We start from the raw sequence: 57,671 nt of genomic DNA, 5'->3' as shown, positions 1-57,671 counted from the left end.
CTGGTGGCCACGACCTACGTCAACATCATGCGTTCGATTCCGCTGGTGATGGTGATTTTCTGGTTTTACTTTCTGGTGCCTTACATCGGTGCCTGGCTGACCGGAGCGACCGAGCCTATACAGGTTGGTGCGTTTTCATCGTGCCTGATTACCTTCGTGATGTTTGAAGCCGCGTATTACTGCGAAATCATGCGCTCCGGTATTCAGTCGATTCCGCGCGGGCAGATCTGGGCTGGTTATGCATTGGGTATGAATTACTGGCAAACCATGGGTCATATCGTATTGCCGCAGGCTTTCCGCAATATGATACCGGTGTTGCTGACGCAAACGATCGTGCTGTTTCAGGACGTTTCGCTGGTGTATGTGTTATCGATTACGGACTTCGTCGGTGCTGCATCGAAAGTAGCGCAGCGCGATGGTCGTCTGGTAGAAATGTATTCATTTGTCGCTGTCGTGTATTTCATCATGTGTTTTGGCTTGTCCAGTCTGGTGAAAAAACTGCAGCAGAAAGTAGCGATTATTCGCTGAGGATGATTCGCTGAGAAATGCCGGCAAATGACGCGCTGCCAGGTTCTGTCGCCAGCGCATTTTCCGCCACTTCTCTTGTTGAGATATTGGAGATAAAAATGATCAAATTAAATAACGTCAGCAAATGGTATGGTCAGTTTCAGGTATTGACCGATTGCACAACCCAGGTCGCCAAAGGCGAGGTCGTGGTGGTTTGCGGTCCGTCTGGTTCGGGTAAGTCGACACTGATTAAAACCGTCAATGGTCTGGAGCCGTTTCAGAAAGGCGAGATCACCGTGGATGGCGTTTCTGTCGGCGATCCGAAAACAGATTTGTCCAAACTGCGCGCCCGCATCGGTATGGTGTTTCAGAATTTTGAGCTGTTTCCGCATTTGTCGATACGCCAGAATCTGACGCTCGGACAGATGAAAGTGCTGGGGCGTTCTGAAGACGAAGCTACTGAACGCGGTTTGAAATATCTTGATCGCGTCGGCCTGATTGCGCAGAAAGATAAATTTCCAGGTCAGCTTTCTGGTGGTCAGCAGCAACGTGTGGCAATTGCGCGCGCCTTGTCGATGGACCCGATCGCGATGTTATTCGATGAACCAACATCGGCGCTTGATCCTGAAATGATTAATGAAGTGCTCGACGTCATGGTCGGTCTGGCGCAAGAAGGCATGACGATGATGGTCGTGACCCATGAAATGGGTTTTGCGAAGAAAGTCGCGAACCGTATCGTGTTTATGGATAAGGGCGTGATTGTGGAAGATTGCGTGAAAGATGAATTCTTCACCAATGCGCGTTCTGACCGCGCACGTGATTTCCTCGCGAAGATCATCACGCACTGATCTCGTCGTCAGCACAGCGCTGTGCTGTCGTGTGGTGATCGCGGCCTGAACAAAAAACGCACTCCCGCTCAGGGCGTGCGTTTTTCATATACTCCCCCCTATTTTTTTATAAATCGCCCTGATGTCAGCATAAACAATGGGCGTTTATAGATACTGGGGGGAGTATATTTTTGTGCTTTCTGCGCGACGCGTGGAAAGGTAGAATGACGGCTAGACAGAATTTGCTATTGAAAGCCACCATGACCACTTCCTCACTTCAAACGCTACCCCAGACGCTGACGATCACCCGCCCCGATGACTGGCATTTACATCTGCGCGATGGCGATGCTTTAGCCAGCGTATTGCCGCACACAGCAGCACAGTTTGCGCGCGCAATCGTGATGCCGAATCTGAAACCACCAGTGACAACGACGGAGCAGGCGGCCGCTTATCGTCAGCGCATCCTCGCCGCCTTACCAGCCGGAATGCAGTTTGAGCCGCTGATGACCTTGTACCTGACAGACAATACTCCGCCGGACGAAGTCCGCCGTGCCAAAGACAGTGGTTTTGTGCATGCCGTGAAACTGTATCCTGCCGGTGCCACCACGAATTCTGATGCCGGTGTGACTGATTTGAAAAAATGCTACAAGACCTTAGAAGTCATGCAGGAAGTCGGCTTGCCGTTTCTGGTGCATGGTGAAGTGACGGATGCCACGATCGATCTGTTTGACCGCGAAGCCGTTTTCATCGAACGCGTAATGCAGCCGCTGCGTAAGGACATGCCGGAACTGCGCGTGGTGTTTGAGCACATCACCACCAGCGAAGCCGCAGCGTATGTGGCCGAGGCTGCTGGCCCGGTTGCCGCGACGATTACCGCGCATCATCTGCTGTATAACCGCAATGAGATTTTCAAAGGCGGTATCCGTCCGCATTACTATTGTTTGCCTGTCTTGAAACGCGAAACGCACCGCCAGGCGCTGCTGAAAGCGGCGACATCCGGCAGCCCCCGTTTCTTCCTCGGCACCGATTCTGCGCCGCATCCGAAAGGGCTGAAAGAACACGCCTGCGGCTGCGCCGGTTGCTATACCGCCTTGCATGCGATGGAGTTGTACACAGAGGCGTTTGATCAGGCTGGCGCTTTAGATAAACTGGAAGCCTTTGCGAGTTTCAATGGCCCGGATTTTTACCGCCTGCCACGCAACAGTGGCACGATCACACTCCAGCGCGAAGACTGGACATTACCGGCAGAATTACCATTTGCCGGCACCACCATCGTGCCATTAAATAGCGGCGAGACGATACATTGGAAAATGCTGGCGGATTAAGTCGGATGCCGTCACGTTTTTTTGATCAGATCGACTGGTCGCAAGCCTGGTTTGAAACGGTGCGCCCCGCGGCGACTCGCTTAGTCGCTGCGCCTGAGTGGCGTGCCGCACTGAACCGCATGGCGCAGGAAATGCACCTGCAGAATCACCGCTCGCTGCCGACGCAATTTATTCCGCAGGAAGATTTACCGGAAGGCATGGCTTACGAAGCGCATATCAGCGCGACAGGAAATGTGCCGACCCGCGAAAATCTGCATGATTTTTTCAATGCGCTGGTATGGCTGACTTTTCCCCTGATTAAACGTCAGCTCAATGCCTTGCAGGCGGCGCAGATTGCCGAACTCGGCATAGGAAAATCACGTGGCCCGGCGCGCGATGCGGCAACTATTTTTGACGAGAATGCTGCCTTGCTGGTGGTGGAAAATTCCGCTGATGGCGATGCGCTGGTGGCGGCTTTGCGCCAGCATCAATGGAGCGCGGCATTTATCGACCGCCGGGCACAGTTTGGTGCGCACGCCGAAGTGCTGAGTTTTGGTCATGCCCTGATGGAAAAACTGGTGCAGCCATATAAGGCGATTACGGCGCATAGCTGGCTGGTGCGCGTCGATGCAGATTATTTTTCTCTGAGCACAGCAGAACGTTATGCCGTGATAGATCAGCTGGTCACGGCACAATTGCAAGCGCAGCCCTTAACGACGGCGGGTTATACACCGTTGCCGGTGCTGGGTATTCCCGGTTGGTGGCACGCACAGGATCTGGCGTTTTATCAGGACACGCAGGTATTTCGCCCGGTACGGCAAAACAAAGCGGAACAGGCTGCATAAGTTGTGTCCGCTGTATCAGTTCCATCAGCCACATAAATCACACAAGCCGCGTTGTTTTGCCCGGCACGATCAACGCGATAGAGCGTCGAAGGCCGGAGATGACATCACCGTTTCAGTAAGCTGCGTTGATGCGCTGTTGCTTCTGTTTTTGCAGCGGTGTACTCATGTTGCCAGAAACCGCGATTTGCCGCGATTTCACAGACACAGGTCGGACATGCGTCTGTGCTTTCTGATCAGCGAGCTTAAACACGCTGACCATTTGCGCCAGATTTTGTGCCTGATCCTGCAACGATACTGAGGCGGTGGCGGCTTCTTCCACCAGCGCAGAATTCTGCTGCGTCGTGTCGTCCATTTGCGTGATCGCCTGATTCACCTGCGCGATACCGAGGCTTTGTTCCTGGCTGGCGTTGGTGATGTCTTGCATAATCGCGGCCACTTGCCCGACGCTGTCGACAATATCGCGCATGGTTGCGCCTGCCTGTTCGACCAGCTTACTGCCTGTCTGCACCTGATCCAGCGAGTCACCGATCAGAACTTTGATTTCCTTTGCGGCTGCCGCGCTGCGCTGTGCCAGATTACGCACTTCGGTCGCCACCACGGCAAAGCCGCGCCCCTGTTCACCGGCGCGCGCGGCCTCGACTGCCGCATTCAATGCGAGGATATTCGTCTGAAATGCGATGCCATCAATCACGCCGATAATTTCGGTAATCTTTGACGCTGAACTGTTAATACCATGCATGGTACTGACCACTTCGCTGACGACTGCGCCACCTTTTGCCGCGACTTCTGATGCGGAAGCTGCGAACTGATTCGCCTGCCGCGCATTGTCTGCATTCTGACGTACCGTGGCGTTTAATTCTTCCATAGAGGCGGCTGTTTCCTCCAGTGCGCTGGCTTCTGCTTCGGTGCGCGCAGATAAATCCATGTTGCCAGCGGCGATCTGGTTTGATGCCGAGGCGATGGTTTCGGTGCCAGCTCTGACCTGACTGACGATATCCGCCAGACTGTCGCGCATGTGTTTCATCGCATTCAGTAAGCTGCTGTGGTCGCTGGATTCAATCTTGATTTCGGTGGCCAGATCACCAGCGGCGATGTGGCGCGCAATATCTGCCGCATAAGAAGGCTCACCACCCAGCTCACGCGTGATACTGCGAGACAGCAGCCAGGCGCAGATCATGCCGCAGACCAATGCTGCCAGTGACAGCGCCAGAATTGTACTTTTTGCGCTCTGATAATTGTCCTGAACCGCGTTGGCAAGATGATTCAGATAGCCGCGCTGCGCTTCCAGTAATTGCTGTACCAACTCCTGATATTTTTTGGCGGCAGGCATAAATACCTGTTCGATAATCCGGTTTGCTTCTTCTGCCTGGCCGCTATTTTTGGCGCGCAAAATATCTTCGCGTGCAGCGGTATAAATTTTTCTCTGTTCTGTAATGTCGCTGAATAAGCGTTTTTCTTCGTCAGTTGTTAATAAGGGCTCGATCTTGTCGCGCATTTCAGTCGCGCCCTTCATGGTGGCCGCTGCATCCTCTGCGAAGAACGCCGTTAATGAGGGATCGCTGCTGCGCGCAATGGCAGCTGTGCGCCGGACGCCAACCTGAATATAACGATACCAGTCAGAAATCATGCGCTCTTTTGCTAATGGCAGCTCCATCATCAGTTTAGTTTCTGAAGCGGTCAGAGCCAGTCGCCATTGTGCGAATCCGGTTGCGATAAATGCGAGCAACAGAATCATGAAAAAGCAAAGACCAAGCCGTGTGCTGATTTTTAAGTTATTGAGATTCATAGTAATAGACGTGCAGATACAGCCATCGTGAAAACAAATGGAGAGAATTAAAAAAAATCAGAGTGTTGTCCGGGCGAAGAAAAAATATCCCGCAAAAAGCTACGGCAACGGGTAACGTTAAACAATACTGCTTGTACTTGTATAACGTGAATTGTCATATCCGGCCGTCGCAGATATGAACAGCATTCAACAGGTAACGTGAGTAAAGACCGCTTATGACGGATAAGTAGTCTTATCCCACGTACTGTTGAATGCCAGCTCCGGCTAGTGAAAACTATCCGGAGGCACAGACATCCCGATCAGGATGCTGTTTGCAGCAAATGGAATAACTGATCTTTCAGGCTGATACGGACTTTCTTCAGATTTTCCAAGGCTTCATCGGTCAGATGTTCCACATCATTTTCTGCGCGATTGACAGCTTTGTCCGCGTCATCGTATTCACTGAATAATTTTGCAAAGTGTGCATTCTGCAATTTCATTGTGTGAATTTTGTCTTTAAATTCAGGAAATTCCACTGCTAAAGGATGATGATCTACTTGCATATGTGCTCCAGTTAAAATATGTAAATGTCAGTATGACCTTATGGTATTCGGTTCCTCTTTTTATAGCGTGATATAGATCAACTGTTTCAAAGTATTTCAGCGGCGTCAAAAATAAGTCACAGGTGAATTATTGCAGTGCCGCCATATTCAGCCCAGACGCAAAGCAGGCCGGCTGCCAAGTGTAGCAGCATGGTGTGTCGCTGGCAGGGTGAAAATGCTGACTGCCTGTGTCAGTGCCATCGCCTGTTCCTCCATACTTTCGGCGGCAGCAGCGGCTTGCTCCACCAGTGCCGCATTTTGCTGGGTCATTTCGTCCATCTGGGTAATGGCCAGATTAATCTGTTCTATACCGGAGCTTTGCTCCATGCTGGCGGCCGTGATCTCGCTCATGATGTCTGCCACATGCTGCACGCTTGTGACGATCTCATCCATGGTTTTTCCTGCGTTATCGACCAGTGCACCACCCTGATCAACCTTGCTGACTGAATCGTCGATCAGCAGCTTGATTTCTTTCGCCGCCGTAGCGCTGCGCTGTGCCAGATTACGGACTTCGGAGGCGACAACCGCAAAGCCGCGCCCTTGTTCACCAGCGCGCGCCGCTTCTACTGCGGCATTCAGCGCGAGAATATTGGTCTGGAAGGCGATGCCGTCAATCACGCTGATGATGTCGACAATCTTTTTGGAACTGTCTTTAATCGATCCCATCGTCGCTACGACTTCCTGCACCACGGCGCCGCCTTTTACCGCGACTTGTGTGGCCGACACGACCAACTGATTCGCCTGGCGTGCATTATCTGCATTCTGTCTGACGGTACTGGTCAGTTCTTCCATCGAGCTGGCGGTTTCTTCCAGCGAACCTGCCTGCGATTCGGTACGGCCAGACAGATCCGCATTACCGCGGGCAATTTCCTGCGAGGCGACGGTAATCGTTTCGGTTCCCTGCTTGATCTGGGTCACCGTTGCCAGCAGATTGTTTTGCATTTGCAACAGCGAACGCAGCAAATTACTCAGTTCATCGCGCCCTTCAGCTTCTATGCTGGTGCTGAGATCGCTGTTGGCAATACGGTCGGCAAATGCGGCAGCATTCGTGATCGGTCCGATAATGCTACGCGCAATCATCCATGCCGCAATGCTACCCAGTACCAGCGTCAGCAAGCCGATAATCAACATACTGGTCAGCGATTTTCTGTAATTGCTGGTGGACGCATCGTAAGCAACTTGCATGGCTTCATGCTGTTGCTTTGCCAGTTCAGATAATTCGTTCATCCATTTTTCATGCGGCACGACGAATTCCGTTTGCAGTAAAGCAGAGGCATCGAAGTAATTTCCTTCTGCAACAAAATCACGGATTTTTTTTGAGATCGATAAGATCGCTGTTTTCTGATCCAGAGCCTGCTTCAGCGTTTTCTGACCAGCCGCATCATCAATCAGCTTTTTCGCCAGCGTTTCAGATGTGTCATATATTTCCAGGGTGGTGGCCAGTCGCTTTGATTCCTGCGCTGCTTCGGCAAGGTCACGCGGAGAACTCATTTTTCTGAGTACCAGCGCTAAGGCTCGACCTTGTTCACGCATTTCGGTGGCGGCATTCAGACTCGCGACTTTGGTCTGAAAGATGTAGTCGGTTGAGCCTTGTAACTGACTCAGTTTATACAGACCGAGAATCAGCAAGATCGTTGCAAACAACAGCACAATGCCAAAGCCCAACATCAGGCGGGTGCGAATCTTGAGTTCGGTCAGGTAGTTCATGGTCAGTTTCTTTTCTTTAAAATAGTATCTGCCAGAATAGCGGTGACGGATTCTGAAAACCGTACCGCGCGATGGTGTTTCATCTTAGTGCAAAAATTTACCTGGGGAATTATTTTCTCAAAAAAACCACTGTTGATCGTCGTGATTTGTTGCAACAGCATGCGAGCACAATTTTGTGTGGGGAAGGTTAGATTTTTTTCTGTGGTGTGTATGCAAAGTTTCATCTGCAATGCCGTTTGTCACATGTTTGAAATCGTACGCATCACCGCATTTATTTCTTTGTAAAATAAAAAAGGAAGCGCATGGCTTCCTTTTTTAATATCAAAATATGTGACCGGCAATTTTATTGTTCCCGCAGCCAGACCTGTGTGCGACCCAGAAATGGTGTACCGATGTAGCCACGGACATTGAGTTTTTTATTGTTATCAGCAAGGGTCAGTTTGCTGCTGTATAACTTACCATTGCCCGGATCAAGAATTTTGCCGCCATTGTATTCGTCACCGTCTTTTTTCAGACCGAACAAAATAGTCATGCCGATAATCGGCTGATCTTTATTTGTGCCTTCACATTTGTCGCATTTAGGATTTTTATCTGCATCGGCTTCGAGAAACAATTTTTCGATTTTTCCTTGCAGTTCACCACCGGTTTCAGTGATGCGGATCAGCGCTTTCGGTTTTCCGGTTTTATCGTCGATATTTTTCCAGAGACCGACAGCGGCTTCTTCTGCATGCGCGAAAGAGGAAAACAACAGGGAAAGAAATGTAGCCAGAAGTGCAGTTTTTTTCATAGTCTCACCAAATAAGTTTATTTTTTTTGCGGTTTTCATCAGCGTGACTGCTGCTGAAAACCGCTTTCCTGAGCGCTGATTGTACGTGGCGATACTTGCGCCACGCACAATATTTTTAGAGCAACTACTTTAATTTAACTCACTGCCTTACTGACGAAACGCGCTGTTTCAAGCTGCTGGCAATTTGCCGAATTGCTCGCGCAGTTTGACCAGTGTGGCAGAGAAATTCGCCATTCTTTCTTTCTCTTGGGCGACCACCGCAGCTGGCGCACGCGCAACGAAACTTTCATTGCCGAGCTTGGCTTCTGCTTTGCCGATTTCTGTTTCGAGACGCGTGATTTCTTTACTCAGACGTTCGCGTTCGGCAGCAACATCGATCTCGACTTTCAGCATCAGTTTTGATTCACCAACGATGGAGACCGGTGCCGGTGATTCTGGCAAGGCATCCAGCACCTGCACTTCAGACAGCTTGGCTAATGCCTGTAGATACGGTGCAAAGGATTGCAGGCGCGCCTTGTCTTCTGCATTTGCTGCTTGCAATAACAGAGGCACACGCAACGCTGGTGATAATTGCATTTCACCGCGCAGATTGCGGCAAGCGTCGGTCATGGCTTTCAGCGCATGCATCCAGGCTTCGGCTGCTTCATCGATATTCGCTGCCACGGCAAGCGGATACGGCTGCACCATGATGGAGTCACCTGCTGGATTCAGCGTCTTGCCAGCCAGCGGTGCCACGGTTTGCCACAACGCTTCGGTCACGAAAGGAATTACAGGGTGCGCCAGACGCAGCGTGACTTCGAGTACACGTAGCAGTGAGCGGCGGGTGGCGCGCTGTTGTGCTTCTGTACCTTGTTGCACCTGGACTTTGGAAACTTCCAGATACCAGTCACAGTATTCATCCCAGACGAATTTATAAATCGCGGAAGCGATATTGTCGAAACGGTAGTCGGCAAAACCTTTTTCGATTTCTGCTTCTGCGCGTTGCAGCGTCGAGATGATCCATTTATCTGCTGGCGAATAATCCAGATCGGCATCGGTCACGTCTGCGCCAAAACCGCAATCTTTGCCTTCCGTATTCATCAACACGAAGCGGGTTGCATTCCACAGTTTGTTGCAGAAATTGCGGTAACCTTCGCAACGTCCCAGATCGAAGTTGATATTACGACCGAGTGAAGCATAGCTCGCCATTGTGAAGCGCAATGCATCTGTACCATACGCCGGAATGCCATCGGCGAATTCTTTGCGGGTCGCTTTTTCAATCGCCGTTGCCTGTTTCGGATTCATCAGGCCAACCGTGCGTTTGGCGACCAGATCATCAACTTTGATACCATCAATCAGATCAATCGGATCAAGCGTGTTGCCTTTTGATTTGGACATTTTCTGACCGCTGGAATCGCGCACCAGACCATGCACATACACGGTGTTGAACGGTACCTTGCCTGTGAAGTGCGTGGTCATCATGACCATGCGTGCCACCCAGAAGAAAATGATGTCGAAACCGGTGACCAGCACAGAGGAAGGCAGGAAGTGTTTGATGTCTGGTGTTTCTTCCGGCCAGCCCATGGTCGAAAACGGTACCAGTGCAGAAGAGAACCAGGTATCGAGCACGTCGTCATCGCGCTTCAGTGCACCGGTATAGCCTGCCGCTGCGGCCTTTGCTGTTGCCTCTGCTTCATTGCGTGCGACAAAAATTTCACCGTTGTCGCCATACCATGCCGGAATCTGATGACCCCACCACAGTTGACGTGAGATACACCAGTCCTGAATGTTATTCAGCCATTGGTTGTAGGTATTCGTCCAGTTTTCTGGCACAAATTTGATTTCGCCTGAAGCGACTTTTTCAAGCGCGACTTCAGCGATCGATTTACCCGGGAAGTGCGTGCCTTCCGGTGCAGGTTTGCTCATCGCCATGAACCACTGATCGGTCAGCATAGGTTCAATCACCACATTCGTACGGTCGCCACGTGGCACCATCAGTTTGTGTGGTTTAACGGATTCGAGTAAGCCCTGTGCATCGAGGTCGGCGACGATTTGCTTACGAGCGACGAAACGATCCATGCCCTGATAAGCCGCCGGTGCGTTTTCATTGATCTTCGCATCCAGTGTCAGAATGCTGATTTTGTCGAGGTTGTGGCGCTGACCAACGGCGTAATCGTTGAAGTCATGTGCTGGCGTGATCTTCACACAACCGGTACCGAATTCTTTATCGACATAGCTGTCGGCAATCACCGGAATTTCACGATCCGTCAGCGGCAGTTTTAACATCTTGCCGACCAGATGGATATAACGTTCGTCAGTTGGATCCACGGCCACGGCCACGTCGCCTAACAAGGTTTCGGGACGTGTCGTCGCCACTGTCAGATGACCGGAGCCATCCGTAAACGGATAACGGATATGCCACATCGAGCCGTCTTCTTCTTCCGATACTACTTCCAGATCAGAGACCGCTGTGCCCAGCACCGGATCCCAGTTCACCAGACGTTTGCCGCGATAGATCAGACCTTGCTCGACCAGACGCACGAATACTTCGGTGACCGATTTCGAGCGTTCGGCATCCATCGTGAAATATTCACGATCCCAGTCGGCGGACGCGCCCATGCGGCGCATCTGGCCGGTGATCGTCGAGCCGGATTTTTCTTTCCACTCCCAGACTTTTTCGAGGAATTTTTCACGGCCAAGATCATGGCGTGAAATTTTTTGTGCATCGAGCTGACGCTCGACGACGATTTGTGTCGCGATACCGGCGTGATCGGTGCCAGGTATCCATGCCGTGTTGTAACCACGCATACGGTAGTAACGCGTCAGACCATCCATAATGGTTTGGTTGAACGCATGCCCCATGTGCAGCGTGCCGGTTACATTCGGCGGTGGCAACTGGATAGAAAATGAGGGTTTGCCATCGTCCATGCTGGCCGCGAAATAACCGCGTTTCTCCCATTCGGAGCGCCATTGTTGTTCGATTTCTGCCGGTTCGAAAGACTTCGCTAATTCCATGATTGTCAGTTGTTAGTGTGCTAAACCATTGATTATAAATGACAGTGCTGTCTGATATCGCGCTATTACATAATTCTGCCCAGCTTTTTGCTGCGTAGTCCTGTCAATTATCGTAGAAGTTTTGCTACGTGTTTTTTAGTCGCTCCCGCATTTGTCCCGAAAATGTAATTTTTTGGCGATAAAGTGTTAGGATAGACTTTCCTGTCTTTTACCTTTCGTTGCTTATAAATACCGATGGCGAACCTCAGAACGTGGACTTTTATATCTCTGTGTGTCTGTGGTGCGTTGACCCTTTCGTTATCGGTGTCTTCTGCCAAAGCAGACGAAAAGGCTGATCTTGAACATATCATCAAGATTCGAAAATTATCTGATACCGACAATACCGAAGCCTTAAAACAACTTGAGTTCCTGAAGCAAAATCAGTTCGCCAAATCGACACCCAAGGTACGTCTGGAGGCGCTCAAGGTCATCGTCAGCCTGTATTACGATGCAGGACGAATACAGTCCGCGCTTGACAGCATTACTGAATTAAAAACACTGGCAGGGTCTGAGCATGATCAGGATGGTGTGGCAATCGCCCGCATCATGGAAAGTTACGCACTGATTGATGACGGTAAGCCCGATGACGCGATAAAGAACTTATTACAGATCCAATCTTCTCTGCATACATCCGCCAGCGCGGAGGTTCGTATGCGTTTGCACAGTGCGTTTGGTTCGGCGTATTACATTACCGGTAACTTTGCGGCGTCATTGCAGCATTTTCTCGAAGCGTTGCGACTTACCGATGAGTTGACAACCCGCAAAATCGAAAACCGCATGTACAAGCTGGAGGCGATTGCCAAGTTGTACTCCGTCATGAAAGATCCTGAAAAAGCGCTGGTGACGATAGATGAAGCTTTTTCTTTGTCGCCTTTGTCGCGTTCACCCAAAACGGCGGCATCGCTGAACATCAGTCAGGGCATTGCCTTATCGGCGCTGCACAGAAATAAGGAGGCAGCCGAAGCGTATAAGCGCGCCCTGAAACTGGCCAACGAGGCGGGATTAGTCGCCATGGCGGTGACCAGTCTGATTAATATCAGCGATTATTACCTGATCATGAATCAGTACCGTCAGGCTGAAAATTATGCAAGGCAGGCGCTCAAAGAAGCCGAGACCCTGAAGGACAAGCAATCCATCACCATCGCCCGTGTAAATCTGGGGTTTTCGCTGGCAGGTCAGGGAAAGATTTCCCAAGGTGTGGAGTTGATTAATGACGTAGTGACGTACTTTATCGACTCGGATCAGAAGCCGGATGCAGAGGCTGTACTAGGCGAACAGGCCGCGATGTATGAGCGCGCCGGTATGTACAAAGAGGCTTTACAAACCGTGCGTCGCCAGCAAGAACTCAGTAACGAACTATTTCGCTCAGACCGGGCCAAGGCAGTTGCCGCATTACAGGAACAGTTCCATTCCGAGCAAAAGCAGAAGCAGATTGAATTACTGGCAAAAGAAAACGACCTGAAGGACGCCGACATTCGCAATCATCGCCTGCAGCAAATCGTTACGCTGCTGGGAGCGATTGTGACTGTACTGGTGGTGGCATTTCTGTTCCTGTTATATCGCCGGGTAAAGCGGATTAATCTGCAATTGCGTGAAGCTAATTCGCAGCTGGAATTTCATGCCATACGTGATCCACTCACGGGGCTTTACAACCGCCGTTCTTTCCTTGACATGATGAAGGCAAGGATGGCGCAGGCCGAGGCGGATCGGCGTGATGCACAGGAAAATAATCCGGATTGTCTGATCTTGCTGGATATCGATCATTTCAAGCAGATTAACGATGGATTGGGGCACGCCATTGGCGACGCGGTGTTGATGGAAGTGGCGCACCGGTTGCGGAAAGTGGTACGGGATACCGATATGGTGCTGCGTTGGGGCGGTGAAGAATTTCTGGTGTTTTCACCGAAATCGTCGCCATCCCAGAGCGCTGGTCTGGTTGAACGCCTGCTGCAAGCGGTTGGGGCCGAACCCATCATGGCCGGAGACAAGGAAATACAGGTCACGGTAACGGCGGGCTTCATTGCCTTGCCATTTTCTGACGTGCCAGAGTCAGCATTCGGCTGGGAAAAAGTACTGCAGATTGCCGATATGGCGTTGTACCTGGGGAAGGCGAATGGTCGTAACCGTGCTTATGGTATTTCGCATTTGTTGGTGTCGCCTGAGATCGCATTACCGGTGCTGGAAACGGACCTGTCCACGGCGATCGCGAATGGCATGGTGGAATTGATCGAAGTGTCGGGACCGTCCAAACTGGATTTGTCATACGCTAAGGCACCAGAGCCGCATTAACACTGACATTGGTTTTTCTGATTTTCAACATGCAACCGTAAAATTGAAACGGTGACTAGGCATGTAATAAGCTCGCAATAAGCACGCCATAAGCCCAAAATAAATCCGCAATAAATCCGCTATAATGGCGCTCTTCCGGCAAAGACAGAAATACCGTTTTTGTTTGGAAAAAAATGCTAGGGGTCCTGTCCGCACTTGTGCGATGACGGGTGAGAAATACCCTCGAACCTGATCTGGATAATGCCAGCGAAGGGAAGCTGCTAAAGAATGCCAACGCCGTTCCGCGACGATTGCGCACCGCTTTACAAACTCCTTTGCTGGCTCCATGCCTATATGCAAAGCGCAAAGGAGCCAAAATGAATGCCAACCCACAATTTCTGTCCGCCACCGCGACAGTTGATGAGGCCGCGATACAGCCGCTGCCGAATTCCCGCAAAATCTATGTACAGGGCAGCCGCCCGGATATCCGCGTACCCATGCGCGAAATCAGCCAGTCTGATACGCCAGCGACGTTCGGTTCGGAAAAAAATCCGCCGATTTATGTCTACGATACATCAGGCCCGTACACCGATCCTGACGTCAACATCGATATCCGTTCTGGTTTGACATCCGTGCGCGGGCAATGGATTGCAGAGCGAAACGATACCGAAGAACTGGCAGGCCCGACGTCTGAATATGGCATCGCGCGCCTGCATGATCCTGCACTGGCAGCACTGCGTTTCAACCTGAAACGTAAACCACGTCGCGCACTCGCTGTCAAAAACGTGACGCAGATGCACTACGCACGACAAGGCATCATCACGCCGGAAATGGAATACATCGCGATTCGCGAAAACCTGCAACGCAAAGCATATCTGGAACAATTAAAAGCGTCCGGCCCGATGGGACATAAGCTGGCAGAGTTGATGGGACGCCAGCATCCGGGGCAATCTTTCGGCGCATCGATTCCTGCGGAAATCACCCCAGAATTCGTGCGTTCCGAAATCGCCCGTGGTCGTGCGATTATTCCAGCGAACATCAATCATCCAGAAGTCGAACCGATGATTATCGGTCGTAATTTTCTGGTGAAAATTAACGCCAATATCGGCAACTCTGCAGTGACTTCATCGATAGGTGAAGAAGTCGAAAAAATGACCTGGGCGATACGCTGGGGTGGTGACAATGTGATGGACCTCTCGACCGGCAAACACATCCACGAAACGCGCGAATGGATTATCCGTAATTCGCCCGTGCCTATCGGCACCGTGCCGATTTATCAGGCGTTGGAAAAAGTGAATGGCAAAGCGGAAGACCTGACCTGGGAGATTTTCCGTGACACGCTGATCGAGCAAGCCGAGCAGGGCGTTGACTACTTCACGATTCACGCTGGTGTGCGTTTGCAATATGTGCCAATGACGGCCAAACGTATGACGGGCATCGTGTCGCGCGGTGGTTCCATCATGGCGAAATGGTGTCTGGCGCATCATAAAGAAAGCTTCCTGTACGAGCATTTTGAAGACATCTGCGAAATCATGAAAGCCTACGATGTGTCGTTCAGTCTGGGCGACGGTTTGCGTCCGGGTTCGATTTACGACGCGAATGACGAAGCACAACTCGGTGAATTGAAAACGCTGGGGGAACTGACGCAAATCGCCTGGAAACATGATGTGCAAGTGATGATAGAAGGCCCCGGTCATGTGCCTATGCATCTGATCAAAGAAAATATGGATCTGCAATTAGAGCAATGCCACGAAGCGCCGTTCTATACGCTGGGGCCATTGACGACCGATATCGCACCCGGTTACGACCACATCACTTCCGGCATAGGGGCGGCGCAAATCGGCTGGTATGGCACCGCGATGCTGTGCTACGTCACACCGAAAGAACATCTGGGTTTGCCGAATAAAACCGATGTCAAAGACGGCATCATCACCTACAAAATTGCGGCACATGCAGCCGATCTGGCGAAAGGCCATCCGGGTGCGCAAATCCGCGACAACGCCTTGTCCAAAGCACGTTTTGAATTCCGTTGGGAAGATCAGTTCAACATCGGTCTTGATCCTGATAAAGCGCGTGAATTCCATGATGAAACGCTGCCGAAAGATTCTGCCAAAGTCGCGCATTTCTGTTCGATGTGCGGGCCGCATTTTTGTTCCATGAAGATCACGCAGGAAGTGCGGGATTACGCCGCGAATCAGGGCATCAGCGACATCGATGCACTAAAAAAAGGGATGGCAGTCAAGGCGGTGGAATTCATCCAATCCGGTGCTGAAATTTATAAAAAACAGTAAGCGGTGATGACGATGGAAATCCAGTTAAATGGCGCTTCACACAGGCTCAGGCCAGCACAGTTGCTGGCAGAGCTGATCGCCGATCTTAGCCTGATGGATACCGCGATTGCAGTCGCGGTGAACCGGCAGATTGTGCCGCGTTCGCGCTGGGCAGAACATGCGTTGCAGGCAGGCGACAAAGTCGATGTGGTGCGTGCTATCGGCGGTGGCTGATCGCTGAAAAATAACTCAGACAAAGCTTACTGCACTAACGGAAAAAACAGAAAAAACAGAAAAGGATAGAAACATGCAAACAGAAATAAGCACAACAACAAACGTAGATAGCGGCCTGACCATCGCCGGTAAAACCTACCGTTCACGCTTGCTGGTTGGCAGCGGAAAATATAAAGATCTGGAGCAAACACGTCTGGCGACAGAAGCTGCGGGAGCGGAAATTATCACGGTGGCGATTCGTCGTGTGAACATCGGACAAGACCCGAATGCACCGAGTCTGCTGGATGCGGTGCCGCCGTCCAAATACACAATCTTGCCGAATTCGGCCGGATGCTATAACGCAGCAGATGCGGTCTACACTTTGCAGCTTGGGCGCGAATTACTGGGCGGACATAAGCTGTGCAAACTCGAAGTGTTGGGCGATGAAAAGACCTTGTTTCCGAATATGCCGGAAACCCTGAAAGCAGCGAAAACACTGGTGCAGGATGGCTTTGATGTGATGGTGTATTGCAGCGATGATCCTATACAGGCGCGTATGCTGGAAGACATAGGCTGCGTTGCGGTGATGCCGCTGGCGTCACTTATCGGTTCCGGCATGGGCATACTGAATCCGTGGAATCTATCATTGATTATCGAACAGTCCAGGGTGCCGGTGCTGGTGGATGCCGGAGTTGGTACAGCTTCCGACGCCGCAATTGCGATGGAGCTCGGCTGCGATGGCGTGTTGATGAATACCGCGATTGCCGGAGCCAAAGATCCGGTGCGCATGGCGCGTGCGATGGGGCTGGCGGTAGCGGCGGGGCGTGAGGCATTTTTAGCGGGACGTATGCCGCGCAAGTTTGCAGCATCGCCTTCTTCACCAATGGCAGGGCGCATCGTCTGATGGCAACGACGATCCCGCAACGCCCATGCGTGTTGGTGTTCGCAGGGCATGACCCCAGCGGCGGCGCGGGCATACAGGCAGATATCGAAGTGGTCGCCGCGCAGAGCGCACATGCCTTGCCGGTTATCACAGCATTAACCGTACAGGACAACGATCATGTCTATGCGCTGGAGGCCGTGCCGCACACGCTGATACTGCAGCAAGTGCAGTGCTTACTCGACAAAATACCGGTGGCTGCGATTAAGGTCGGCATCGCTGGCAATGCGGAAAATGCGCGCGCCATCGCTGCACTGATACAGCAGCTGCGGATAAAAAATCCGCGTCTGCCAGTGGTAGTGGATACCGTGCTGGGCAGCGGTCACGGTGATCGTTTATCGGAGGATGACGCGGTCGCTGCGATACAGCCTTTGCTGAAAGTCGCGACGCTGCTGACACCGAATCTGCCGGAGTTGCAAAGGCTGGTGCCGGACGCTGCCGGATCTTCATCGCAGATAACAACACTGATGCAGATGACGGCAGCCGATGTTTTGCTGAAAGGCGGGCATGCAGCGGGGGCGCTGGTGGATAATTTTTGGTATTCACATGCAGGCGACGAACAGCGTTGGCAATGGCCGCGTTTATCCGGTGAATTTCACGGCAGCGGTTGCACGCTGGCGTCTGCCATTGCGGCTCAGCTGGCGCTGGGGCATTCCATGCGACATGCTTTAGATCAGGCGCAAATCTACACACAACAATGTCTGCAGCGTGCTTACGCGATCGCAGACGGGCAATTTATTCCGGGCAGATAATTCAAATGACTAAGACACATGCATTACGTGGTTTATATATCGTGACGCCAGACTGGGACGATACCGCACGCTTACTTGCTGTTACGGAACAGGCTTTGCTGGGCGGCGCGGCGCTTGTTCAGTATCGCCACAAAACGGCAGACATGCCATTGCGGCGGCAACAGGCAACGGCTTTGCTGACGTTGTGCCGACGCTATCACAAACCGCTGATCATCAACGACCATCTGGATTTGTGCATGGAAATTGATGCCGATGGTTTGCATGTCGGCGGTACCGATATTTCCGTGGCCGAAGCGCGTGCGCAGATCGGTGCCGGTAAAATTCTGGGTGCCTCGTGTTACGGCGATATGCAGCTGGCCCGCAGCGCGGTTGCGAGTGGCGCCAGTTACATTGCATTCGGTGGGTTTTATCCATCGCGAATCAAAAAATATGCGGTCACCACGTCCGCAGATATTGTGCGCGACGCTGGCCAAGAATTTGATCTGCCGCGGGTCGTGATTGGCGGTATGACACTGCAAAACTGTCAGCCGCTGATGGCGAACGGGGCGGAAATGGTCGCTGCCATCAGCAGCGTGTATATGGCAGAAAATCCGCAACAGGCGGCCGCCGACTTCAGCCGCCTGTTTTGACGGCATTTTTTGCCTCAAATATACTCCCCGGAGTATATTTTGAAGCCCTTTGTTTATAAGGAGATGAAGCAGCTTTTCTTATTTTTGAGGGGGAGTATGCTGAATTTCTGATGTTTCTGCATATAGTTGGGCGGCATGCTGAACTGTGGCGCGGGTTTCGCGTACAGCCATATCAGCGGCATTTCTGCATCAGATCATGGTGATCGGTCTGCCGGATATTCTGCAGATCGGCGCGGCAGCGCAGGGTCTGTCCCGTATAATCGGGGTATGCAAAATTTACTTCACAATCTCAATCCTGAACAGCTAGCCGCTGTGACTTTGCCGGCGCAGTCGGCGCTGATTTTAGCGGGTGCCGGTTCCGGCAAAACCCGTGTGCTGACGACTCGCATTGCGTGGCTGATCCAAACCGGCCAGGTGTCCCCCCAGGGGGTGCTGGCGGTGACCTTTACCAACAAGGCGGCGAAAGAATTGCTGACACGCTTGTCGGCGATGTTGCCGATCAATACCCGTGGCATGTGGATAGGCACGTTTCACGGCCTGTGTAATCGCCTGTTGCGCGCGCATCACCGCGATGCCGGTTTGCCGCAGACGTTTCAGATTCTCGATTCCGGCGATCAGCTGTCGTTCATCAAGCGCTTGCTGAAAGCGAATAATATCGACGACGAAAAATTCCCGCCGAAGACGCTGATGTATTTCATTAACAGCGCCAAAGATCAGGGTTTGCGCGCTGCGCAGGTCGATGCTTACGATGATTTCAATCGCAAACTGGTGGGGCTGTACGATCTGTATGACGCCCAGTGCCAGCGTGAAGGCGTGGTCGATTTTGCCGAACTGTTGTTGCGCACGTATGAATTACTCAGCCGCAATCAGCCTTTGCGCGAACACTATCAGGCACGTTTCAAACACATACTGGTCGATGAGTTTCAGGATACCAATGACCTGCAATACAAATGGCTGAAACTCATGGCTGGCGCTGGCAGCAGCCGTGGTGCTGCGGTGTTTGCGGTCGGCGATGATGACCAGAGTATTTACGCTTTCCGCGGTGCGAATGTCGGCAATATGTCGGCATTTGAACGTGAGTTTGAAGTGCAGAATCTGATCAAGCTGGAACAGAATTACCGCTCGCATGGCCACATTCTGGACAGCGCCAATATTCTGATTGCGAATAACAGCAAGCGTCTCGGCAAAAATCTGCGTACTGATGCCGGGCATGGCGAACCTGTACGCGTGATGGAAGCCAGCAGCGATATACAAGAGGCGAACTGGATTATTGAAGAAGCGAAAAATCTGATCCGCGAAGGTTTGCCGCGCAGTGAAATCGCCATTCTGTATCGCTCGAATGCGCAGTCGCGCGTGATCGAACATGCCTTGTTCAGCGCGAATATTCCTTATCGTGTGTATGGCGGTCAGCGCTTTTTTGAACGCGCCGAAATCAAACATGCGATTGCGTATTTGCAGTTGATGGATAACCTGCACAATGATTCCGCCTTTTTGCGGGTGGTCAATTTCCCAACCCGGGGCATTGGTGCGCGTTCTTTGGAGCAGTTGCAGGATGCCGCTAAACAGCACGGCTGCTCGCTGTATGCGGCAGTGCCGTATGTCGGCGGCAAAGCCGGCTCATCGCTGGCAGCGTTCATCAAACTGATCGAAGGTGCGCGCTTTGAAACGCAGTATCTGCCTTTGCCTGAGATGGTGCAGATCGTCATCGAACTCAGCACTTTGAAGACGCATTATCAGACAGAAAAAGAAGGCGCTGATCGCATAGAAAACTTGGATCAGTTGGTGAATGCGGCGAGTTTGTTTGTGTCGGAAGAAGGCTTTGGCAAAGATGCTCCTGCACTGACCGGCCCGGCATCTGCCAACACTGTTTTGTTGGAGAACGGCGACGGTAATGTCATTATCGATGCGGATGCGGCCCTACCCACGGTGATGTCGCCATTGTCGGCTTTTCTGTCGCACGCCTCGCTGGAAGCGGGTGACAATCAGGCACAGGCTGGACAAGATGCGATGCAGTTGATGACGGTGCATTCGGCTAAAGGGCTGGAATTCGATGCGGTATTTATCACCGGTCTGGAAGAGGGCTTGTTCCCGCATGAGAACAGCGCGCAGGAAGAAAGCGGCGTCGAAGAAGAACGGCGTCTGATGTATGTGGCGATCACGCGCGCACGTCAACGTTTATATCTGAGCTTCTCGCAAACCCGCATGCTGCATGGGCAGACGCGCTACAACATGCGCTCGCGTTTTCTGGAGGAGTTGCCGGAAGAATCCTTGAAATGGCTGTCGCCAAAGATTCAGCCGCAATGGTTTGGCAATAAAAAATCTACATGGGATGATGTTCCTGCTGCAGGCGCGAATCGCATCGCACAGAATTTCAATCAGGTCGCGGATGCGAATGCATGGCGTATCGGGCAGGGCGTCGCGCATCCTAAGTTTGGTGAAGGGGTGATCGTGAATATCGAAGGCAGTGGCACGAATGCACGTGCACATATCAATTTCGGTAAGTTCGGTATGAAGCTGCTGGATCTGAGTATCGCCAAACTGGAAAAAATCTGATTGTTCATCGAATCAACCTCGCTGGGATTTTGACGGTCAGCGCAGTTTATTTCGCGACATGTGGATGTCGGAGTTGATTGTGTTCGCTGCTGTGGCGTGTTGATCTACTTAAATTAATGGAAAAGGACGCAGAATGACGACCGATATGTTGATTCAGTATGTAGCGGCGGCGATCTTTGGTATCGCTGTACTGCATACTTTTTCCACCAAATTTTTTATTTCGCTGGCACACAAAAGTCGGCATCATGCTGGCCTCTGGCATTTGCTGGGAGAGGTCGAGGTCGTTTTCGGCTTCTGGGCTTTTGTGCTGGTCACCGTGATTGCTGTACTGGTGAATCAGAAAGAAGCGATTCATTATCTTGAAGCGCAGAATTTTACTGAGCCTTTATTTGTCTTTGCGATTCTGGTGGTGGCTGGCACCCGGCCGGTGTTGTGGGCGGTGCAGGCTTTTGTTTCTCGCATTGCGCGCGCGTTGCCGTTAAATACGCAGCTGGTGTCGTATTTTTTATGCCTGTCTCTGGTGCCATTGCTTGGTTCTTTTATTACTGAGCCGGCAGCGATGACGTTGGCAGCGCTGATGTTACGGGATCGCTTTTATTCGCAGGCGATTTCCGAGCGGATGAAGTACATGACGCTGGGCGTTTTATTCGTCAACATTTCTATCGGTGGCGTACTCACTTCGTTTGCGGCACCGCCAGTGTTGATGGTGGCAGAGAAATGGGGTTGGAACAGCGCGTTCATGATGCAGATGTTCGGCTGGAAGGCTGCTTGTGCTGTCGTATTAAATGCCTTGTTGCTGAGTGTGTTCTTCCGTAAAGAACTGACGGCACTGAAAGCACCGGAACCGACGACAGCGGATGCGCCCGTGCCTTTTTCTGTGGTGGCAATTCATTTTATTTTTCTCGCGGCCACGGTCTGGTTTGCGCATTATCCGGTCGTATTTTTAGGATTGTTTTTATTTTTCCTCGGATTTACTGAAGCGTACAAACAGTATCAAGACAGGCTGATGCTGAGAGAAGGCTTGCTGGTTGCATTTTTTCTGGCGGGTCTGGTGGTTCTCGGCGGTAAGCAGGAATGGTGGCTGCAACCGTTGCTGGCCGGTATGGATAACGCTGTCCTGTTTTTCGGCGCGGTCGCATTAACAGCGGTGACGGACAATGCCGCGCTGACTTATCTGGGCTCACTGGTTGTTGGCTTACCGGATCCAGCAAAATATGCGCTGGTATCCGGCGCGGTCACGGGTGGTGGCTTGACGGTGATTGCCAATGCGCCGAATCCTGCCGGGTTTGCGATTTTAAAAGACTCGTTTAGTGAAAAAGCGATCAGCCCCTTGGGTCTGATCGCTTCTGCGGCGCTACCAACGGGTATCGCTGCTCTGTTTTTGCATTTTGTGTAAGCCGTCGGTGCTGCTGGCTGAATCGCTGCAAATGCTTTATTGCGACAGCGCCTTGGCCAGCCTTCCAAAGGCGCTGTTGTGGTAAGGCGTGCTATCTGCTGTCAGATGTAGTAAGCCGTTGATGTCATCACTTTGGCCATCAGTTTCATCACCATTTTGATCGGCTGCGGCGTTTCACTTGCCCCTAAGGCTTGTGCCGCGGCACCGTGCGCCACCTCGTCAACGCGCATTTGCTCGACAATCGCACGCGACCTTTCGTCATGTGCAGGCAGCGACTTCAGATGTCCGGCCAGATGCGCTTCAACCTGCCGTTCTGTTTCAACGACAAATCCCAGGCTTGCTGCATCGCCACATTTTGCCGCGATCACGCCACAAGTGTAGGCGCCTGCATACCAGAGCGGATTCATGAAACTGGTATGTGAATTCAGTTCTCTCAGGCGGCTTGCCGTCCACGCCAGATGATCTTCTTCTTCGATGCAGGAATGTTGCAACTGGCGGGTCACTTCTTCTGTATGTGAAAACGCACTTTGGGCGTCATACAGCGCCTGGGCACAGATTTCACCGACATGATTGACCCGCATTAGGCCGGCACTGTGTTTTTTTTCCTGCTCACTCAGCGTGTCTTCAGTAGCGACGGCCTCGGCGGGATAAGGGCGCGAGCTTTTCGCCTGAGCCGAAACGGTGCGCAGCGCGCGATCAAAGCTGAGAACGATACGATCTATATTTGGCAGGGACATGGTTTCGATGCGGTAAAAGGTAAGGCGCTATTGTAAAACAACAGACCCGGGGGCTGGCTTTAAGCTGGCGCAAGGCATGCGCAGATTCAGGAGGGCTAAAAGTGACTACCGTTGTGCTGATGCTCACTGTTGTCGCCGCGCCACATTTAATTTGCTTAAACACGGTCGTTCGCAAATTCTCTTTGCCCAAATCCACGTAGTTTGGTTCAATCGTTCCTAGATTGTTTATCAATCAGCTGGGAATAACTTGCAGCACAATTAAAAAAGCGGCCTAACTAAGAGCTGCAGACATTAAGTCAAATCACACTATAAAATCTGGAGACAATTCAATGAAAAAATCACTCATCGCTTTTGCTGTACTGGGCGCGTTCGCATCTGCGGCATCCGCACAATCTAATGTGACCGTCTACGGTATCGTTGATGCTGCTGTGATGTACACCAATAATCAAGCGGGTGGCACCAATAAAGCCGTGATGGAAGCTGGTCAGCTGTTGACATCTCGCTGGGGTATTAAAGGTAGCGAAGATCTGGGCGGCGGTCTGAAAGCTAACTTCAATCTGGAAGGCACTTTGGCGAATGATACTGGCGCTGCAGGTGCAGGCTTTGGCGGTAGTAACCTGACGCAAAATTTCAGCCAGGCTGGTAACAACTCTTCCCTGTTTGATCGCCTTTCATGGGTTGGTTTATCAGGTGCGTTTGGTGCCGTCACGATGGGGCGTAACAATATTCTGGGTGTGGATTCCGTTGGTCTGGCTGATCCTATGAGTCTGGCACATGCCGGTACAAATCCTAACGTGGCGTTGGTGGGCTTGAACTCTGGCGCATTCTTCGGCGGTTTCGGTACAAATCAGGGCGGTACAGCTCTGCGTCAAAATAACTCGGTTAAGTATGTTTCCCCTTTCATTTCTGGCTTCGCTGGTGCAGCGATGTACGGTTTCGGTGAAAAAGCCGGCGAAATGTCTTCCAGTTCTTACGCTGGCCTCGCAGGTATCTTCACAGATGGCACGAACGGTGCAGCATTGTCTTTCGCAAAATTGAAAGATCCTACTGGCAATGTTTCTCTGAGTGGTTGGGCGGGTGGTATTAAATACAAAATTGTACCATCGACTATGTTGCGCTTTACCTATGGCCACAACACAATTGAAGGCAAACTGGGGGCTCCGGTTGCAGTGACATCGCCAAACGATAATCGCAAGATTACTGTTATTGGTCTGGGTGCTGACTATGCAGTTTCTGATCAGTTGACTCTGACTGGCGCTTACTACAATACAAAACGTTCAGGCGATTTCGACGGTAAGGCTGATCAGTACATCGGTCTGGCTAAGTATGCATTCAGCAAACGCACTACTGCTTACGCATCGCTGACTTATGCTAAAGCTGGCTCTTCAGCCTTGAAAGATACAACATTGGCATTGGGTATCATCGGTACTGATGGCGTTCAAAGTAAAGCGACTCGTGCAGCATTTGGTATCTTGCATGCATTCTGATATGTAGTTTCATCAGGCAGCGCAATTAAAAAGCCAGCGAACCGCTGGCTTTTTTTTCTTTGAACAACGAAAATTATTAATGATGATGCGTTGATATCCTTGTAATTTTTAATGCTTTTTCGTTATTTTAATTTTAAAAAAAACACATTCAGACACGCTGAATTTGCTTTTCCTAACGTTCTTATTGTCCGGAGTAATATAGATTTTCGGTTAAGGTCTGTTGTGGAATTGAGACATCAATTTCGCTTATTTACCCTCGAACGTCGATTTAACTTGGCTGTTCTTCTTCAAATTTGGTCAAATACGACTGTTGATATTAGCAGCTCATATATTTTGACGTTTCATTTTTAGTATCACTTGTCAGCAAGTTGAAATGAATGATCGAAACTCAACGTAATTGTCTTAAACCCTTTGGAGAAATAAAAATGAAAAAATCACTTATCGCATTGTCAGTATTGGCAGCAGTGGCAGGTACCGCGCAGGCGCAGTCTTCCGTTACCGTTTATGGCGTACTGGATATGGCCATTCAAAACGAAAATAATGGTCAATATTCTAAAGGTAAAGGTTCCATTACATCGTTGGATAGTGGTGTTCAATCCGGTTCCCGCCTGGGCTTCAAAGGTAGCGAAGATCTGGGTAACGGCTTGAAAGCAAATTTCAAACTGGAAATGGGTGTTCAAGCTGATACAGGTGCGTCTGCTCAAGGTGGTACTGCATTCGGTCGTGCAGCATGGGTTGGCTTGTCGGGTGATTTCGGTGCGATTCAACTTGGTCGTCAAAACAAACCAATGTTTGATGCTGTAGATTCTATCGATCCGTTCGGTACTGGCATTATCGGTGGTAGCGCAACAGACAGCACAAGCGCAACAGGTTTAGGTAATTTGTTCTTCGCAACAAATCCACGCTCTAACAATACAGCAAACTATACAACTAATAACCTGAGCGGCTTTACAGGTTCTTTGGCTTACACATTCGGTGAACAAGCTGGTGATATCGGTAAAGGCCGCGGTATCGGTGTTTCTGGTTCTTATGCAGCGGGCCCATTGCTGGCGACAGTTGCGTACCATACTGAAGATGGCGTTGATCGTACAAAAGCAGCAAATGCAAATCTCCCAACTAACGCGATCAAACATATCTTTGCTGGTGCAACTTATGATTTCACCGTTGTAAAAGCAGCGTTGGCGTATGGTAAAGTAAAATCAGATGACAATTCTGTTGCTTACAAATTGTGGAATCTGGGAGCAACATTCCCAGTCAGTGCTGCAGGTAATATTATCGCTGGTGTAACACGTGTTTCTAGTGATGTAGTCAGTACTGATCGTAACAGCACACAACTGGCTCTGGGTTATACACATTCTTTGTCTAAACGTACAAACGTTTACACTTCATTCTCTCGTATTGCAAATGATTCAAAAGTAAATGCAAGTAATTTGGCAGATGGTTTTGGTCGTACAGAGCGTATGTTTAACGTTGGTATCCGTCACGCGTTCTAATTGTCGGCAAGCGTGAGCTTGCTGTCGTAGAAAATAAAAAAGCACCTTTGGGTGCTTTTTTATTTTGTGTATGGAATTGGTGCAATCGACAATTCGTTTGACTCACTTTTGATGAACGAAAGAGGCCGATTGTTTGCTTATCGTGATTGCTGGGTTCCTGCACCTTAGTATCTGAACTGATTTTGTATTTAAACCGGAAGCAATAGATCTCCGGTTATCACTCATTCCCAGGCGGTACAAGATTAAAATGCTCGTACGCCAGAGTGGTGGCAATTCTTCCGCGAGGAGTGCGTTGCAGATAGCCTTGTTGTATCAGATAAGGTTCCAGCACATCTTCAATGGTGTCGCGCTCTTCACCGATGGCTGCTGCCACATTGTCGAGCCCGACGGGGCCGCCGCCGAATTTAAACAGTATGGCTTCCAGTAGTTTTCTGTCCATCAGATCGAAGCCAACGGTATCCACATCCAGCATTTTGAGGGCGGCATCGGCAATATCTTTGGTGATCTCGCCATTGCCTTTCACTTCTGCATAGTCACGTACCCGCCGCAGTAAGCGATTGGCGATACGCGGTGTGCCTCGCGCACGATTAGCGATTTCTCGTGCGCCAGCTTCGTGTATTGGCGCATTCAGCAGGGATGCCGAACGTGTGACAATACGCGTCAGTTGTTCTGGTGTATAAAACTCCAGGCGGGCGACGATACCGAAGCGATCACGCAAGGGATTGGTCAGCATACCTGCCCGCGTTGTGGCTCCGACCAGCGTGAACGGTTGCAGATCCAGTTTAACCGATCGTGCAGCCGGGCCTTCACCGATCATGATGTCGATCTGATAGTCTTCCAATGCAGGATATAAAATCTCTTCAACGACGGGAGACAAACGATGAATCTCATCGATGAACAAAACATCGTTCGCTTCCAGATTCGTCAGCAGTGCAGCCAGATCCCCCGCCCGCTCCAGAACTGGTCCCGAAGTCTGGCGCAGATTCACCCCCATCTCTCTGGCGATAATGTGTGCCAGCGTGGTTTTTCCCAAGCCAGGAGGCCCGAACAGCAGGGTGTGATCCAGTGCCTCACCGCGTTGGCGCGCAGCGGTGATAAAAATTTCCAGCTGGTCACGGATTTTTTCCTGACCTACATATTCGTCGAGTTGCTTTGGTCGTAACGCGCGTTCAATCGCTTCTTCATTCACGGATACCGGCGTTGCCGCAATGATGCGTTGTTCGCTGAAATTGATCGAGAGATTATCTGTCTGTATGCTCATGATGTAATTTTAGCCTTTAGACAGTGATTTCAGGGCGAGCTTGATGCCTTCAGAGACACCCGTGTCTTTTGGTACGGACTTCATCGCCAGCATGGCTTCTTTATCGGAATAACCCAGTGCTAACAAGGCATTCAGAATGTCGGCACTATGATCTCCGGCAGCGGCTGCCATGTTGGAGGTAAATAAATCGGCTCCAAGTTTTCCTTTGAGTTCCAGTAACAGACGCTCGGCAGTTTTTTTGCCTATGCCAGGAATGCGGGTTAAGCGACCGACTTCCTGCATTGTAATCGCTTGCGACAGATCTGCCACGGACATTCCTGAAAGGATAGACAATGCCGTACGTGCACCGACACCGCTGATTTTTACTAGTTGACGGAAGGTTGCACGCTCTTCTGCGGACCCAAAACCAAACAGTACATGCGCATCTTCGCGTATCGCCAGATGGGTCAGCAAAACCACTTTTTCACCTAAAGGCGGCAGGTTATAAAACGTGCTCATAGGCACATCGACTTCGTAGCCTACGCCCTGACAATCGATCAGTAACTGCGGGGGATTTTTCTCTAACAGAGTGCCTGCGATGCGACCTATCATGAGACTGCTTTCATACTGTATGAATAAGCAGTGATAGTAAACGATTCTCTCCGGCTTGACGAGAGTGCACCAGCGAAATTCCACGACTCAAGGCTGGTGTTGCTTTCCTGAGTCGCGTTGAAAGATAAAAATATAAGTCGAGCAGATGTGCCGCAGTATTTGTAAGGGTTTTGAGGCAAAAAGACTCGCTATGCCGCATCAATATTGAGGGGGCTATGCTTAGTTTCAGATGTTGTGCTCAGCCTATCAGCCTGCCAGCTTTTACACGCAAACCTTTTTTCGCCAGTTCGGGCGCAATGGCGCTCAAGGTTGCCAACGCCTCACCGCTATGGGCGTGGCAAATCGCAACGCCGAGCGCATCTGCCGCATCCGCACTTGGTGTGCCGGATAACATTAACAGCCGTTGCACCATATCCTGCACTTGCTCCTTGCGGGCACGTCCCTGACCGACAACCCCTTGCTTGACCTGCAGGGCAGTATATTCAGCAACCGTCAGATCGGCGGCAACCAAAGCGCAGATGGCGGCACCACGTGCCTGTCCCAGCAATAAGGTGGATTGTGGATTGACGTTGACGAAGACTTTTTCTATCGCTGCACAATCAGGTTGATAAGTGCGGACAATTTCGGCAACACCGGAAAGGATGGTTTTCAGCCGCTCGGGTAAAGAACCCTCGACTGTTTTGATGGTGCCAGAAGCGATGTAAGTAAGCTTCTGTCCCTGCTTATGAATAACCCCGAATCCAGTAGTCCGCAATCCGGGGTCGATACCTAAAATCTTCATGAGTGCCTTGCCCCGCAAAAGAGCAAGGCGAATGATTAATGACGGAAGTGACGTGTGCCAGTATAGACCATCACTACACCGCGTTCATCTGCTGCATCAATAACTTCCTGGTCGCGCATAGAGCCACCCGGATGAATCACGCAAGTCGCACCAGCATCCACCACCACATCCAGACCGTCACGGAACGGGAAGAATGCGTCGGATGCAACCGCGGAACCCGCCAGCGATAATCCGGCATTTTGTGCTTTGATCGAGGCGATACGCGCAGAATCAATACGGCTCATCTGACCTGCACCGACACCCAGCGTCATGCCGTTGCCGCAGAACACAATCGCATTCGATTTAACGTATTTTGCGACACGCCATGCAAACATCATGTCTGCCATTTGTTGTGGTGTTGGCTGCAGTTTTGAGACAACGCGCAATTCTTCCTGTAAAACGTTTTTCGCATCCGGTGCCTGTACCAGCAAGCCACCACCGACACGTTTAACGTCGTATTGATTGACTTCGTTGCCCAAGGCAATTTCCAGCAAACGTACGTTTTGTTTCGCGGCAAAAATCGCTTTGGCTTCTGCGGTGAAAGATGGTGCGATCAGCACTTCAACGAATTGTTTAGCGACGATTTCTGCTGCTTTGCCATCGAGTTCACGGTTGAAGGCAATGATGCCGCCGAAGGCGGATGTCGGATCGGTTTGCAATGCTTTGCTGTACGCTTCAAATGGTGTCGGTGCTACCGCCACACCGCAAGGATTGGCATGCTTAACGATGACGCAAGCGGATTCTTTGAATGATTTAACGCATTCCCAAGCAGCGTCGGAATCAGCGATATTGTTGTAAGACAGTTCCTTGCCTTGCAATTGTTTGTAGTTGGCGAGCGCACCATCCACTGTTTTCAAATCGCGATAGAAAGCTGCTGACTGATGCGGATTTTCGCCGTAACGCATTTCCTGCACTTTGTCGAAATGCAGATTCAGTGTCTGTGGATAAGCGCTGCGTGTCGTGTGCGCCTTATCTTCACCGAGGCTGGTCAGATAGTTAGTGATCGCACCGTCATATTGTGCGGTATGTGCAAATACTTTTTTTGCCAGTGTGAACTTAGTGTCATAGCTGACCACATTCGCATTGGCTTTCATTTCAGCCAGCACGACGGCGTAATCGCTAGGGTCAACGATGACGGTCACGTCTTTATGATTTTTAGCTGATGAACGCAGCATCGTTGGACCACCGATATCGATGTTCTCAATTGCATCTTCGAGCGAACATTCTGCTTTGGCGACCGTTTGCTGGAACGGATACAGATTCACAACGACCATGTCTATCGTCGGAATGCCATGCTGTTCAAGCGCTGCCACATGCTCAGGAAAATCGCGGCGTGCCAGAATGCCACCGTGCACTTTCGGGTGCAGTGTTTTCACACGACCGTCGAGCATTTCAGGAAAACCTGTGTAGTCTGCCACTTCGGTCACAGCGAGGCCATTATCGGCTAATAATTTAGCAGTGCCGCCAGTGGAGAGCAACTTGACACCGAGTGCAGACAATTCACGTGCAAATTCGAGCACGCCGGTCTTGTCGGAGACGGAGATAAGAGCTTGTTTGATCATGATGAAGATAAGTGAGTAAGGAAATCGGTGTCAGGCGCTGGCGGCAAATAATTAAAGCAAACCGTGCTGCTGCAATTTCTTGCGCAGGGTATTGCGGTTAATGCCGAGCATGTCTGCTGCTTGTGACTGGTTGCTGGAGGCGCGTATCATCACCATTTCCAGCATAGGTTTTTCTACTGCCAACACAACCATGTCGTAAATATTGGAGGCGGGTTGTTCGCCGAGATCGCGGAAATATTTTTCCAGATTTTTATGGACGGCGTCCTGAATGCTATCTTTGCTCATGCTGTTTTTGTCACTGTTCGGTTATGCCGGTCGGCGCTTTCATTTCAATGTTGAAGGCGCTGATGTTATGCGGTCGGATTACAAATATCGGTTTGTTTTACGCCGCCATTTTTTCTTCAAAGGGGCGGTATTGTAACCGTTCCCCCGCCATGCGATCAAAAAATTGACTGACGGCATCAAGTTGTTCTTCGCAGGACGTCAGTAAATTCATTTGCTGCCGGAATTCCTCGCCGTTGACGAGGTCTTGCACATACCAGCCTATGTGTTTGCGCGCAGTTCTGACACCAAGATACTCACCATAAAACTCATAATGGGCTTTCAGGTGGTTGTCCATCAGGTGCCTGACTTCGCTGATCAATGGCGGTGGTAAGTGTTCGCCAGTGGCGAGGAAATGTTCGATTTCGCGAAAGATCCATGGTCGCCCTTGCGCTGCACGCCCGATCATGATGGCATCTGCTCCGGTGACTTCTAACACGTATTTCGCTTTTTCCGGCGTGGTGATATCGCCATTGGCAACTACCGGAATAGTCACTGCCGCTTTGACGGCGGCAATGGTGTCGTATTCGGCATCGCCTTTGTAGCCGTCAGTCCGTGTGCGACCATGCAAGGTCAGCATTTGTATACCTGCTGATTCCGCCATACGCGCAATCGTCAGCGCATTTTTATTTGCTCTGTCCCAGCCGGTACGGAATTTCAGCGTGACAGGCACATCAACCGCACCGACCACGGCATCAAGAATGTCGCCGACCAGAGATTCGTGTTGCAGCAGCGCTGAGCCACACCACGCATTGCACACCTTTTTGACCGGGCAGCCCATGTTGATGTCGATGATCTGCGCGCCCTTATCCACATTATGTTTTGCGCAATCCGCAAGCATTTGTGGATCTGCGCCCGCGATCTGTACTGCCTTGGGCTCCATCTCCCCGGCATGGTTAGTGCGTCGGGTCGATTTTTCGGTTTCCCACAATTTCGGATTCGATGCTGCCATTTCCGAAACGGCATAACCTGCACCGAGTTCTTTGCATAACTGACGAAAAGGTCTGTCGGTGACCCCAGCCATAGGAGCCACAAAAATATTGTTACGCAAGACGTAGGAACCAATTTGCACGATGAGGTGGGAGGGAATTTGAAGAAGCGCTATTTTACCTGAAACCTGCCTAAATAATTAGCAAATACGCTGCTATCTGAAGGAATATTTATTTCAATCAGGTCGCTATTTTGATAGCTTTAGACTTGCTTTTCTAAATTTCGACCGCCAGTCAGTACTGGCTGGCCGCCATGTTTTGTTTGGCTGGAAATTGCGCAGCATGTGTGGGTTGGTTGTAGTGCTGATGTGACGTTTGCATCAGCACTCTCTGTGGATATGAGCGATATGAACAGCCTCAGGATGCTTTATCGTTTTGATTAATTTCATCCATAGCGTCAGTGTCGAGATGGGCAATGTCTCCCCACTGGATCAGTTGCAAAGCATGGTCTTTGTATTCAAAGCGGTTAATGCTTGCGTTGTAAATCGTGACCTCACGCGGAGCACTCAGCGGTAATCCTTTGGCAGCACGATACGCGCATTCGAGTACACCACCGTGGGCGACCAGGGCAATTTTTTTTCCTTCGAATTGTTTTGCGTAGTGCTCAATGTGCGCGACGATACGTTGATGAAACTGACGTGTCGTCTCCCCTTTATTTTCCCCCGGCGGAAACTCTGCATCAGGATCATGCGATTTCCAGGCCGCATAGGCTTCCGGAAAAACGTGCGGAATCTCGCTGTACAGTTGTCCTTCAAAGCCGCCATAACAACGTTCGCGTAAGCCAGCATCGATGCGGGTGCTGATGCCTTGCAAGCGCGCGATTTCGCCAGCAGTCTGCACTGCCCTTTGTAAATCACTGGAGATGATCGCATCCAGCTTTTCATTCTGCAGTGACCATGCCAGTGCTTTCGCCTGCTGCGTTCCTTGTGCATTCAATGAAATATCAAGGTGTCCCTGCAAGCGTTTAATGGCATTCCAGGCCGTTTCGCCGTGGCGAATAAGGAGAATTTCAGTCATCAGATTTGTAGATAGTTACAGGCATGTGGATGCCACGACAGAGACATCGTTACGCCGACTTTTTTGTTTCCAGCCAAAATGTGACCGGGCCATCATTGGTCAGTGACACTTTCATGTCGGCGCCAAAACGGCCAGTTTCGACTGTGCTGTGTTTGTGTTGTGCTTGCCGGACAAAATAGTCGAACAATTGGCGCGCGACATCCGGCGGAGCTGCTGGCGTGAACGAAGGGCGGGTGCCCGCGTTGGTATTGGCCGCCAGCGTGAATTGCGGTACCAGCAATAAGCCACCCTGCGTATCAGTGATGCTGAGGTTCATTTTTCCTGCATCATCACTGAACACGCGGTAGCTCAGCAGCTTATTGAGTAAGGCGTCTGCTTCAGTTTCAGTGTCGCCGCGTTCTGCACAGACCAGTACCATTAAGCCTGCGCCGATCGTGCCGGTGGTTTCACCATCGACGACGACACTGGCATGGCTGACGCGTTGCAATAGTGCGATCATGCTGACAAAGTTACGCGGGCAAATTTACGTTTGCCGACTTGCAATACAAATATCCCGGCTTCCACTTTCAAGCCTTTGTCACTGAGAACGGTGCCGTCAATACGCACGCCACCTTGTTCGACCATACGCAGGGCTTCCGAGGTCGATGCGCACAAGTTCGCCTGTTTCAATAACTGCGCGATACCGACTGGCGCACCGCTCAGGCTGACTTCCGGCACGTCGTCCGGTATGCCACCTTTCGAGCGGTTAACGAAATCGGACAGCGCATCTTCGCCAGCTTGTTTATTATGGAAGCGGGCGACGATTTCCTGTGCCAGGGCAACCTTGATATCGCGTGGATTCTGGCCGTCAGCCACGGCTTTTTTATGAGCCGCAATTTGCTCAATAGAGCAGAACGAAAGCAGGTCGTAATACTTCCACATCATCTCGTCGGAAATACTCATGATCTTGGCGAACATGTTATTTGCGGGTTCTGTGATGGCGATATAGTTATTTTTCGATTTCGACATTTTTTCAACGCCGTCCAGACCTTCCAGCAGCGGCATGGTCAGAATACATTGTTGCTCTTGTCCGTAATCTTTTTGCAGTTCGCGGCCGACCAGTAAATTGAATTTCTGATCTGTGCCACCAAGTTCGAGGTCGGCATGTAATGCGACGGAATCATAGCCTTGCATCAGCGGATACAGAAACTCGTGCACCGAAATCGGCGTACCTGCTTTGAAACGTTTGGTGAAGTCATCGCGCTCCATCATGCGGGCCACGGTATATTTGGATGACAACTGAATCATCCCGCGTGCACCCAACGGATCGCACCATTCTGAGTTGTAACGGATTTCAGTTTTTGCCGGATTCAGTACCAGACTCGCTTGTTTGAAGTAAGTTTTAGCGTTTTCTTCGATCTGTTCACGCGTCAGCGGTGGGCGGGTGATATTACGTCCGGAAGGGTCGCCGATCATCGACGTGAAGTCGCCAATCAGAAAGATAACCTGATGGCCTAAATCTTGCAGTTGTCGTAACTTGTTCAGAACAACGGTATGCCCAAGGTGCAAATCTGGTGCAGTCGGATCCAGCCCCAGTTTGATACGTAAAGGTTTGCCAGTCTGTTCACTGCGGGCGAGTTTTTGCGCAAATTCGCTTTCGATGAGCAATTCGTCAACACCGCGTTTGGTGACAGCGAGAGCGTGTTGCACTGCATCGGAGAGTGGTAAGGCTTTGGCTGGCGTAATCAGGCTGGAACTGGAGTTGGAATTTTGTGCAGAAGTCATATGTATTTAAACGAGATTTTTTGTAACATCGCTGGTCAGGGTTCTCATTCTGAATCAATAATCAGCGTTTTGCCAGATTCTGGGCGTCAGTTTAATTTTGCTGGGATCAAGTTTTCTTGCTTTATAATCCAGCCTTGGTTTGTCGCCGATCATATTCTTCGAGCATGTTTTGCTTAGAATATGATTGCTGCAGCGACCCCCGAATTTTCGATAAAAACAGTCAATTTTAACTTATTGCATGCGACCATCAGATAAATTACTTCGTGTGGCTACCGGCAGCTCCAGACTGTTGTTAGGTTCCACCCGCGTTTCCCGTATTGTTTCCGTCACTGCTTTATTCTTTGCCGTCTGCGCTGTAGGTGCGACGGCCGTTGCACCTCTGGCACCGGATGCGGCAGATTTGCCGGTTAAAAAAATTACCAAAGAATTACCTTTGCCCAGCCTCGATGAACAAGTTGCGGCATTGGCCAATGCTGATCAGCAGTATGTTCGTGAAGAGATCGTCCGTCGTGGCGACACGCTGAGTGGCTTATTGCTGCGACTGGGCGTGGATGACGCCGACGCGAATACTTTCATTAAAACTGACAATGTGGCGCGCAGCTTATTACAGTTGCGTACCGACAAGTCCGTCCGCGTCAAAACCAATGAAGACGGCGAGTTGGAATGGTTGCAGACGACAGTGGTGGACGGTACAGATAAGCCTGCCCGGAATATCGAAGTCAAACGCGATGCTTCCGGACATTTCGTCGCAACCGACGCGCCTGCTGCACTGGAACGTCGCGTTGAAATGACTTCCGGCAATATCGTTTCCTCGCTGTTTGCCGCGACGGATGAGGCGAACATTGCTGATAATGTGGCGTCGCAGATTGTCAGCATGTTTGAAACCAATATTGATTTTCGTAAGTTGCAACGCGGAGATCAGTTTAACGTGGTTTATGAAAGTTTCTGGCAAAACGGCCAACTGGTGAAAACCGGCCGGGTACTTGCAGGTGAATTCACCAACGCCGGAAAAACTTACCAATCGGTATGGTTTGATGAAGCCGGCGGTCAGGGGGGGTATTACACTTTCGACGGTAAGTCTCTCAAAAAATCTTTCCTCAAATCGCCATTGGAATTTACCCGTATCTCTTCGGGATTCTCGATGCGCGTACACCCGATTTCAGGCCAGTGGAAAGCGCATAAAGGTGTCGATTTTGCCGCTGTAACAGGAACACCGATTCGTGCGACCGCTGATGGCATTGTGGATTCTGTCGGGCCAAGCAATGGTTACGGTAATCTGGTGGTGGTGAAACATCATTCCAATTACAGTACGGCTTATGCGCACATGAGCCGTTTCGCGGCGGGGATACATAAAGGCAGCCGCGTTAGTCAGGGCGAAGTCATTGGTTACGTCGGCTCAACTGGCTGGGCAACCGGCCCCCATCTGCATTATGAGTTCCGTGTGAATAATGAAGCACGCGATCCTATGGGCATCAGTTTGCCAGAGGCTCCGCCATTGGCTGGAAACGATATGCCGCGCTTCAAAGCAGTTGCTTCTGAAATGCACCACCGCTTCAATTTGCTGCGTCCTGAACGTTTAGCGGAAACGATGAAGCTGGCATCCCGTTAAAGCGATAAGCTTAATACAGGCCGAACATTACGTTCGGCCTTTTTCATTTTAGTGATGTGAATATGCAGAATACTTCTTTGTATATTGGTTTGATGTCTGGCACCAGCCTTGATGGTGTGGATGGGGTGCTCGTGCGCTTGCCTGAAACACCGGGAACGCCGGTAGAGTTACTTGCCAGTGCTTACCTTCCGTTTTCAACACAGATACGACAGCAGGCAATGATGTTGCAGGGTACTAGCAATGATGAGCTGCATCAGGAGGCAATGCTGGCTAATGCGCTGGCACAAGCTTATGCCAAGTGCATCCAACTTTTATCTGAGCAATATCCTCTGCAGGATGTCCGGGCAATCGGTGTGCATGGGCAAACGATACGGCATCGGCCTGAGCTGGGCTATACCCGCCAGACGAATAATCCTTCCTTGCTGGCCGAATTAACTGGCATTGATGTGATTGCTGATTTTCGCAGCCGCGATATTGCTGCAGGCGGACAAGGCGCCCCCTTGGTGCCGGCATTTCATCGCGCCGTATTTGCCGCCGACAATGAATGCAGAGTCGTCGCCAATATCGGCGGCATCAGCAACATCAGTATTCTTGGCGCGGATGGCAGCACGACTGGCTTTGATACCGGGCCGGGTAATGTGCTGATGGACTATTGGATACATCAGCATCAAGGGAAAAACTATGATGCCGATGGTGCGTGGGCATCGCAAGGGACTGTGAATTCAGCCTTACTTGAGAAACTCATGGCCGAGCCTTATTTGCATTTGACTCCGCCCAAGAGCACCGGACGTGATCTGTTTCATCCCGCCTGGTTGCAGCGGCAATTGCAGGGATTTGAAACTGTGGCTGCGGTCGATGTTCAGACAACATTGTGTGCCTATACCGCGATGAGTCTGGCACACGCGATTTGCAGGCATGGCGGGCAGCAGGTAAAAGCCGTCTATGTCTGCGGCGGCGGTGCATACAATCGCCGACTGATGCTGATGTTGCAGACGTTTTTATTTGAGGCCGGATCATCCGCACTGGTGTGCAGCACGGATGCGCTCGGTGTCGCACCGGAGCAAGTAGAAGCGATGGCGTTCGCCTGGCTGGCACAACAATTCTGTCTGCGTCGCCCTGGCAATCTGCCGGCAGTCACCGGTGCCAAAGGACCGCGTATTCTTGGTGCGCTGTATCCCGCATAAATTGCATATACTCCGGCCTGTTTAATTTTTCTTGCTACGAAAAGAAATATCGTATGACTCAACTGATTTACGTTGCTGACCCTATGTGTTCCTGGTGCTATGGCTTTGGCCCTGAGCTGCAAGCCTTGCTGGAACTGATGCCGGAGGCGAGTCTGGATATTATCGTTGGTGGTTTGCGCGCCTATAACCAGGAAATCATGGGCGAGGAGCAACGACAAACCATACGCGGCCACTGGACGCATGTCGCCGAAGCCACTGGTCTGCCGTTTGCTGCGACAGGAATGACGCAAGAGGGTTTTAAATACGACACCGAGCCAGCATGTCGCGCAGTCGTGGCAAGCAAAATGCTGGCGGATCACCTTGCGTCAGTCCAGTTGTTATCGGTCTTTCGCGCGATTCAACATGCGTTTTATGCGGAAGGCAAAGACGTGACCGATTTGCATATTCTGTCGGATATTGCGGTGCATGCGCTGAATGAGATCGACGGTGCAGAGAGTTTTGATGCGTCCAGTTTTTATGAAACACTGGTCTCGCCGATGTGCATGGCGGACACGCGACAGGAATTTGAGCAATGCCAGCGCTGGGGAATACGTGGTTTCCCTGCATTGCTCTTGGTTCACGACAATGCCTTGCACATGATTGCATCCGGCTTCACCAAAACGGCAGCATTAGTTGCCGCAATTCAGGATATACAAAAAAAATGAATGCGCCATTGATTTCCCCACGTATTCAGATTGCGCCCGGTGGTCCGGAATTTTCCCGTATCGTTCTTGGTCTGTGGCGACTGGCGAGTTGGCAAAAAACACCGCAAGAACGGGTCAGTTTTTTGCGAGAGGCGCTGGAACTCGGTATTACGACCATAGATCAGGCAGATATTTACGGCGATTACCAGAGTGAACGTATGCTCGGTGAGGCGTTGCATATAGCGCCTGAATTAAAAAAAGAATTTCAGTTTGTGAGTAAGTGCGGTATTAAACTGGTGTCGCAGCATCGTCCTGAACATCATATTCAGCACTACGATACCAGTCGCCAGCACATCATTGCTTCTGCTGAAAATTCTTTGCGGGCAATGCAGATTGATCGTCTGGATCTGCTCTTGATCCACCGGCCTGATCCTTTGATGGATGCCGATGAAATGGCTGAAGCATTTCAGCATTTACAGCACAGTGGCAAGGTCGCACATTTCGGGGTGTCAAATTTTACGCCGTCGCAATTTGATTTACTGGCATCACGTTTTCCATTGGTCACAAATCAGGTCGAACTTTCACTGCTGCATCTGCCGCCTTTGCATGACGGTACGCTGGATTTATGCCAGCGGTTGCGCATCGCGCCAATGATCTGGTCGGCATTGGGCGGCGGTGATTTATTCTCCGGAGCCGCTGCGGATGCGGATGTACAGCGTGTCCGTGTGGCTTTGCAACAAGTGGCTGCGGAACTTCAAGCGCCGTTGGCAACGGTTGCGATTGCCTGGGTTTTACAGCATCCTTCAACGCCGATGGTATTGACCGGGTCGGGGCGTATATCGGCATTGCGCGAAGCGGTGTTTGCATGCACACAGCGATTAACCCGCGAGCAATGGTTTACGCTTTGGTGTGCTGCCGCAGGTAAAAACGTCGACTAGGCTTAGGGATGCCCAAGCTTTTTAGTTGCGTAACGGGCGTTGGTGCTGTCCAAGAAATTGTTGTTCGACAGAAAAATATATTTTTTTCACAATTTTTCTCGTTGGTATAAGATTATCTGAAGCAGGTCATTTGCAATCTGAGATGACTGATGATGGCCTAGCATGAGCCTGACAAGCTCCCGCCTGATTGAAAAAAGGACAGATCCTGTGGCTGTTTTTCAATTCTTCCTTGATAAGTACCGAGCGTCGCAAGATTCAGCTCCCGATACTCACGAGTGGCGTTTCCAAATCCTGTCTGTGATCTTGTTGTGTGTGCTGATATTGGGAATTGTGACGGCGATTCCCAGTATTATGCTGGCAGTAAATGAAGGTCTTTGGTCCATCGTTGTTATTGACTTCCTCGCGCTCTGCTGGGTTGGTGCGACACTATTTTTACCAAAGTTAAGTTTTCGTCGCAGAGTCTGGAGTTTCCTGATACTCGTTTACGTATTGGGGATCTGGTTTTTGTTAAAAGTGGGTGTGACAGGCTTAATTTATTTAATGGCCTTTCCGGTCATGACTTCATTTTTCTGTTCTCTGCGTGAGGCGATCTTTTCTTTGCTCCTGTCTTCTCTGACATTATTGTTAGGCGGCTATTGGGGAAGCGTCGAAATTCAGTTGTTGAGTTTTCATACCGATACGTTTCTGCGCTGGCTCGTCGTTACACTTAATTTTTCGTTTATCTGTGCAGTGTTGACCATCTCCTGCAATGTTTTGCTGAGTCGCCTGGAAATATCATTGCGGCAGCAGCAGATGAGCAGCCAGACTTTGGTGCAGGAACAGTCTGCTTTGAAAAAAGTGAACGAAAAATTACGTCTGATATTTGCTGCGGTATCTCATCTGAACGAAGTCGTTATGATTATCCGCGTGTTACCAGAAAGTTTGAGTGAGGAGCGACTCCGGATCGTTTTCGTGAATGATGCTTTTGAACGTATGACCGGCTATACCCTGGAAGATGTTGTCGGACGTATTCCTCATTTGATGACTGGAAAGCGAACTCAGGCAGAGCAATTGGCAGAGATTCAGTCGGCGTGGTCTCAGATGCGTGCCTTTCACGTCGAATTGATTTGTTATAAGCGGGATGGTAGCGAATTCTGGGTGGAAGTGGATGGGATGCCCTTAACAAACGATGCTGACAATCTTACTCACTGGGTCATGACAGCACGCGACATCAATGAAAAGAAAGAGGCTGAAGAACATATACACCGGTTAGCATATTTCGATGTGTTGACCGGATTGCCAAATCGCCGTTTATTGTTGGACAGAATAGGTGTTTTGCTCGCCCATGCCAGACGCACAGGTCTGATCAGTGCAGTGTTATTTATTGATCTTGATAAGTTTAAATATATCAATGATGCGCGCGGACATGCTGTTGGCGATGCTTTGCTGAAACAAGTCGCTCATCGATTGGTGCACTCCTTGCGTGAAGTCGATACTGTGTCCCGCATTGGTGGCGATGAGTTCGTTGTTTTATTGGTGGATATTTCTGACGATCTCGTTAACGGTACCCATGCAGCGTTGACGGTTACTGAGAAGATTCAACAAACCATGATGCAGATTTTTGATATCGATGGTCTGTTATATAACTCCAGTTGCAGTATTGGGGTGACCCTGTTGCCACGCGAAAATCAAACTGCTGACGATCTTTTGCGCGAAGCCGATACTGCGATGTACAGAGCAAAATCGCGCGGAAGAAATCAAATTGCATTTTATGAAAAATGGATGCAAAACGAGATTGAACAAAGACTCACGATGGAGAGGGAGTTAGGCGAGGCCTTGGATTCTCAACAGTTGTCTTTGCATATACAGGCGCAGGTGAACCGACTTGGAACGCCCGTCGGCGGTGAATTGTTAATGCGCTGGACACACCCGGTACATGGCCCCATTTCACCAGCGGTGTTTATTCCTGTTGCCGAAGATTCCGGATTGATTTTGCGTTTAGGTGACTGGTTATTGCGCGAAGCCTGTCTATCTTTGAATCGGTTGAAAGACGTCGGAATGCCGATCGCATTGTCCGTTAATGTCAGCCCCAAGCAGTTCAGGCAGCCGGACTTTGTCGAGAAAGTAAAAAGCATTCTGCGAGAAACTGGTGCCGATCCGACAAGGCTGATTTTTGAAGTGACGGAAGGGCTGCTGATTGACAACTTACAGGAAACGGTAGGGCGGATTCTGGAATTCAATACACTGGGAATCCGGTTTTCTATTGATGATTTTGGTACCGGCTATTCAAGTTTTTCGTATCTTAAAAAACTGCCTTTGTATGAACTGAAAATTGATAAAAGCTTCGTTCAGGATACGCCGGAAGATTTACATGGAACCGCGATCGTCCGTTCTATTTTATCGATAGCCGCGCATCTTGGTTTAAAAGTCGTTGCCGAAGGTGTAGAGACCAGACAGCAGGCAGATTTTCTGATCGCGAATGGTTGCGGTTCTATGCAGGGTTTCTTGTTTTCTTACCCCATGCCTTTGGATCAATGGATAGCGTTGCAGCGCCAGGTCGGCGCTGCAAGTGCTTAATCCTTAAAGACTGACTGCATCCATTCAATGAATAATGCTACTTCGGGTCGCAGGCTTGGTTGGGCTTCGTGTACCAAATGATAGGCGTGCGGCGGTGTTGCCAGTTGCGTGTCAAATAAACGTATGACTTCTCCGTTATCGATCATTTCCTGCGCAAAGTGCTGACGTGTTAAACCTACTCCATGACCATGTTTGATCGCTTCAAGTAACAAGCCCAGATCGTCAACGCGTAATCCATGCGTTGGTTCTGCCCAGTCTAATCCCGCCACTTCAAACCACGGCTGCCATGGCTCCAGTGCTGAGCGCAGCAGGCATGCATGGCGCAAATCGGTCGGTGTGCTGATCTTCGGAATCGTCTTCAGATAGGCTGGGCTGGCAACAGCAAAGCTGGGTTCGATAAACAGTTTTTTAGTGACGAGATTAGGATATTCTCCCGCACCGAATCTGACCTCAACATCACTTTCCGACAGGCTGAGATCGTATAAGGGAACAAACAGATAGACTTCCACTTCGATGTCCGGATGCTTGCTGGTGAATTCTGCCAGACGTGGCATGAACATGTAGCGGGCAAACGTTGGCGGCACAGTGACTTTGACACGCATCTGATTTTGCGTTGCTTTGTTGGGCAAGGGAAAATCAGACAAAGTGCGCAATACATTTCGCACGACATCAAGATAGCGACGACCGAATTCAGTCAGTGTGACGCTGCGACCTTCTCTGACAAAAACACGTTCGCACAAATGTTCTTCGAGTAAGCGTATGCGGTGGGAAAGCGCGGAAGGGGTAATACACAGCTCTTCTGCTGCAACGGCAAATGATCCAAAGCGGGCGGCCGCTTCGAAAGCGGAAAGAGCGTGAACCGGAGGTAATCTTGTAGCCATTCTGTATCCTGATGATTCTTCATTCCATGCGCGCAGTGGCGCACATGCATGTAGTGTGTCTCGTTTATTGGCATAGCGAAGGCGGCACGAATGGTCGCCAGTCCGCCATTATGACGCGCATTTCTGACAGCAGCCTTATAAGCCTCTCAGTATTGCAGTTATTAAGTACACCCGGATCCGGCCTACGATAACGCTGGTTTTTTATTTTATGCTGGTAAGCAGCATATTGATGCTGTCTATTATGATGCGTTCCCGGCATTTTTGGCTTATGCTCTGCGACTTCAGTCCGAATTATATGAGCTATGGGTAACCGACTTTCAAAAATTGCGACACGTACCGGCGATGCCGGCACCACAGGTCTGGGTGATGGCAGTCGTGTCGATAAAGACGCCTTGCGCGTGCACGCAATGGGCGATGTGGATGAACTGAATTCACATATCGGTGTCTTGTTGTGTGAAAACTTATCGCCGCAGTTGCGGCATGAGCTGATCTCTATTCAGCATGATTTATTTGATATGGGCGGAGAGTTGTGTATTCCGGGCTATAGCTTGATTACAGAAACGCAGGTCGCTCGGCTGGATGCATTGTTGGAAAAATATAACGCTGATTTACCGCCGTTGCGGGATTTTATTCTGCCCGGAGGAAACCGGCCTGCAGCGCTGGCACATGTGTGCCGCACCGTTTGCCGGCGCGCTGAACGAGCGATTGTGAGCGTCGGGAAGAATGAAGCTATCAATGATCATCCGCGTCAGTATATGAATCGTTTGTCCGATTTATTATTTGTTTTATCGCGGGTTTTGAACCGGGTTGATGGCGGTAGCGATGTTCTATGGGAAAAAGAACGCGAGCGTTGATTGCTGATGCAGTGTGCGCACAGCGTTATTTTTTTGTCTGTTGATGGCGTTCTAACAGACGCGATAATGCTGCCAGCAGATCCGTGTTCTGCGATGTGTTTTCCAGATTTTGTTCCAGGGTGCTGAATGCCTGCAAGGCTTTGCCTGAAAGCGCCAGTTGTTTCACAGGCGCGGCTTTTTCTACCACCCGCCTGACTTGTACTTTGATGCGGACTGCGTTAATCTGCCAGCCCCGTTCTTGCAGACTGGCCAGCAATTTCGGGCATTGTTGTTTCAGTTTGGTTGCTAATGCCGCGTTCGGCGCGGATAGTGTCAGCAAACCATCTGCCAGTTGCATGACTTCACAAGTATCAAATATCGGTGGCAAAATTGCCGCGCAATCTTTTTGCAGTGATAAATGACGTTGTATCGTAGGTAACAGCGGCGAAATCTTATCGTTGATACGCAAAAAATCGCCAGCGCCTGTGGCACCCATAACCGGGCGTCCGCGCTTGATATTGATTCGATACGGAGGTCGTGATGGTGTGAATGGTGTTGACATGGACAGCACATTACCACAAACCGTGCGGCGTTACAGCCGCATTCCACAGAGTTTTTAAGGGGTAGTATTGATGCAAATTATATTAATGCACTCCCGCTTTACCCAAGCGAAATCGGTGACCTTGTCATCACATCATGTCGTGCTGGCGATACTGGGTTTTATGCTCATCACGATTATTTGCGGTGCGCTGATGGCGGCACTTACATTCCGCTTGGCGAGTGCTGATTTACCTTTCTTACGAAATATTTTGCCAGCCAGCGCTGCGTTGCCAAACGATCCGAATGCGAAAGACCGCTATGTCAAAGAAAACCTGGCGGCAATGGCAGTCAAGCTGGGCGAAATGCAGGCGCAGCTGATACGGCTCGATGCGCTGGGCGAGCGTGTGCAAGGTCTGGCCGGTGTCAAGCCTGAGGAATTTAATTTCAAGGAATTGCCAGCACGCGGCGGCCCTGAAATTTCCAGCGCACCTTCGCATGAACTGAATATGGAAGAGTTTCAGGCGGCGCTGGACGCGTTAGAAAAAGATGTTGAGCATCGCTCCGACTATATGAATGTCGTCGAAACAAAGCTGATGGGTTTCAAGATACAGTCAAAAATGTTGCCGACGATACAGCCAGTGAATGTGGCGTATAACGCCTCTGGTTTTGGCTGGCGCCTTGATCCGTTCACCGGGCGCAGCGCGTTTCACGAGGGCATCGATTTTTCTGCGCCGACCGGAACGCCGATTCAGGCTGCTGCCGGTGGTGTGGTGATTGCTGCTGAGTATCATCCGCAATTTGGCAATATGTTGGAAATTGATCACGGTGGCGAGCTGATTACCCGTTACGCCCATACTTCGAAAATTTACGTCAAGCTCGGCGATATCGTTAAGCGCGGACAGCATATTGCTGATATCGGCTCAACTGGTCGCTCAACCGGCGCGCATCTGCATTTCGAGGTGCGGGTCAAGGATGTGCCACAAAATCCGCATAAATTTCTGTCCGCCGGAGCCAATCAGGCCAGTCTTTCCGCTTTGAATCAAAAATAGACTTGAGTTTGTCCAATTAGCCACCAACTCGTACCAATGCGTCAAGGTTTAGGCAGTGATTTGCTGGTCAAGCCGTTCCCGCGTGGTAAAATCGTGAGTTATCCCATATTGTTGCTTTGCAGGCAATTTTTGCTGCGGCTTTTTTCAGAATTTAACTTTTCGTTCATAGCATGTCATTCCTGACCAAGATATTCGGCAGCCGCAATCAGCGGCTTTTGAAGCAATACCAAAAGACGGTGCGTGAGATCAACGCATTGGAACCTCAGCTGGAAACTCTGTCGGACGAGGCTTTACAAGCCAAGACTGCTGAATTTAAAGCCCGCGTCGCGAAAGGTGAAACCTTAGATAGTTTGCTGGTAGAAGCATTTGCGGTGTGCCGCGAAGCCAGTAAGCGCGTCCTGAAAATGCGCCACTTTGATGTGCAGATGATAGGCGGTATGGTTCTGCACTACGGCAAAATTGCAGAGATGGGTACCGGTGAAGGTAAAACCCTGATGGGCACGCTGCCGATTTATCTGAATGCTTTGTCCGGTAAGGGCGTGCATGTGGTGACGGTGAATGATTACCTCGCGCAGCGCGATGCCGAATGGATGGGGCAACTCTACGGCTGGCTGGGTCTGACGACCGGTATCAATCTGTCGCAACTCGATCACGATGCCAAGCAGGGCGCGTACGCCTCCGACATCACTTACGGTACGAACAATGAATTCGGTTTCGATTACCTGCGCGACAACATGGTGTTTGAAGCGAAAGAGCGCGTACAACGCGGTCTGAATTTCGCCGTTGTCGATGAGGTCGATTCGATCCTGATCGATGAAGCGCGCACACCGTTGATTATTTCCGGTCAGGCCGAAAATCACACCGAACTGTATTACAAAATTAATGAAGTGCCGAAACTGCTGACCTTGCAGATAGGCGAAGAAACGCCGGATGGCAAAGGCCAGATCGAAGTTCCGGGCGACTACACCAAAGATGAAAAAGCGCATCAGGTTTTGCTGACCGAAGCGGGTCACGACAAAGCTGAAAAAATTCTGACCCAGATGGGTTTGTTGCCAGAAGGCGCATCGCTGTATGACGCGGCACATATCAGCCTGATCCATCATTTGTACGCAGCCTTGCGCGCGCACGCCTTGTATTTCAAAGATCAGCACTATGTGGTGCTGGATGATGAAATCGTCATCGTTGATGAATTCACTGGCCGTATGATGACGGGTCGTCGCTGGTCTGATGGCTTGCATCAGGCGGTTGAAGCGAAAGAGGGCGTGAAGATTCAGAACGAGAATCAGACGCTGGCTTCGATCACGTTCCAGAATTACTTCCGTATGTACACCAAGCTGTCAGGTATGACAGGTACGGCGGATACCGAAGCGTATGAATTCCAGGAAATCTACGGTCTGGAAACAGTGGTAATTCCGCCGAATCGTCCTTCGCAGCGTAAAGACCGCCAGGATCAGGTTTATAAATCCGCCGATGAGAAATACGGCGCAATGCTGAAAGACATACAGGATTGCTACGAACGTGGTCAGCCTGTGCTGGTCGGTACGACATCGATTGAAAATTCCGAATTGTTATCCGGCATTCTGACCAAAGCCAAATTGCCGCACAACGTGCTGAACGCGAAACAGCATGCACGTGAAGCGGAAATCGTAGCGCAGGCAGGTCGCCCGAAAGCGATTACGATCGCCACGAATATGGCGGGTCGCGGCACCGATATCGTGCTCGGCGGTAACGTCGCCAAGCAGGTGCAACTGATCGAGGCGAATCCGGCATTGTCTGATGCTGAAAAGCAGGCGCAGTCGCAACAATTGCGCGATGAATGGAAATCACTCAACGAGCAGGTAGTCAATGCCGGTGGTTTGCATATCGTCGGTACCGAGCGTCATGAATCACGCCGTGTAGATAATCAGTTGCGCGGTCGTTCCGGTCGTCAGGGTGACCCTGGCTCCAGCCGTTTCTATCTGTCGCTGGACGATCAGTTGCTGCGTATTTTTGCCGGTGACCGTGTACGCGCGATCATGGAACGCCTGAAAATGCCGGAAGGCGAGCCTATCGAAGCGGGCATCGTTTCGCGTTCAATCGAATCTGCGCAGCGTAAAGTGGAAGCGCGCAATTTTGACGTGCGTAAACAATTGCTGGAATACGATGACGTTGCCAACGATCAGCGTAAAGTGATTTACCAGCAGCGTAATGAATTGCTCGAAGCGCACGACATGACAGAACTGATGTCGTCGTTGCGTCACGGTATGTTTGCCGATGTGGTGCACACCTATGTGCCACCGGGTTCAGTCGAAGAGCAATGGGATATTCCAGGTTTGGAAGCAGCGCTGTCTTCTGAGTGGGCAATCGATCTGCCGCTGGCCAGCATGGTGGAAAAAGAGCCGAATCTGACGGGCGAAGATATTCTTGAACGCGTTCAGCAAGCGGTGAACGCAAGCTATGAAGAAAAAATCGCGAGTGTAGGTAAAGAATCTTTTGCCGGCTTCGAGCGCAGCGTCATGTTGCAAAGCATAGACAGCCACTGGCGTGAACATCTGGCCGCACTTGATCATCTGCGTCAGGGTATCCATCTGCGCGGTTACGCACAGAAAAATCCTAAGCAGGAATATAAGCGCGAAGCATTTGAATTATTCTCGCAAATGCTGGATCTGATCAAAAATGACGTGGTTCGCACTGTGGTGACTGTCCGTATTCAGTCACGTGAAGAGATCGAAGCGGCGGAAGAACAAATGGCGCAATCGCAAGTCGGCAACGTGCATTACCAGCATGCTGACTTTGATGAAAATGCGTCGCCAGAAGAAATGCTGGCACCGACGGCGTCTACTAACGACGGGCAACAGGAAATTACTTACGCGCTGAAGGTTGGCCGGAATGATCCTTGCCCTTGCGGCAGCGGTAAAAAATACAAGCAATGCCACGGCAAGCTGGCGTGATGCAAGCCTGACTGTAGTGTCATGCATTGAAAAAGGGATGAAGAAATTCATCCCTTTTTTTATGGATATTTTTTTGCGCAATCAGTATCGTGCAGTTTGTCGCTGCAATGGCTGCGTATGTCTTGGTCATCAATATTGCGGCATCCGTGCTTGGGCTGACAGTGGTGATAATCTTGTCTGCAACGGTTTTGTTGCTCAATAAGGCCTTAAAAATACTCCCCCCTAGTATCTTAAACACCCCAATGTTTATGCTGAGATAAAGCCGATTTTTATAAAAACAGGGGGGAGTATGCGTTTTAGCCGCTTCTTTTATGCGAAATCGGGCACTTGCGTACAGACGATCGCCTGACTTTGCCACGCAGGATTGCCGCCATGCAGCATCGGAAGACAGTGCCAGCTAGCGCCGGTTTACTGCATACTGCAGGTTCTGCTTTCTAATTTTTGTTCACTAATCCGGGCCTTGTGATGAATCTGAATCTGAGTGTTGCCGATGGCATGTTTCGTGACGAAGTACAGGCGTTTTTAGCGCGCGCCTTACCCGCAGATATCTGCGATAAGGTGTTGAATGGCTGGAAGCTGGAGCGCGATGATTATGTGCGCTGGCAAAAGATTTTATTCGCGCAAGGCTGGGGTGGCAGTTCCTGGCCGCAGCAGTTTGGTGGCACTGGCTGGACTGCAGTGCAAAAATATCTGTTTGAAGAAACCTGCGCCGCCGCTGGTGCCCCACGCCTGCCACCCTTCGGCATCAAGATGGTGGCACCGGTGCTGATGGCGTTTGGCTCACCGCAGCAGCAACAACGCTATCTGCCCAAAATTTTGTCGGCGGATGAGTGGTGGTGTCAGGGCTATTCCGAGCCGGGTGCGGGCTCCGATCTGGCGGCAGTGAAAACCAGTGCCGTCAGAATGCGCGACGCTGACGGCGAATATTATCTGGTCAACGGACAGAAAACCTGGACCACACTGGCGCAATATGCCGACTGGATTTTTTGTCTGGTGCGCACCGATAAAGAGGTGAAGCCGCAGCGCGGCATTTCTTTTCTGCTGATCGATATGAAGTCGCCGGGCATCACGGTGCGCCCGATTATCACAATGGATGGCGCGCATGAAATTAACGAAGTCTGGTTTGATCAGGTTCGGGTGCCGGTAGAAAATCTGGTTGGTCAGGAAAATCAGGGCTGGACTTATGCCAAGTTTTTACTGGGCCATGAACGCACGAATATCGCCGGCATAGGCATCGCCAAACGTGAGCTGGGTCGCCTGAAAAAGCTGGCGTTGAGCGTATCCAAAAATGGCCAGCCTTTGCTTGCAGACCCGCAGTTTGCGCAGCGCGTGGCGCAGGTGGAAATTGATCTGATGGCACTGGAAATTACCAATCTGCGCGTGCTGTCAGCAGAAGCCAGTCAGCGTGCGCCGGGGCCGGAAGCATCCATACTGAAAATCAAGGGCACCGAAATTCAGCAAGCGATCAGCGAATTATTGGTGCAGGTACTGGGGCCGCAGGCGCAGCCATTCCAGCCGGAAACCGCGGTGTATGGATATGACAGCGATGCGGCGAACGATGGCGATGCGCGTTCGCTGGGATCCAATTATTTCAACCTGCGTAAGTTATCGATTTATGGCGGTTCTAACGAGATACAAAAAAATATCATTGCCCAGATGATGATGGGACTGTAATGTCCCGCGCCGGATGAGGCGGGTGCTGCGGGCATCCGCTTCTGTTATCCACTTCTGTTATCCGTTTTTATCATCCGCTTTTGTCATGCATTCCGGTGCTGATTTTTGCCATTCGCTGACCTAAAAATGTCCTACAATGGCGGCTTGATTTCATCGCAAGGAAACTATCATGGCCGTTAATTCCCCCATCCCTGTTGCTGCTGATCTGAAACCGGTTGCCGGTATTCGTCTGGGGCATGCCGAAGCAGGTATCCGTAAAGCGAACCGCAAAGATGTGCTGGTCATGGAACTGGCGCCGACGGCAACCGTTTCCGGCGTGTTTACGACCAACCGTTTTTGCGCTGCGCCGGTACAGGTCTCGAAAGCGCATCTGGAAGGCATGCACATGGCTTCCGCCCCTATCCGCGCGCTGGTGGTGAACACCGGCAATGCAAACGCGGGTACCGGCGATGCAGGATTGGCAGCGGCCAACGCGACTTGTGCGGCGCTGGCGGATTTGCTGGGCTGTGAAGCGGCGCAGATTCTGCCGTTTTCTACTGGCGTGATTCTGGAGCCTTTGCCAGTTGATCGTCTGGTGGCCGGTTTGCCGCAAGCGATTGCCAATCTGAAAGAAGACAACTGGTTTTTCGCTGCTGAATCTATCATGACGACCGATACGCAGCCGAAAGCGGCATCCGCGACGGTGCAGATCGGTGGAAAAACAGTGACCATGACCGGCATCAGTAAAGGTGCTGGCATGATCAAGCCGAATATGGCGACCATGCTCGGCTATCTGGCGCTGGACGCCAAAGTCGCGCAACCCGTACTCGATCATCTGGTCAAGCAGGCTGCTGATAAATCGTTTAACTGCATCACGATTGATGGCGATACTTCCACCAACGATTCTTTCATGCTGATCGCAACCGGTGCGGGCGAAGTGGAAGTGAACGAAATCGGTTCACCGGAATACGCGCAACTGGCGAAAGCAGTCATCGATCTGTCGCAAAAACTCGCGCACATGATTATCCGTGACGGTGAAGGTGCAACCAAGTTCATGACGATTGCGGTCGAAGAAGGGCGTGACATTGAAGAATGCCGCAAAATCGCCTATTCGATTGCCCATTCGCCGCTGGTGAAAACCGCTTTCTTTGCATCTGACCCAAATCTTGGCCGTATCCTCGCGGCGATAGGCTATGCAGGCGTGACCGATCTGGATGTCAGCAAACTGAATCTGTATCTGGACGACGTCTGGGTCGCGAAAAATGGTGGCCGCAATCCTGATTACCGTGAAGAAGACGGGCAGCGTGTGATGAAGCAAAGCGAAATCACCGTCCGCGTTAAACTCGCACGCGGCAACGCCAGCGCCACGGTCTGGACCTGTGATTTGTCGCACGACTACGTATCGATCAATGCCGATTACCGTTCCTGATGTGCTGAACTATGACGCAGCTTGATCAGTTTTTACTCCGTGCCGAACACGTATTAACCCGGCTGGAAAGTTTGCTGCCGATGGCAACCCCGGCACCGGATTGGCAGCTCGGTCATGCGTTTCGCTGGCGCAAACGTGGTGGACAAGGTTATTTGCAGGTCGTCCGTCACGCCTCCGTCATTCAGCTTGATGACTTGCATAACATCGCATCGCAAAAGGCGCAGATTGAGCAGAATACGCGGCAGTTTGTACAAGGGTTGCCAGCGAATAACGTCTTACTGACCGGTGCCCGAGGCACAGGTAAATCTTCGCTGATCAAGGCTTGCCTGCACCAGTTTGCCGATCAGGGCTTGCGTCTGATTGAAGTTGATAAAAGCGATCTGGCTGATCTGGGCGACATCGTTGATCTGATTGCAGAGCGGCCTGAGCGCTTCATCATCTTCTGCGATGATTTATCGTTTGAGGAAGGCGAGGCCGGTTACAAAGCACTGAAAGTGGCGCTGGACGGCAGCATCGCAACGCAGTCCGATAATGTCCTGATTTATGCGACCTCGAACCGCCGCCATCTGTTGCCGGAAAAAATGTCGGACAACAGCAGTTATACGCATGGCGACGATGGTGATCTGCACCCTGGTGAAACGGTCGAGGAAAAAATCTCTTTGTCGGAACGCTTCGGTTTATGGGTATCGTTTTACCCATTCAGGCAAGATGATTATCTGGACATCGTTGCTCACTGGCTCCGCCATTTTGCTTGCGATGCCGCGCAGATTGAAGAAGCCCGCGCCGAAGCCTTGCGCTGGGCTTTGCAGCGCGGCTCGCGCTCCGGTCGCGTCGCGTGGCAGTTTGCCCGCGACTATGCCGGTAAAGTGACGAAGGTGCCGCATGTCTGAAGTCGCGCCTGTTGCTGTGAAGCCAGTTGATGTCGCAGTTGGTATCCTGATGAAGCCGAACGGCGACGTCTTGCTCGGCCAGCGCCCCGCTGGAAAGCCCTACGAAGGTTATTGGGAATTCCCCGGCGGCAAAGTCGAAGCCGGCGAAACTATTCTGCATGCGCTGAAGCGGGAATTTGTCGAAGAGCTGGGCATTCAGATAATGAGTGCGGAGCCGTGGTGTGGTGTCGAGCACGTGTATCCGCATGCGCATGTCCGCCTGCATTTTTACATCTGCCGCGAATGGCAGGGCGAGCCGCAAAGTCTGGAGGGGCAGGCATTCGCCTGGCAAGGCAGCGTCGGCGTCACACCCCTGTTACCGGCGACGATTCCTCTGCTTGAGTGGCTGGGCTTATTGCAAAACGACCAGATGTCCGCGCAGGTGTCGTCTCTTTCTTAAATCTCATCCGCTTCATCATTTGTTGACCCAGCGTCGGTGCGATTGCCTCAATCACGGTACAGCATCCGTCGAGCAGACACGCGACGCTTGCCGACATCGTATTCTCATAAGCGGAACCGCAACAGGTTCTGCCTTTTTTATACCCGCAACGCGCAGAAATGGCTTCTGGAGCTAAAAATATACTCCGGGGAGTATATTTTACAGCCCTTTATTTACAAGGAGATGATGGCGTTTTTGGCACATACTCCCCTGAAAATGCCTGATTGACTGAGTTTTGCGTGCTGCTGCGCCGCGTACCGTTTCGCCCGCAGTCAATCTCCAGCGCGCCCGCAAACACACTAAAACCAGCCAGCCCAACGGCAACCCGACAGTCACCACCACCACTACTACGCCGGAGCACAAGAAGTCGAGATCAAAAATGGCCAGACCACCGTCAAAACCTACTGGCCAAATGGGCTCGGTGTTGAAATCGACAAGCCGGGCAGCAACACCAGCGAACTCAACTGGACCCACCTGGATCGTCTGGGCAGTGTCGTTGGCATTACCGATGCTAGCGGCAATCTGAAAGAAAAACTCGCGTATGATACGTGGGGTAAGCGTCGCACCTTCGACAGCAGCGCGGTGAATGGCACAGTGACACCGGATAGTTTAGACGGCCAGACCGACAACAAAGGTTACACCGGTCACGAAATGCTGGACGATCTGGATCTGGTGCACATGAATGGTCGGGTGTACGAGCCGCTCATTGGCAGATTCCTCTCGGCCGACCCTTACGTACAGGATTTCTATAACGGGCAGAGCTGCAACCGTTACACCTACGTACTCAACAATCCGACCAATCTGACGGACCCGACCGGTTATGAATGGTCTGAGTACATGCTGGTTTATGGCAGTGTCATGGACAGCAAGGCTGCTGCGGGAGAAGGCCGTGTTGGCATGGCCATTTTCCATGGTGTTTTGGCCATTACTGATGGCGCGACGCTAGGTGTTGGGACTCTGATCAAGGATGGCGTCAAGGTTCTTATCAAGGCTGAGATCAAGCGCGAAGCTGCCGAACAATTGTCCAAGCATGGCGCGGAACAAGCGGCGCGTGCGACGGAGAAGGCGACGGCGGAACAGGCTGCCATACAGTCGGAAAAGGCTGCTGGTGAGGGTGGTGCAAGCAATCGTCACAAGGCGCGGCTACAGCCTCCGAGCGTGCCAAGAATCCTGGAGGTCGGGTCGGGAGCGGTCGGCGAAGGGGAGGCTAAGAAGGGGGGGCGCAATGCAAATAAGGTTTCGCCCGTGACGGAAGCGGAAGGGCCACATTCGGTGATGAAGCGCGACGCGGCAGGAAACACAACGAATACGGCTACGTATAATCCAAATCCGAAAAACCCCACTGGGCATGATGAAGTCAAACGTGTAGACATAACCGGGAGAGCGCATACTAATGCTAACCGCACCAAAGTGGATACGCCACATGTTCATGAGGCCGGTGTCAAAGATGTTCGGCCAGCCCTACCAGAGGAGTTACCTAAGAGATGAAATCGTTAGTAAATACAGACGTAATAGTCCAGCTTGAAGCATGGTTAAGTGAACAGTGTGATGGCGATTGGGAGCACACCTATGGGATGACTATCGAGACTACGGACAATCCCGGCTGGTATGTGCAAATCGATCTAGACGAAACTACCCTCTCTGATGTCGTTAAGCCTTTCCACCGCTCGGAACGTAGTGAAACAAATTGGATTCAGTTTGAAATAATGGAAAGTAAGTTCATTGGAAGCGCTGGAATTGGAAATCTAATGGAATTGCTTCAGTGCTTCCTTGTTTGCGTGACCGAAGAGCGCGGTCAGTGAGATTTGGCTATGACCAATAAATTCGGATAGGACGACAGGGGCAATATGTAAAAGCCCACATAAGCTGGGAGGAGGTTGCTCTTTTCAAAATCGGCATCCGCTCATTCACATGAATGGGCGGGCGCACGAACCATTGCTGGGTAAATTCCTCAGCAATCGTAGGGTGCGTCACACGCACCAATTAGGCGATGTTGATGTTCGTCGGCTGGCGTTACGTTTAATTGAGGAGCGCGGTGTGCGTACTGCACCTAACGGAGCAGGCACGCTACGCTTGCTAACATCGTATTTTCACAGGCGGAACCGCAACAGGTTCCGCCTTTTTTACGTCTGCAACGCTCAGAAATGGCTTCTGACATTAAAAATATACTCCCTGGAGTATATTTAAAAGCCCTTTATTTATAAGGAGATGAAGGTGTTTTTGCCATATACCCCCCTAAAAATGCCTGATTGATCGATATTTTCCGTGTTGCTGTGCCGCGTACCGTTTTCGCCCGCAGTCAATTTCCAGCGCGTAGTTGATGCGGTGGCGTTCTGGGTAGTCGCATCAAGCCTGATGCTTTTTCTGATTCATCACTATTTCTTTTTAGTATCCGATTGCCTGATATTTTTTTGGGTGAAAATGGTCGTTGCTCGTTTTTAATTTGGTGCTGTATTAAAATACGCACACTGTATTGATTTATATACGATGTGCCGGTTTTGATACGATTCAGTCTGGCTCTGCATGTGATTCTGGGTGAATGTCGCAACAGGTGTATTGAAATCAATACACCTGTTTCTGAGTGGTTTCCCGGGCTATAAGCTAAGTCTTTGAATTGATGAGACTAATTCACGTGGCACGGGCATTGCTATGAATACTTATCATTTTCCCGGTAGCGATGGAGTGCGAAGAACATGCAACAAGTAGCTGGAAAGAGTGGCGCGGTACTGCGTATTGATTTGCAGGCGGTGCGGGGCAATTACAGGCTGCTGCGCAGCAAACTCGGCACTGCCCATTGCGGCGCTGCTGTCAAAGCCGATGCTTACGGGCTGGGTGCGGTTCCGGTCGCGCAGGTGTTGTACGATGAAGGTTGCCGACATTTTTTTGTCGCGCATCTTGAGGAGGCGATCAGCTTGCGCCCGCATTTACCGGATGCGGCTCAGATCATCGTGATGCACGGCTCGCCCGTCGGCTATGAGGCTGAATTTCTTGAGCATCGCTGTATGCCGGTGCTGAACAGTCGTGAACAGATTCTGGCGTGGCGCAAGCTGGCTGCGCAAAAACAAACGGCTTTACCTGCGATCATTCAGTTCGACACCGGCATGGCACGCATGGGGCTGTCGGCGGCGGAAGTTGAGCAATGGCGTGCCGATCCTGATTTTATTCAGGGGATCGCTGTGCGTTACGCCATGAGTCATCTGGCGTGCGCTGAAGACCAGAGTAATCCTATGAATCGTCAGCAGCTGCAGCGTTTTCAGCAGGTGCGGCAACTGCTTCCTGCTGCCGGCGGCAGTCTGGCGAATTCTTCCGGCATTTTTCTGGGGCCGGATTTCCACTTTGATTTAGCGCGCCCCGGCGCCGCTTTATACGGTATTGCCCCGGTTGCGGGACAGGAAAATCCTTTATTCCCTGTGGCGCACTTGCAGGGGCGCATCATTCAGACCCGCGAAATCTCAGCCGGCGCCACAGTCGGCTATGGCGCGACCTGGCAGGCCAGCGAAACGACCCGCATTGCAACGGTGGCGGTTGGTTATGCCGATGGCTGGCTGCGTAGTCTGAGTAACCGTGGTATTGCACAAATCGCCGGGCGTGATGTGCCTATGGTGGGTAAGGTATCGATGGATACGATCACGCTGGATGTGACGCAAATCGCCAGCGAACACTTACAGCCGGGGGCACTGGTGGATCTGATTTCCGCAACCAATACAGTCGATGCCGTTGCCGGTAAAGCTTCCACCATCGCTTACGAAATTCTGACCAGTCTCGGTGCGCGTTATCAGCGCGAATATACAGACCGCAAACCAGACGGCAAACCAGACGGCAAACAATAGACCAACAACAGACTAACCAACCATCAGCGCTTAATTCAGTATTCAGCATCTAGGAGAAATAATATGAAAGTAGTGATCCTCGGCTCCGGCGTCATCGGTACCACCTCCGCCTATTTTCTGGCTAAAGCCGGGCATGAAGTTACGGTGATCGACCGTCAGCCAGCTGCTGCGCTGGAAACCAGTTATGGCAATGCTGGTGAAGTATCGCCAGGTTATTCGTCACCATGGGCCGGACCAGGCGTGCCGCTGAAAGCGATCAAATGGCTGATGATGAAGCATGGGCCGCTGGCGATACAGCCGACGCTGGACCTCAACACCTGGCGCTGGGTCATGCAGATGCTGATGAATTGTACGAACGCGCGCTACGAAGTGAATAAAGGCCGTATGTTGCGCATGGCGGAATACAGCCGTGATGTGCTGCAGCAATTGCGCGCGGATACAGGCATTTCTTATGATGAGCGCACTCAGGGCACCTTGCAGTTATTCCGGAATCAGGAACAGCTTGATGGTGCCGCTGCCGATATCGCCATTCTGAAACGCTATGATGTGCCATACGAAACGCTGGATAAAGCGGGTTGCCTGAAAGTCGAACCTGCATTAGCGAATGTGCAGGAAAAATTTGTCGGCGCCTTGCGTTTGCCTGGCGATGAAACTGGCGATTGCTTTAAGTTCACGCAGAATCTGGCAAAACTGGCAGAAGGGCTGGGTGTGCAGTTTAAATACGGCGTGACGATACAGAAACTGGTGCATGAAGGCGATGAGATTACTTCCGTGATCACGTCGGAAGGCGAATTCAAGGCGGATCGTTATGTACTGGCGCTGGGCAGTTATTCACCTTTCCTGTTGCGCGATCTGGGCATCAAAATTCCGGTGTATCCGATTAAAGGATATTCGATTACGGTGCCGATCACCGATGCGACACGCGCGCCTGAATCCACCGTGATGGATGAAACTTATAAGATTGCGATTACCCGCCTCGGCGATCGTATCCGGGTTGGCGGTACGGCTGAAATTGCCGGTTATAACCTCGATCTGCGCAAAGAGCGTCGCGAAGCGCTGGAGTTCTCGGTCAATGATTTATTCCCTGGTGGCGGCGATGTCAGTCAGGCCGAATTCTGGACTGGCTTGCGCCCGATGACACCGGACGGCACGCCTATCGTTGGCCCTACACCTTACCGTAATTTATTCTTGAATACCGGTCACGGCACGCTGGGTTGGACGATGTCATGCGGTTCCGGCCAGTTCATTGCCGATATTGTGTCAGGTAAGCGTCCGGCAATTTCTACCGAAGGTTTGTTCATGGATCGTTACGGCAGCGTCAATCGTCCTGTTGTGACGCCTCAGGAACTGGTATGAGTCAGTTTGAACAATTGCTGTCATCAACGCAGATATTTGCAGATGCGAATCTGAATACGCGTTTTTATACGGCAATTGAACTGCTGGCTCAGATCATGATGGAGATGCCGAGAGCAACGAACATCAGCAGTCTGGTGGAAACGACAGGAAAATCACCGCGGTTGATCCGTTCTATTCTCTCGACTCTGAGTCAGAATGGTCTGGTCGGGCGTGACAGCAAAGAGAAAGATGCCTGGCATTGCCGCGACTGCAGCAAGCTCTTTACACTGGCGGATGTTTATCGTTGCTTTGTAGAGGCCGAAGAGCGCGCCTTGTGTAAAGGCGCTGAGAATGATGTCAGTCTTGCCGGAGACGGGTTGCGCTCTGGCCGCAATCCAAGCCAGCAGAGCGTT

The 57,671-nt window shown here is 51.1% G+C and carries 50 protein-coding genes and 1 riboswitch (2 of these 51 cut by a window edge); of the genes, 31 read left to right on the top strand and 19 right to left on the bottom strand.

Annotation, left to right across the window (positions count from 1 at the left end; translation table 11 throughout):
* From KDM87_RS11685 to KDM87_RS11670, 4 genes are all read left to right on the top strand, one after another.
* On the top strand, window positions 1–528 hold the 3' portion of the coding sequence (locus tag KDM87_RS11685; RefSeq protein WP_212679219.1) for an amino acid ABC transporter permease. It extends 165 nt beyond the left edge of the window; only the last 528 of its 693 coding nucleotides appear in the window; the start codon falls outside the window, past its left edge; the stop codon is at window positions 526–528.
* 98 nt (window positions 529–626) lie between these two features.
* Window positions 627–1,355, top strand: coding sequence for an amino acid ABC transporter ATP-binding protein (locus KDM87_RS11680; RefSeq protein WP_212679218.1), 729 nt, complete (start codon window positions 627–629; stop codon window positions 1,353–1,355).
* Window positions 1,356–1,594: 239 nt separating this feature from the next.
* Window positions 1,595–2,659: a dihydroorotase gene (gene pyrC / locus KDM87_RS11675; protein ID WP_212679283.1), complete on the top strand. Its 1,065-nt coding sequence runs from the start codon at window positions 1,595–1,597 to the stop codon at window positions 2,657–2,659.
* A gap of 5 nt (window positions 2,660–2,664) precedes the next feature.
* Complete coding sequence (locus KDM87_RS11670) at window positions 2,665–3,483, top strand: DUF3025 domain-containing protein (protein WP_212679217.1); 819 nt, start codon at window positions 2,665–2,667, stop codon at window positions 3,481–3,483.
* A gap of 112 nt (window positions 3,484–3,595) precedes the next feature.
* Here the strand turns inward: KDM87_RS11670 and KDM87_RS11665 are convergent, their stop codons facing one another.
* The 5 genes from KDM87_RS11665 to KDM87_RS11645 all read right to left on the bottom strand — a co-directional run bounded on the left by KDM87_RS11665 (window position 3,596) and on the right by KDM87_RS11645 (window position 11,338).
* Window positions 3,596–5,269, bottom strand: a complete 1,674-nt coding sequence (locus KDM87_RS11665) for a methyl-accepting chemotaxis protein (protein ID WP_212679216.1) — start codon at window positions 5,267–5,269, stop codon at window positions 3,596–3,598.
* Window positions 5,270–5,568: 299 nt separating this feature from the next.
* Complete coding sequence (locus tag KDM87_RS11660) at window positions 5,569–5,811, bottom strand: YdcH family protein (RefSeq protein ID WP_212679215.1); 243 nt, start codon at window positions 5,809–5,811, stop codon at window positions 5,569–5,571.
* A 147-nt stretch (window positions 5,812–5,958) separates the two neighbouring features.
* A complete protein-coding gene (locus KDM87_RS17945) occupies window positions 5,959–7,557 on the bottom strand; it encodes a methyl-accepting chemotaxis protein (protein ID WP_212679214.1) in 1,599 nt (532 codons plus the stop codon).
* A gap of 343 nt (window positions 7,558–7,900) precedes the next feature.
* Window positions 7,901–8,344, bottom strand: a complete 444-nt coding sequence (locus tag KDM87_RS11650) for a DUF2147 domain-containing protein (protein ID WP_186897109.1) — start codon at window positions 8,342–8,344, stop codon at window positions 7,901–7,903.
* Between the two features lie 168 nt (window positions 8,345–8,512).
* The gene (locus KDM87_RS11645) at window positions 8,513–11,338 is read right to left on the bottom strand and encodes a valine--tRNA ligase (protein WP_212679213.1); all 2,826 of its coding nucleotides are present in this window, start codon (window positions 11,336–11,338) and stop codon (window positions 8,513–8,515) included.
* A gap of 285 nt (window positions 11,339–11,623) precedes the next feature.
* Between KDM87_RS11645 and KDM87_RS11640 the strand changes: the two genes are divergently transcribed.
* From KDM87_RS11640 to KDM87_RS11605, 8 genes are all read left to right on the top strand, one after another.
* Window positions 11,624–13,666, top strand: coding sequence for a tetratricopeptide repeat-containing diguanylate cyclase (locus KDM87_RS11640; RefSeq protein WP_212679212.1), 2,043 nt, complete (start codon window positions 11,624–11,626; stop codon window positions 13,664–13,666).
* A 168-nt stretch (window positions 13,667–13,834) separates the two neighbouring features.
* Window positions 13,835–13,938, top strand: a riboswitch (TPP riboswitch).
* A gap of 84 nt (window positions 13,939–14,022) precedes the next feature.
* Window positions 14,023–15,936: a phosphomethylpyrimidine synthase ThiC gene (gene thiC / locus KDM87_RS11635; RefSeq protein WP_212679211.1), complete on the top strand. Its 1,914-nt coding sequence runs from the start codon at window positions 14,023–14,025 to the stop codon at window positions 15,934–15,936.
* Between the two features lie 12 nt (window positions 15,937–15,948).
* Complete coding sequence (thiS, locus tag KDM87_RS11630) at window positions 15,949–16,149, top strand: sulfur carrier protein ThiS (protein WP_212679210.1); 201 nt, start codon at window positions 15,949–15,951, stop codon at window positions 16,147–16,149.
* Window positions 16,150–16,222: 73 nt separating this feature from the next.
* A complete protein-coding gene (locus KDM87_RS11625; protein ID WP_212679209.1) occupies window positions 16,223–17,032 on the top strand; it encodes a thiazole synthase in 810 nt (269 codons plus the stop codon).
* On the top strand, window positions 17,032–17,820 hold the full coding sequence (thiD, locus tag KDM87_RS11620) for a bifunctional hydroxymethylpyrimidine kinase/phosphomethylpyrimidine kinase (RefSeq protein WP_212679208.1): 789 nt from the start codon (window positions 17,032–17,034) through the stop codon (window positions 17,818–17,820). The genes KDM87_RS11625 and thiD overlap by 1 nt, the downstream gene beginning before the upstream one ends.
* Before the next feature lie 5 nt (window positions 17,821–17,825).
* Window positions 17,826–18,449, top strand: a complete 624-nt coding sequence (gene thiE, locus KDM87_RS11615; protein WP_212679207.1) for a thiamine phosphate synthase — start codon at window positions 17,826–17,828, stop codon at window positions 18,447–18,449.
* Window positions 18,450–18,716: 267 nt separating this feature from the next.
* Complete coding sequence (locus KDM87_RS11610) at window positions 18,717–21,002, top strand: UvrD-helicase domain-containing protein (RefSeq protein ID WP_212679206.1); 2,286 nt, start codon at window positions 18,717–18,719, stop codon at window positions 21,000–21,002.
* A 133-nt stretch (window positions 21,003–21,135) separates the two neighbouring features.
* Window positions 21,136–22,398, top strand: coding sequence for a putative Na+/H+ antiporter (locus tag KDM87_RS11605; protein WP_212679205.1), 1,263 nt, complete (start codon window positions 21,136–21,138; stop codon window positions 22,396–22,398).
* A gap of 101 nt (window positions 22,399–22,499) precedes the next feature.
* On the opposite strand, the gene coq7 is transcribed toward KDM87_RS11605, so the two are convergent.
* Window positions 22,500–23,129, bottom strand: coding sequence for a 2-polyprenyl-3-methyl-6-methoxy-1,4-benzoquinone monooxygenase (coq7, locus tag KDM87_RS11600; protein ID WP_212679282.1), 630 nt, complete (start codon window positions 23,127–23,129; stop codon window positions 22,500–22,502).
* A gap of 335 nt (window positions 23,130–23,464) precedes the next feature.
* Here coq7 and KDM87_RS11595 point away from each other — a divergent pair, with 335 nt between their 5' ends.
* Both KDM87_RS11595 and KDM87_RS11590 read left to right on the top strand, forming a co-directional pair.
* Window positions 23,465–24,622 (top strand): porin, encoded by a 1,158-nt coding sequence (locus KDM87_RS11595; protein ID WP_212679204.1) that lies wholly within the window; start codon window positions 23,465–23,467, stop codon window positions 24,620–24,622.
* A 425-nt stretch (window positions 24,623–25,047) separates the two neighbouring features.
* Window positions 25,048–26,115, top strand: a complete 1,068-nt coding sequence (locus KDM87_RS11590) for a porin (protein WP_212679203.1) — start codon at window positions 25,048–25,050, stop codon at window positions 26,113–26,115.
* Window positions 26,116–26,332: 217 nt separating this feature from the next.
* Here the strand turns inward: KDM87_RS11590 and ruvB are convergent, their stop codons facing one another.
* The 9 genes from ruvB to tyrS form a co-directional block, all read right to left on the bottom strand.
* The gene (gene ruvB / locus KDM87_RS11585) at window positions 26,333–27,376 is read right to left on the bottom strand and encodes a Holliday junction branch migration DNA helicase RuvB (RefSeq protein WP_212679202.1); all 1,044 of its coding nucleotides are present in this window, start codon (window positions 27,374–27,376) and stop codon (window positions 26,333–26,335) included.
* Window positions 27,377–27,385: 9 nt separating this feature from the next.
* Entirely contained in the window at window positions 27,386–27,967 is a 582-nt protein-coding gene (ruvA, locus tag KDM87_RS11580) for a Holliday junction branch migration protein RuvA (protein ID WP_212679201.1), read from the bottom strand.
* A gap of 238 nt (window positions 27,968–28,205) precedes the next feature.
* Complete coding sequence (gene ruvC, locus KDM87_RS11575; protein ID WP_212679200.1) at window positions 28,206–28,748, bottom strand: crossover junction endodeoxyribonuclease RuvC; 543 nt, start codon at window positions 28,746–28,748, stop codon at window positions 28,206–28,208.
* A gap of 35 nt (window positions 28,749–28,783) precedes the next feature.
* Entirely contained in the window at window positions 28,784–30,349 is a 1,566-nt protein-coding gene (purH, locus tag KDM87_RS11570) for a bifunctional phosphoribosylaminoimidazolecarboxamide formyltransferase/IMP cyclohydrolase (protein WP_212679199.1), read from the bottom strand.
* A gap of 51 nt (window positions 30,350–30,400) precedes the next feature.
* The gene (locus KDM87_RS11565; RefSeq protein WP_186882779.1) at window positions 30,401–30,634 is read right to left on the bottom strand and encodes a helix-turn-helix domain-containing protein; all 234 of its coding nucleotides are present in this window, start codon (window positions 30,632–30,634) and stop codon (window positions 30,401–30,403) included.
* Window positions 30,635–30,731: 97 nt separating this feature from the next.
* Window positions 30,732–31,742 (bottom strand): tRNA dihydrouridine synthase DusB, encoded by a 1,011-nt coding sequence (dusB, locus tag KDM87_RS11560; protein ID WP_212679198.1) that lies wholly within the window; start codon window positions 31,740–31,742, stop codon window positions 30,732–30,734.
* A gap of 274 nt (window positions 31,743–32,016) precedes the next feature.
* Complete coding sequence (locus tag KDM87_RS11555; RefSeq protein ID WP_212679197.1) at window positions 32,017–32,676, bottom strand: histidine phosphatase family protein; 660 nt, start codon at window positions 32,674–32,676, stop codon at window positions 32,017–32,019.
* Window positions 32,677–32,725: 49 nt separating this feature from the next.
* Entirely contained in the window at window positions 32,726–33,175 is a 450-nt protein-coding gene (dtd, locus tag KDM87_RS11550; RefSeq protein WP_212679196.1) for a D-aminoacyl-tRNA deacylase, read from the bottom strand.
* Entirely contained in the window at window positions 33,172–34,440 is a 1,269-nt protein-coding gene (gene tyrS / locus KDM87_RS11545) for a tyrosine--tRNA ligase (protein ID WP_212679195.1), read from the bottom strand. The genes dtd and tyrS overlap by 4 nt, the downstream gene beginning before the upstream one ends.
* A gap of 238 nt (window positions 34,441–34,678) precedes the next feature.
* Here tyrS and KDM87_RS11540 point away from each other — a divergent pair, with 238 nt between their 5' ends.
* From KDM87_RS11540 to KDM87_RS11520, 5 genes are all read left to right on the top strand, one after another.
* Window positions 34,679–36,049 (top strand): M23 family metallopeptidase, encoded by a 1,371-nt coding sequence (locus tag KDM87_RS11540; RefSeq protein WP_212679194.1) that lies wholly within the window; start codon window positions 34,679–34,681, stop codon window positions 36,047–36,049.
* A 62-nt stretch (window positions 36,050–36,111) separates the two neighbouring features.
* On the top strand, window positions 36,112–37,233 hold the full coding sequence (locus KDM87_RS11535) for an anhydro-N-acetylmuramic acid kinase (protein ID WP_212679193.1): 1,122 nt from the start codon (window positions 36,112–36,114) through the stop codon (window positions 37,231–37,233).
* Window positions 37,234–37,286: 53 nt separating this feature from the next.
* The gene (locus KDM87_RS11530; protein WP_212679192.1) at window positions 37,287–37,937 is read left to right on the top strand and encodes a DsbA family protein; all 651 of its coding nucleotides are present in this window, start codon (window positions 37,287–37,289) and stop codon (window positions 37,935–37,937) included.
* A complete protein-coding gene (locus KDM87_RS11525) occupies window positions 37,934–38,854 on the top strand; it encodes an aldo/keto reductase (RefSeq protein WP_212679191.1) in 921 nt (306 codons plus the stop codon). Before KDM87_RS11530 ends, KDM87_RS11525 begins: the two co-directional genes overlap by 4 nt.
* Before the next feature lie 207 nt (window positions 38,855–39,061).
* Window positions 39,062–41,410: a putative bifunctional diguanylate cyclase/phosphodiesterase gene (locus KDM87_RS11520; RefSeq protein ID WP_329604925.1), complete on the top strand. Its 2,349-nt coding sequence runs from the start codon at window positions 39,062–39,064 to the stop codon at window positions 41,408–41,410.
* On the opposite strand, the gene KDM87_RS11515 is transcribed toward KDM87_RS11520, so the two are convergent.
* Window positions 41,407–42,291: a LysR substrate-binding domain-containing protein gene (locus KDM87_RS11515; RefSeq protein ID WP_212679189.1), complete on the bottom strand. Its 885-nt coding sequence runs from the start codon at window positions 42,289–42,291 to the stop codon at window positions 41,407–41,409. The genes KDM87_RS11520 and KDM87_RS11515 overlap by 4 nt on opposite strands.
* A gap of 302 nt (window positions 42,292–42,593) precedes the next feature.
* Here KDM87_RS11515 and KDM87_RS11510 point away from each other — a divergent pair, with 302 nt between their 5' ends.
* The gene (locus KDM87_RS11510) at window positions 42,594–43,145 is read left to right on the top strand and encodes a cob(I)yrinic acid a,c-diamide adenosyltransferase (RefSeq protein WP_190478937.1); all 552 of its coding nucleotides are present in this window, start codon (window positions 42,594–42,596) and stop codon (window positions 43,143–43,145) included.
* A 25-nt stretch (window positions 43,146–43,170) separates the two neighbouring features.
* On the opposite strand, the gene KDM87_RS11505 is transcribed toward KDM87_RS11510, so the two are convergent.
* Window positions 43,171–43,686 carry a DciA family protein gene (locus KDM87_RS11505; protein ID WP_230407715.1) on the bottom strand — a complete coding sequence of 172 codons (516 nt, stop codon included), beginning with the start codon at window positions 43,684–43,686 and terminating at the stop codon, window positions 43,171–43,173.
* A gap of 70 nt (window positions 43,687–43,756) precedes the next feature.
* On the opposite strand from KDM87_RS11505, the gene KDM87_RS11500 reads away from it, so the two are divergent.
* Together KDM87_RS11500 and secA are read left to right on the top strand one after the other, a co-directional pair.
* Window positions 43,757–44,713, top strand: coding sequence for a M23 family metallopeptidase (locus KDM87_RS11500; RefSeq protein WP_186897085.1), 957 nt, complete (start codon window positions 43,757–43,759; stop codon window positions 44,711–44,713).
* Window positions 44,714–44,883: 170 nt separating this feature from the next.
* On the top strand, window positions 44,884–47,643 hold the full coding sequence (secA, locus tag KDM87_RS11495) for a preprotein translocase subunit SecA (protein ID WP_212679188.1): 2,760 nt from the start codon (window positions 44,884–44,886) through the stop codon (window positions 47,641–47,643).
* A 19-nt stretch (window positions 47,644–47,662) separates the two neighbouring features.
* Here the strand turns inward: secA and KDM87_RS11490 are convergent, their stop codons facing one another.
* Complete coding sequence (locus tag KDM87_RS11490; protein ID WP_212679187.1) at window positions 47,663–48,001, bottom strand: hypothetical protein; 339 nt, start codon at window positions 47,999–48,001, stop codon at window positions 47,663–47,665.
* 107 nt (window positions 48,002–48,108) lie between these two features.
* Here KDM87_RS11490 and KDM87_RS11485 point away from each other — a divergent pair, with 107 nt between their 5' ends.
* The 4 genes from KDM87_RS11485 to mutT all read left to right on the top strand — a co-directional run bounded on the left by KDM87_RS11485 (window position 48,109) and on the right by mutT (window position 52,054).
* Window positions 48,109–49,317, top strand: a complete 1,209-nt coding sequence (locus KDM87_RS11485) for an acyl-CoA dehydrogenase family protein (RefSeq protein WP_212679186.1) — start codon at window positions 48,109–48,111, stop codon at window positions 49,315–49,317.
* A gap of 169 nt (window positions 49,318–49,486) precedes the next feature.
* A complete protein-coding gene (gene argJ, locus KDM87_RS11480; RefSeq protein ID WP_212679185.1) occupies window positions 49,487–50,725 on the top strand; it encodes a bifunctional glutamate N-acetyltransferase/amino-acid acetyltransferase ArgJ in 1,239 nt (412 codons plus the stop codon).
* A gap of 11 nt (window positions 50,726–50,736) precedes the next feature.
* Window positions 50,737–51,615, top strand: coding sequence for an ATP-binding protein (locus KDM87_RS11475; protein ID WP_212679184.1), 879 nt, complete (start codon window positions 50,737–50,739; stop codon window positions 51,613–51,615).
* Entirely contained in the window at window positions 51,608–52,054 is a 447-nt protein-coding gene (gene mutT / locus KDM87_RS11470; protein WP_212679183.1) for an 8-oxo-dGTP diphosphatase MutT, read from the top strand. The genes KDM87_RS11475 and mutT overlap by 8 nt, the downstream gene beginning before the upstream one ends.
* Before the next feature lie 198 nt (window positions 52,055–52,252).
* Here mutT and KDM87_RS11465 read toward each other — a convergent pair whose 3' ends face one another.
* Window positions 52,253–52,567 (bottom strand): hypothetical protein, encoded by a 315-nt coding sequence (locus tag KDM87_RS11465; protein WP_212679182.1) that lies wholly within the window; start codon window positions 52,565–52,567, stop codon window positions 52,253–52,255.
* Between KDM87_RS11465 and KDM87_RS11460 the strand changes: the two genes are divergently transcribed.
* The 5 genes from KDM87_RS11460 to KDM87_RS11440 all read left to right on the top strand — a co-directional run.
* Complete coding sequence (locus KDM87_RS11460; RefSeq protein ID WP_329604929.1) at window positions 52,466–53,581, top strand: RHS repeat-associated core domain-containing protein; 1,116 nt, start codon at window positions 52,466–52,468, stop codon at window positions 53,579–53,581. The genes KDM87_RS11465 and KDM87_RS11460 overlap by 102 nt on opposite strands.
* Window positions 53,578–53,895 carry an immunity 53 family protein gene (locus KDM87_RS11455; protein ID WP_212679180.1) on the top strand — a complete coding sequence of 106 codons (318 nt, stop codon included), beginning with the start codon at window positions 53,578–53,580 and terminating at the stop codon, window positions 53,893–53,895. Before KDM87_RS11460 ends, KDM87_RS11455 begins: the two co-directional genes overlap by 4 nt.
* An 891-nt stretch (window positions 53,896–54,786) precedes the next feature.
* Entirely contained in the window at window positions 54,787–55,923 is a 1,137-nt protein-coding gene (alr, locus tag KDM87_RS11450; protein ID WP_212679179.1) for an alanine racemase, read from the top strand.
* Window positions 55,924–55,986: 63 nt separating this feature from the next.
* Window positions 55,987–57,279 (top strand): D-amino acid dehydrogenase, encoded by a 1,293-nt coding sequence (locus KDM87_RS11445; protein WP_212679178.1) that lies wholly within the window; start codon window positions 55,987–55,989, stop codon window positions 57,277–57,279.
* Window positions 57,276–57,671: the 5' portion of a hypothetical protein gene (locus KDM87_RS11440; protein WP_212679177.1), read on the top strand. The gene runs 156 nt beyond the window's last position; 396 of the gene's 552 nt are visible here — the first part of the coding sequence; it begins with the start codon at window positions 57,276–57,278; the stop codon falls past the right edge of the window. The genes KDM87_RS11445 and KDM87_RS11440 overlap by 4 nt, the downstream gene beginning before the upstream one ends.

The sequence above is a fragment of the Cognatundibacterium rivi genome (genome assembly GCF_018139565.1).
GTDB classification, from domain to species: Bacteria; Pseudomonadota; Gammaproteobacteria; order Burkholderiales; family Burkholderiaceae_D; genus Undibacterium; species Undibacterium rivi.
The sequence above is the reverse complement of the archived record's forward strand: the minus strand, read 5'-3'. Positions and strand labels throughout refer to the sequence as shown.

Coding starts and splice junctions, on each gene's coding strand:
- KDM87_RS11530 (WP_212679192.1), top strand. CDS start 37,287: ATGACTCAACTGATTTACGTTGCTGACCCTATGTGTTCCTGGTGCTAT.
- KDM87_RS11625 (WP_212679209.1), top strand. CDS start 16,223: ATGCAAACAGAAATAAGCACAACAACAAACGTAGATAGCGGCCTGACC.
- KDM87_RS11525 (WP_212679191.1), top strand. CDS start 37,934: ATGAATGCGCCATTGATTTCCCCACGTATTCAGATTGCGCCCGGTGGT.
- KDM87_RS11475 (WP_212679184.1), top strand. CDS start 50,737: ATGACGCAGCTTGATCAGTTTTTACTCCGTGCCGAACACGTATTAACC.
- alr (WP_212679179.1), top strand. CDS start 54,787: ATGCAACAAGTAGCTGGAAAGAGTGGCGCGGTACTGCGTATTGATTTG.
- KDM87_RS11665 (WP_212679216.1), bottom strand. CDS start 5,269: ATGAATCTCAATAACTTAAAAATCAGCACACGGCTTGGTCTTTGCTTT.
- KDM87_RS11680 (WP_212679218.1), top strand. CDS start 627: ATGATCAAATTAAATAACGTCAGCAAATGGTATGGTCAGTTTCAGGTA.
- KDM87_RS11670 (WP_212679217.1), top strand. CDS start 2,665: ATGCCGTCACGTTTTTTTGATCAGATCGACTGGTCGCAAGCCTGGTTT.
- KDM87_RS11645 (WP_212679213.1), bottom strand. CDS start 11,338: ATGGAATTAGCGAAGTCTTTCGAACCGGCAGAAATCGAACAACAATGG.
- KDM87_RS11590 (WP_212679203.1), top strand. CDS start 25,048: ATGAAAAAATCACTTATCGCATTGTCAGTATTGGCAGCAGTGGCAGGT.
- KDM87_RS11650 (WP_186897109.1), bottom strand. CDS start 8,344: ATGAAAAAAACTGCACTTCTGGCTACATTTCTTTCCCTGTTGTTTTCC.
- KDM87_RS11445 (WP_212679178.1), top strand. CDS start 55,987: ATGAAAGTAGTGATCCTCGGCTCCGGCGTCATCGGTACCACCTCCGCC.
- KDM87_RS11555 (WP_212679197.1), bottom strand. CDS start 32,676: ATGACTGAAATTCTCCTTATTCGCCACGGCGAAACGGCCTGGAATGCC.
- dtd (WP_212679196.1), bottom strand. CDS start 33,175: ATGATCGCACTATTGCAACGCGTCAGCCATGCCAGTGTCGTCGTCGAT.
- ruvA (WP_212679201.1), bottom strand. CDS start 27,967: ATGATAGGTCGCATCGCAGGCACTCTGTTAGAGAAAAATCCCCCGCAG.
- ruvC (WP_212679200.1), bottom strand. CDS start 28,748: ATGAAGATTTTAGGTATCGACCCCGGATTGCGGACTACTGGATTCGGG.
- KDM87_RS11540 (WP_212679194.1), top strand. CDS start 34,679: ATGCGACCATCAGATAAATTACTTCGTGTGGCTACCGGCAGCTCCAGA.
- KDM87_RS11515 (WP_212679189.1), bottom strand. CDS start 42,291: ATGGCTACAAGATTACCTCCGGTTCACGCTCTTTCCGCTTTCGAAGCG.
- KDM87_RS11605 (WP_212679205.1), top strand. CDS start 21,136: ATGACGACCGATATGTTGATTCAGTATGTAGCGGCGGCGATCTTTGGT.
- pyrC (WP_212679283.1), top strand. CDS start 1,595: ATGACCACTTCCTCACTTCAAACGCTACCCCAGACGCTGACGATCACC.
- mutT (WP_212679183.1), top strand. CDS start 51,608: ATGTCTGAAGTCGCGCCTGTTGCTGTGAAGCCAGTTGATGTCGCAGTT.
- KDM87_RS11500 (WP_186897085.1), top strand. CDS start 43,757: ATGCAAATTATATTAATGCACTCCCGCTTTACCCAAGCGAAATCGGTG.
- purH (WP_212679199.1), bottom strand. CDS start 30,349: ATGATCAAACAAGCTCTTATCTCCGTCTCCGACAAGACCGGCGTGCTC.
- KDM87_RS11455 (WP_212679180.1), top strand. CDS start 53,578: ATGAAATCGTTAGTAAATACAGACGTAATAGTCCAGCTTGAAGCATGG.
- ruvB (WP_212679202.1), bottom strand. CDS start 27,376: ATGAGCATACAGACAGATAATCTCTCGATCAATTTCAGCGAACAACGC.
- tyrS (WP_212679195.1), bottom strand. CDS start 34,440: ATGACTTCTGCACAAAATTCCAACTCCAGTTCCAGCCTGATTACGCCA.
- KDM87_RS11565 (WP_186882779.1), bottom strand. CDS start 30,634: ATGAGCAAAGATAGCATTCAGGACGCCGTCCATAAAAATCTGGAAAAA.
- thiE (WP_212679207.1), top strand. CDS start 17,826: ATGACTAAGACACATGCATTACGTGGTTTATATATCGTGACGCCAGAC.
- KDM87_RS11660 (WP_212679215.1), bottom strand. CDS start 5,811: ATGCAAGTAGATCATCATCCTTTAGCAGTGGAATTTCCTGAATTTAAA.
- KDM87_RS11610 (WP_212679206.1), top strand. CDS start 18,717: ATGCAAAATTTACTTCACAATCTCAATCCTGAACAGCTAGCCGCTGTG.
- KDM87_RS11505 (WP_230407715.1), bottom strand. CDS start 43,686: ATGTCAACACCATTCACACCATCACGACCTCCGTATCGAATCAATATC.
- secA (WP_212679188.1), top strand. CDS start 44,884: ATGTCATTCCTGACCAAGATATTCGGCAGCCGCAATCAGCGGCTTTTG.
- KDM87_RS11485 (WP_212679186.1), top strand. CDS start 48,109: ATGAATCTGAATCTGAGTGTTGCCGATGGCATGTTTCGTGACGAAGTA.
- KDM87_RS11595 (WP_212679204.1), top strand. CDS start 23,465: ATGAAAAAATCACTCATCGCTTTTGCTGTACTGGGCGCGTTCGCATCT.
- KDM87_RS11510 (WP_190478937.1), top strand. CDS start 42,594: ATGGGTAACCGACTTTCAAAAATTGCGACACGTACCGGCGATGCCGGC.
- argJ (WP_212679185.1), top strand. CDS start 49,487: ATGGCCGTTAATTCCCCCATCCCTGTTGCTGCTGATCTGAAACCGGTT.
- KDM87_RS11535 (WP_212679193.1), top strand. CDS start 36,112: ATGCAGAATACTTCTTTGTATATTGGTTTGATGTCTGGCACCAGCCTT.
- thiS (WP_212679210.1), top strand. CDS start 15,949: ATGGAAATCCAGTTAAATGGCGCTTCACACAGGCTCAGGCCAGCACAG.
- KDM87_RS17945 (WP_212679214.1), bottom strand. CDS start 7,557: ATGAACTACCTGACCGAACTCAAGATTCGCACCCGCCTGATGTTGGGC.
- thiD (WP_212679208.1), top strand. CDS start 17,032: ATGGCAACGACGATCCCGCAACGCCCATGCGTGTTGGTGTTCGCAGGG.
- thiC (WP_212679211.1), top strand. CDS start 14,023: ATGAATGCCAACCCACAATTTCTGTCCGCCACCGCGACAGTTGATGAG.